50 protein-coding genes and 2 pseudogenes are annotated in these 48,512 nt (G+C 68.7%); 40 read left to right on the plus strand and 12 right to left on the minus strand.

Annotated elements, in window-relative coordinates:
- Positions 1-62: 62 nt before the first annotated feature.
- The 4 genes from VGV06_16555 to VGV06_16570 all read right to left on the minus strand — a co-directional run bounded on the left by VGV06_16555 (position 63) and on the right by VGV06_16570 (position 5,267).
- Positions 63-1,022 carry an ABC transporter permease gene (locus VGV06_16555; GenBank protein HEV2056754.1) on the minus strand — a complete coding sequence of 320 codons (960 nt, stop codon included), beginning with the start codon at positions 1,020-1,022 and terminating at the stop codon, positions 63-65.
- A gap of 58 nt (positions 1,023-1,080) precedes the next feature.
- Positions 1,081-2,871 (minus strand): peptide ABC transporter substrate-binding protein, encoded by a 1,791-nt coding sequence (locus VGV06_16560; GenBank protein ID HEV2056755.1) that lies wholly within the window; start codon positions 2,869-2,871, stop codon positions 1,081-1,083.
- A 168-nt stretch (positions 2,872-3,039) separates the two neighbouring features.
- Positions 3,040-4,077: a 4-hydroxythreonine-4-phosphate dehydrogenase PdxA gene (pdxA, locus tag VGV06_16565; GenBank protein ID HEV2056756.1), complete on the minus strand. Its 1,038-nt coding sequence runs from the start codon at positions 4,075-4,077 to the stop codon at positions 3,040-3,042.
- The gene (locus tag VGV06_16570; GenBank protein HEV2056757.1) at positions 4,077-5,267 is read right to left on the minus strand and encodes a four-carbon acid sugar kinase family protein; all 1,191 of its coding nucleotides are present in this window, start codon (positions 5,265-5,267) and stop codon (positions 4,077-4,079) included. The genes pdxA and VGV06_16570 overlap by 1 nt, the downstream gene beginning before the upstream one ends.
- Positions 5,268-5,340: 73 nt before the next feature.
- Here VGV06_16570 and VGV06_16575 point away from each other — a divergent pair, with 73 nt between their 5' ends.
- From VGV06_16575 to selD, 9 genes are all read left to right on the plus strand, one after another.
- Entirely contained in the window at positions 5,341-5,916 is a 576-nt protein-coding gene (locus VGV06_16575) for a TlpA disulfide reductase family protein (protein HEV2056758.1), read from the plus strand.
- Positions 5,909-6,646 (plus strand): cytochrome c biogenesis protein CcdA, encoded by a 738-nt coding sequence (locus VGV06_16580; protein HEV2056759.1) that lies wholly within the window; start codon positions 5,909-5,911, stop codon positions 6,644-6,646. Before VGV06_16575 ends, VGV06_16580 begins: the two co-directional genes overlap by 8 nt.
- Before the next feature lie 33 nt (positions 6,647-6,679).
- Entirely contained in the window at positions 6,680-7,666 is a 987-nt protein-coding gene (locus VGV06_16585) for a hypothetical protein (protein ID HEV2056760.1), read from the plus strand.
- Positions 7,667-7,851: 185 nt separating this feature from the next.
- Positions 7,852-8,754, plus strand: a complete 903-nt coding sequence (gene thrB / locus VGV06_16590; protein ID HEV2056761.1) for a homoserine kinase — start codon at positions 7,852-7,854, stop codon at positions 8,752-8,754.
- A gap of 80 nt (positions 8,755-8,834) precedes the next feature.
- Positions 8,835-9,386, plus strand: coding sequence for a dCTP deaminase (dcd, locus tag VGV06_16595; GenBank protein HEV2056762.1), 552 nt, complete (start codon positions 8,835-8,837; stop codon positions 9,384-9,386).
- Positions 9,387-9,431: 45 nt separating this feature from the next.
- On the plus strand, positions 9,432-9,632 hold the full coding sequence (locus VGV06_16600) for a ubiquitin-like protein Pup (GenBank protein HEV2056763.1): 201 nt from the start codon (positions 9,432-9,434) through the stop codon (positions 9,630-9,632).
- Between the two features lie 25 nt (positions 9,633-9,657).
- Entirely contained in the window at positions 9,658-9,873 is a 216-nt protein-coding gene (locus VGV06_16605; protein ID HEV2056764.1) for a zinc ribbon domain-containing protein, read from the plus strand.
- Between the two features lie 127 nt (positions 9,874-10,000).
- The gene (locus VGV06_16610; protein HEV2056765.1) at positions 10,001-10,894 is read left to right on the plus strand and encodes a selenium metabolism-associated LysR family transcriptional regulator; all 894 of its coding nucleotides are present in this window, start codon (positions 10,001-10,003) and stop codon (positions 10,892-10,894) included.
- 162 nt (positions 10,895-11,056) lie between these two features.
- Positions 11,057-12,049, plus strand: a complete 993-nt coding sequence (selD, locus tag VGV06_16615) for a selenide, water dikinase SelD (protein ID HEV2056766.1) — start codon at positions 11,057-11,059, stop codon at positions 12,047-12,049.
- Positions 12,050-12,103: 54 nt separating this feature from the next.
- Here the strand turns inward: selD and VGV06_16620 are convergent, their stop codons facing one another.
- Positions 12,104-12,355: an anti-sigma factor gene (locus VGV06_16620; GenBank protein ID HEV2056767.1), complete on the minus strand. Its 252-nt coding sequence runs from the start codon at positions 12,353-12,355 to the stop codon at positions 12,104-12,106.
- Between the two features lie 126 nt (positions 12,356-12,481).
- On the opposite strand from VGV06_16620, the gene VGV06_16625 reads away from it, so the two are divergent.
- The 6 genes from VGV06_16625 to VGV06_16650 all read left to right on the plus strand — a co-directional run bounded on the left by VGV06_16625 (position 12,482) and on the right by VGV06_16650 (position 22,781).
- Positions 12,482-13,513, plus strand: coding sequence for a glycosyltransferase (locus VGV06_16625; protein ID HEV2056768.1), 1,032 nt, complete (start codon positions 12,482-12,484; stop codon positions 13,511-13,513).
- Between the two features lie 101 nt (positions 13,514-13,614).
- Complete coding sequence (locus VGV06_16630; protein ID HEV2056769.1) at positions 13,615-14,652, plus strand: MoxR family ATPase; 1,038 nt, start codon at positions 13,615-13,617, stop codon at positions 14,650-14,652.
- Between the two features lie 17 nt (positions 14,653-14,669).
- The gene (locus tag VGV06_16635) at positions 14,670-16,130 is read left to right on the plus strand and encodes a hypothetical protein (GenBank protein HEV2056770.1); all 1,461 of its coding nucleotides are present in this window, start codon (positions 14,670-14,672) and stop codon (positions 16,128-16,130) included.
- A 3-nt stretch (positions 16,131-16,133) separates the two neighbouring features.
- Entirely contained in the window at positions 16,134-17,027 is an 894-nt protein-coding gene (locus VGV06_16640; GenBank protein HEV2056771.1) for a DUF58 domain-containing protein, read from the plus strand.
- Positions 17,024-21,424: a VWA domain-containing protein gene (locus tag VGV06_16645; GenBank protein HEV2056772.1), complete on the plus strand. Its 4,401-nt coding sequence runs from the start codon at positions 17,024-17,026 to the stop codon at positions 21,422-21,424. The genes VGV06_16640 and VGV06_16645 overlap by 4 nt, the downstream gene beginning before the upstream one ends.
- A complete protein-coding gene (locus tag VGV06_16650) occupies positions 21,402-22,781 on the plus strand; it encodes a tetratricopeptide repeat protein (GenBank protein HEV2056773.1) in 1,380 nt (459 codons plus the stop codon). The genes VGV06_16645 and VGV06_16650 overlap by 23 nt, the downstream gene beginning before the upstream one ends.
- Positions 22,782-22,836: 55 nt before the next feature.
- Here VGV06_16650 and VGV06_16655 read toward each other — a convergent pair.
- Positions 22,837-23,019 (minus strand): annotated as a pseudogene (locus VGV06_16655) (glutaredoxin domain-containing protein).
- Between the two features lie 148 nt (positions 23,020-23,167).
- Here VGV06_16655 and VGV06_16660 point away from each other — a divergent pair.
- The 9 genes from VGV06_16660 (at position 23,168) to iscX (ending at position 29,838) form a co-directional block, all read left to right on the plus strand.
- Complete coding sequence (locus tag VGV06_16660; GenBank protein ID HEV2056774.1) at positions 23,168-24,154, plus strand: galactose-1-phosphate uridylyltransferase; 987 nt, start codon at positions 23,168-23,170, stop codon at positions 24,152-24,154.
- Between the two features lie 139 nt (positions 24,155-24,293).
- Positions 24,294-24,734 carry an Rrf2 family transcriptional regulator gene (locus VGV06_16665; protein ID HEV2056775.1) on the plus strand — a complete coding sequence of 147 codons (441 nt, stop codon included), beginning with the start codon at positions 24,294-24,296 and terminating at the stop codon, positions 24,732-24,734.
- A 10-nt stretch (positions 24,735-24,744) separates the two neighbouring features.
- Complete coding sequence (locus tag VGV06_16670; GenBank protein ID HEV2056776.1) at positions 24,745-25,971, plus strand: IscS subfamily cysteine desulfurase; 1,227 nt, start codon at positions 24,745-24,747, stop codon at positions 25,969-25,971.
- Between the two features lie 33 nt (positions 25,972-26,004).
- A complete protein-coding gene (gene iscU, locus VGV06_16675; GenBank protein ID HEV2056777.1) occupies positions 26,005-26,421 on the plus strand; it encodes a Fe-S cluster assembly scaffold IscU in 417 nt (138 codons plus the stop codon).
- Positions 26,422-26,442: 21 nt separating this feature from the next.
- Entirely contained in the window at positions 26,443-26,769 is a 327-nt protein-coding gene (locus VGV06_16680; GenBank protein HEV2056778.1) for an iron-sulfur cluster assembly accessory protein, read from the plus strand.
- Between the two features lie 103 nt (positions 26,770-26,872).
- Positions 26,873-27,496 (plus strand): Fe-S protein assembly co-chaperone HscB, encoded by a 624-nt coding sequence (gene hscB, locus VGV06_16685; protein ID HEV2056779.1) that lies wholly within the window; start codon positions 26,873-26,875, stop codon positions 27,494-27,496.
- Positions 27,474-29,303, plus strand: coding sequence for a molecular chaperone DnaK (dnaK, locus tag VGV06_16690; GenBank protein HEV2056780.1), 1,830 nt, complete (start codon positions 27,474-27,476; stop codon positions 29,301-29,303). The genes hscB and dnaK overlap by 23 nt, the downstream gene beginning before the upstream one ends.
- Positions 29,303-29,626 carry a 2Fe-2S iron-sulfur cluster-binding protein gene (locus VGV06_16695; GenBank protein ID HEV2056781.1) on the plus strand — a complete coding sequence of 108 codons (324 nt, stop codon included), beginning with the start codon at positions 29,303-29,305 and terminating at the stop codon, positions 29,624-29,626. Before dnaK ends, VGV06_16695 begins: the two co-directional genes overlap by 1 nt.
- Entirely contained in the window at positions 29,626-29,838 is a 213-nt protein-coding gene (iscX, locus tag VGV06_16700; GenBank protein ID HEV2056782.1) for a Fe-S cluster assembly protein IscX, read from the plus strand. The genes VGV06_16695 and iscX overlap by 1 nt, the downstream gene beginning before the upstream one ends.
- On the opposite strand, the gene VGV06_16705 is transcribed toward iscX, so the two are convergent.
- From VGV06_16705 to VGV06_16715, 3 genes are read right to left on the minus strand one after another with little or no spacing between them, the layout of a single operon-like run.
- Positions 29,839-30,063 carry a hypothetical protein gene (locus VGV06_16705; GenBank protein ID HEV2056783.1) on the minus strand — a complete coding sequence of 75 codons (225 nt, stop codon included), beginning with the start codon at positions 30,061-30,063 and terminating at the stop codon, positions 29,839-29,841.
- A complete protein-coding gene (locus VGV06_16710) occupies positions 30,063-30,419 on the minus strand; it encodes a hypothetical protein (protein HEV2056784.1) in 357 nt (118 codons plus the stop codon). Before VGV06_16710 ends, VGV06_16705 begins: the two co-directional genes overlap by 1 nt.
- A gap of 1 nt (position 30,420) precedes the next feature.
- Complete coding sequence (locus VGV06_16715) at positions 30,421-30,777, minus strand: DsrE family protein (GenBank protein ID HEV2056785.1); 357 nt, start codon at positions 30,775-30,777, stop codon at positions 30,421-30,423.
- Between VGV06_16715 and VGV06_16720 the strand changes: the two genes are divergently transcribed.
- The 14 genes and pseudogenes from VGV06_16720 to VGV06_16785 all read left to right on the plus strand — a co-directional run bounded on the left by VGV06_16720 (position 30,777) and on the right by VGV06_16785 (position 41,002).
- Positions 30,777-31,979 carry a cysteine desulfurase family protein gene (locus VGV06_16720; protein ID HEV2056786.1) on the plus strand — a complete coding sequence of 401 codons (1,203 nt, stop codon included), beginning with the start codon at positions 30,777-30,779 and terminating at the stop codon, positions 31,977-31,979. The genes VGV06_16715 and VGV06_16720 overlap by 1 nt on opposite strands.
- Positions 31,979-32,356, plus strand: a complete 378-nt coding sequence (locus VGV06_16725; protein HEV2056787.1) for an iron-sulfur cluster assembly scaffold protein — start codon at positions 31,979-31,981, stop codon at positions 32,354-32,356. Before VGV06_16720 ends, VGV06_16725 begins: the two co-directional genes overlap by 1 nt.
- 8 nt (positions 32,357-32,364) lie before the next feature.
- On the plus strand, positions 32,365-33,027 hold the full coding sequence (cysE, locus tag VGV06_16730) for a serine O-acetyltransferase (protein HEV2056788.1): 663 nt from the start codon (positions 32,365-32,367) through the stop codon (positions 33,025-33,027).
- Positions 33,024-33,197 (plus strand): helix-turn-helix domain-containing protein, encoded by a 174-nt coding sequence (locus VGV06_16735; GenBank protein ID HEV2056789.1) that lies wholly within the window; start codon positions 33,024-33,026, stop codon positions 33,195-33,197. The genes cysE and VGV06_16735 overlap by 4 nt, the downstream gene beginning before the upstream one ends.
- The gene (locus VGV06_16740; protein ID HEV2056790.1) at positions 33,173-33,763 is read left to right on the plus strand and encodes an HDIG domain-containing protein; all 591 of its coding nucleotides are present in this window, start codon (positions 33,173-33,175) and stop codon (positions 33,761-33,763) included. The genes VGV06_16735 and VGV06_16740 overlap by 25 nt, the downstream gene beginning before the upstream one ends.
- 7 nt (positions 33,764-33,770) lie before the next feature.
- On the plus strand, positions 33,771-35,003 hold the full coding sequence (dinB, locus tag VGV06_16745) for a DNA polymerase IV (protein HEV2056791.1): 1,233 nt from the start codon (positions 33,771-33,773) through the stop codon (positions 35,001-35,003).
- Between the two features lie 83 nt (positions 35,004-35,086).
- A complete protein-coding gene (locus tag VGV06_16750; GenBank protein ID HEV2056792.1) occupies positions 35,087-35,842 on the plus strand; it encodes a DUF455 family protein in 756 nt (251 codons plus the stop codon).
- A 37-nt stretch (positions 35,843-35,879) separates the two neighbouring features.
- Positions 35,880-36,851, plus strand: a complete 972-nt coding sequence (locus VGV06_16755; protein HEV2056793.1) for a hypothetical protein — start codon at positions 35,880-35,882, stop codon at positions 36,849-36,851.
- 2 nt (positions 36,852-36,853) lie between these two features.
- Positions 36,854-38,197: an acetyl-CoA carboxylase biotin carboxylase subunit gene (locus VGV06_16760; GenBank protein HEV2056794.1), complete on the plus strand. Its 1,344-nt coding sequence runs from the start codon at positions 36,854-36,856 to the stop codon at positions 38,195-38,197.
- Positions 38,190-38,405, plus strand: coding sequence for a biotin/lipoyl-binding carrier protein (locus VGV06_16765; protein HEV2056795.1), 216 nt, complete (start codon positions 38,190-38,192; stop codon positions 38,403-38,405). Before VGV06_16760 ends, VGV06_16765 begins: the two co-directional genes overlap by 8 nt.
- 10 nt (positions 38,406-38,415) lie before the next feature.
- Positions 38,416-38,931 carry a DinB family protein gene (locus tag VGV06_16770; GenBank protein ID HEV2056796.1) on the plus strand — a complete coding sequence of 172 codons (516 nt, stop codon included), beginning with the start codon at positions 38,416-38,418 and terminating at the stop codon, positions 38,929-38,931.
- 14 nt (positions 38,932-38,945) lie between these two features.
- Positions 38,946-39,449: a DinB family protein gene (locus VGV06_16775; GenBank protein ID HEV2056797.1), complete on the plus strand. Its 504-nt coding sequence runs from the start codon at positions 38,946-38,948 to the stop codon at positions 39,447-39,449.
- 58 nt (positions 39,450-39,507) lie between these two features.
- Positions 39,508-39,636: pseudogene (locus VGV06_16780) on the plus strand (carboxyl transferase domain-containing protein).
- A gap of 118 nt (positions 39,637-39,754) precedes the next feature.
- A complete protein-coding gene (locus tag VGV06_16785; GenBank protein ID HEV2056798.1) occupies positions 39,755-41,002 on the plus strand; it encodes an acyl-CoA carboxylase subunit beta in 1,248 nt (415 codons plus the stop codon).
- A 10-nt stretch (positions 41,003-41,012) separates the two neighbouring features.
- Here the strand turns inward: VGV06_16785 and VGV06_16790 are convergent, their stop codons facing one another.
- Positions 41,013-41,852: an LLM class F420-dependent oxidoreductase gene (locus tag VGV06_16790; protein ID HEV2056799.1), complete on the minus strand. Its 840-nt coding sequence runs from the start codon at positions 41,850-41,852 to the stop codon at positions 41,013-41,015.
- 167 nt (positions 41,853-42,019) lie between these two features.
- On the opposite strand from VGV06_16790, the gene VGV06_16795 reads away from it, so the two are divergent.
- The gene (locus VGV06_16795; protein HEV2056800.1) at positions 42,020-44,305 is read left to right on the plus strand and encodes an MMPL family transporter; all 2,286 of its coding nucleotides are present in this window, start codon (positions 42,020-42,022) and stop codon (positions 44,303-44,305) included.
- 5 nt (positions 44,306-44,310) lie between these two features.
- Here VGV06_16795 and VGV06_16800 read toward each other — a convergent pair whose 3' ends face one another.
- Positions 44,311-45,834: a sigma-70 family RNA polymerase sigma factor gene (locus VGV06_16800; protein ID HEV2056801.1), complete on the minus strand. Its 1,524-nt coding sequence runs from the start codon at positions 45,832-45,834 to the stop codon at positions 44,311-44,313.
- 270 nt (positions 45,835-46,104) lie between these two features.
- Positions 46,105-46,701, minus strand: a complete 597-nt coding sequence (locus VGV06_16805) for a YceI family protein (protein HEV2056802.1) — start codon at positions 46,699-46,701, stop codon at positions 46,105-46,107.
- 166 nt (positions 46,702-46,867) lie between these two features.
- Between VGV06_16805 and VGV06_16810 the strand changes: the two genes are divergently transcribed.
- A complete protein-coding gene (locus VGV06_16810; GenBank protein HEV2056803.1) occupies positions 46,868-48,304 on the plus strand; it encodes an NAD-dependent malic enzyme in 1,437 nt (478 codons plus the stop codon).
- Positions 48,305-48,512: the final 208 nt, after the last annotated feature.

The raw sequence follows: 48,512 nt of genomic DNA on the forward strand, positions 1-48,512 counted from the left end.
CCGCCTCGCCGCCGCCGCCCCGCCCAGCATCGCCTCAGCCGCCGTCCCGTTGGCCACCGCGCCTACCTGTACGAGATCCGCGGATCGAGCCAGCCGTAGACCAGGTCCGCGATCAGGTTGAAGAGGACCACGAGGGCCGAGAAGACGAAGGTGATCGACATGACCACCGGCGTGTCGTTCGAGAGGATGGCGGTGATCAGGAGCGAGCCGATGCCGGGCACGCGGAAGATCTGCTCGGTGATGACCGCGCCGGTGAAGACGCCGGGAATCTGGAGCGCCACGAGCGTCACGACCGGGATGAGCGCGTTCCTGACCACGTGCTTGAGGATGGTGACCTTCTCCGACAGCCCCTTCGAGCGGGCGGTGTTGACGTAGTCGAGCCGGACGACCTCGAGGACGGCCGAGCGCACGAAGCGCGTCATCGCCGCCCCCTGGAAGAGCCCCAGGACCGCGATCGGCATGATGGCCTGCCGCGCCATCTCCCACACCCAGCGCCACCCCGTGGCCGCGAGGTCGGCCCGGTAGATGAAGGGCAGCCAGTCGAGGTAGATGCTGAAGAAGAGGATGAAGAGGAGCCCGGTGAAGAACGTCGGGAGCGAGAAGCCGATGAAGGCAAAGGTGGTCGCGATCTGGTCGAAGATCGAGTACGGGCGCACCGCCGAGTAGATGCCGATCGGGAGCGCGACCAGGAGCCCGAGGAGCTGCGCCGTGCCCAGCACGAAGAGCGTCGTCGGCAGACGCTGCATGATGAGCGTGGACACGTCGACGCGGCTCGTGAAGGAGAAGCCCCAGTCGCCCTTGAGCATGGCCGTGACCCAGCGGACGTAGCGCACGGGAAGGGGGTCGTCGAGGCCGAACTGCGTCCGGAGGTTCAAGCGCACCTCTGCGGGGACGTTCGGGTTGGTGGCGAGCTCCTCGAAGGGATCGCCCGGCGCCATCGCCAGCACGGTGAAGAGGACGAGGCTGATGCCGAGGAGCGCGGGGATCGAGATCAGGACACGTCGGAGGAAGTACTTGGACATCGCTCGGCGCGGCCGGGGTGGGGGACCGGGCCTGCGGGCCCGGTCCCCCGATGCCTTCCTAAGCCTCGCGGTACCAGTTGGGCAGGTTCCAGAAGTCGGAGTCCCAGCCGCTCTGCTCGACGCGCATCGCATTGCCGACCGCGGACACGCGCGGGCGGAAGACGACGGGAATGACCACGACGTTCTGGATGACCAGCTCGTTCATCCTGATGAACAGCGCGGCGCGCTTCACGGGGTCGAGCTCGGACTCGGCCGCCCGGTAGAGCTTGTCGTATTCCTCGCTCTTCCAACGGGTGATGTTGCGGCCCTGCCACTTGTTCTCCTTGGAGGCGACCTCCTCGGTCAGGAACTGGCGCATGAACTGCTCGGGGTCCGGCTGCGTCATGGTCGTCGTGTACATCTGGATGTCGGTGTAGAAGTGGGTGTACGTATCCGGGTTGGCCACGTCAGAGGAGAAGTAGACCGACGCGGTCACCGACTTGAGCTCCATGTCGATGCCGGCCTTGGCCGCGGCCTGTTTGACAATCTGCTGGTTCTTCTGCCGCGGGGCATTGATCGACGTCTGATAGACCAGCTTGAGCTTCTTGCCGTCCTTGGCTCGGATGCCGTCCGTGCCCTTCTTCCAGCCGGCCCCCTCCAGGATCTGGTTGGCCTTGTCGATGTTCAGCTCCCACTTGGTGTTCTTCGAGACGAAGCGGGGCGGGGCATTGAGGAAGTTGGCAGTGGCGATGCCTGTCCGGCCGTAGATCTGCTCCTGGACGGCGGCGCGGTCGACGAGGAGGTTCAGGGCCTGGCGCACCGCCGGGTCGGTCAGGAACGGGTGCTTGGTCTTGATGCTCGAGCGCTCGCCGTCGACCTCGGTCCACGGGTCGGTGTTGTTGAGCTGGATGTGCTCGATGTTGCCCCCGGCCACGATGTCGACCCGGCCCTTGCCGCCCTGTTCCATGCGCCGGAGGATGTCGTCCTCGACCTGCATGTTCCAGGCGTAGTCGAACTCGCCCGTCTGGATGACGGCCCGTGCCGCCGAGATCGCGTCGCCGCCGCCCTTCATCTCGATGGTGTCGAAGAAAGGGCGGTTGGCCATGTGGTAGCCCGGGTTGAGCTCGCCCTTGACCACGTCGCCCGGCTTGAACTCCACGAAGCGGTAGGGCCCCGTGCCCATCGGCTTGAGGTTGCCGGGCGCCTCGCGGGACTTGCCGCCCTTGAAGGCTTCGAAGAGGTGCTTGGGGATGATCATGCCGCGGACGCCGACGAAGGGGTCGGCCCAGAAGGGCGTGGGCTTGTCGAACGTGACCTTGACCGTGTGGCTGTCGATCTTCTGGGCCTTGCAGTCCTTGTAGGTCCCGCTGGTCGTGGCCGCCGTGGCGGGATCGGCCGCGTACTCCCAGTTGAAGACCACGTCGTCGGCGGTGAAGGGCTTACCATCGTGCCACTGCACGCCCTTCTTGAGCTTCCAGGTCACCGACTTGCCGTCCTTGGCGACGCCGCCGTTCTGCACGCTCGGGATCTCGGCGGCGAGGATCGGGACCAGGTTGCCGTCGGGGTCCCAGGAGGCCAACGGCTCGTAGAAGATGCGCGAGCCGTCCTGGTCCTTCGTGCCCACCGCGAAGTGCGGGTTCAGCAGGGTCGAGCCCTGCCACCACAGCACCTTGAGCGCGCCGCCGCCGCCCCGCTTGGTGGCTTTGTACATGAGCTTGCTCTGAGCCTGGGCCACGCCGGCCGAAGCCAGCATCTGGGCCGCCAGGGGCGCCGTAAGCCCAAGCCCGACCATCATCTGGACGAAGCCGCGGCGGCTCAGGCGGCCGGCCTTCACCTCGGCGATCAGATCTCTCAGTTTATGCTCGTCCATCAGAGCGTCCTCCTGGCTGTAGTCGGGGTCGGGTCGGCGGCGAGAACGAATGGCCTCTTATACTGACCCGACCCAGCGAAGTCAAGCACGCGCGGCCCGGCTCAGGCGCCGGGCCCGCACGTCCTCGATCAGATCACGCAGTCCCCGTTCGTCCATGCCACGCGCCTCCTAACGGGTTTTCGCGGCCAGCATGCGCACGGCCACGTCGATCGCCTCGAGCATGCTCTCTGGGTTGGCGATGCCCTTCCACGCCCGGTCGAAGGCCGTGCCGTGGTCCACCGACACGCGGAGGAACGGAAGACCGACGGTGACGTTGACCCCCGAGAGGCCCGTCCACTGGCCCCGCGCCTCGTCGTAGGTGAAGCCGAGCGTCTTGACGGGCACGTGCCCCTGGTCGTGGTACATGGCCACGACAATGTCGAACTCGCCGCCTCTCGCGCGCGAGAAGAGCGTGTCGGCCGGCAGCGGGCCGTGGACGTCGAGCCCTTCGCGGCGCGCGGCCTCTGCGGCCGGGATGATCTGGGTCTTCTCCTCGTCGCCGAAGAGGCCGTCCTCGCCGGCGTGCGGATTGAGCCCGCAGACCGCGATGCGGGGGCGCGCGACTCCAAGCCCGTTCATGGCCTGCTGGGCGAGGCGAATGACCCGCAGCACGCGGTCCTCGGTGCAGAGGTCCGGTACGCGCCGGAGCGCGACGTGCGTCGTGACGTGGATGACCTTGAGCTCCCGGCCCATGAGCAGCATGGCGAAATCCTTCGTGCCCGACAGCTTGGCCAGGATCTCGGTGTGCCCCGAGTGCTGGACGCCTGCGGCGGCCAGCGCCTCCTTGTTCACGGGCGCCGTCACCATGCCGTCGATCTCGCCCGACTGGCAGAGCCTGACGGCCCTCTCGATGTAGGCGTACGCAGCACGGCCGGCCTCGGCACTGACCTGCGCCCGCACGAGTGTGGAGGCGTCGGCATTGGCGAGGTCGAGGCACTCGATGGCGCCGGGCTCGAAGCGGCACTCGGCGGTCGTCGACACCGGATGGAGCTTTCGATCCGAGCGCAGGAGCGCGAGCGTGGCTTCCATCACCGTGCGGTCGCCGATGACCACGGGGCGGCACGTCGCCGCGACTTCCGGTGTCGCCAGGGCCTTGGCGATGATCTCGGGCCCGACTCCGGCGGGATCGCCCATGGTGATGCCGAGCAGCGGGAGGCGGGAAGCCATCACGCGGGTCCTCTCGCGAGCGCGACGAACAAATCCGGCGCCCCAAAGCCGCCGGCCTTGGTCAGGATCGGAATCGTTGACGTCGAGTCGACAACGAGCCGGCCGAGGGCGAGTCCACTCGAGGGCGCGCCGCTTAGCTCGAGGCGGCGCGCGGCGAGCGCTCGCATGACAGCGTGCGCGGTTTCTCCTCCGGTGAGGACGAGCAGGGCAGGCGAGACCTCCGCGAGCACCGTTTTGACGGCCCCGGCCAGGCGCCCGGCGATGTCCCGCGCCGCGCCTTCGAGGCGGGCGTTGATTGACAGAAAGGCGGGTTTGCCGGCGCGGAGCGCGGCCACGACCTTGGCCAGGTCCGGCTCGCCCGCCGCGTCAAGCCGGGCGCCCGCCGAGCCCGACGCTTCGAGCGCATCCACCTGGGCGCGCGTCGCGGGGTGTCGACTGCCAGCGACGACGAGCCAGCCACCAGGAGCGGGCGCGGGCGGGGCGGGCGCGGCGAAGCCCCACGCGCGAGCAGCGGCGCCGGCGAGGCCGGCCGAGCCGGCGAGCAGAACTCCGGGGAGGTCTATCGCGGCCAGGGCGAGGGCATCGAGGTCCTGGTCAACCTCCGCATCTGCCACCACGAGGCCGGTCCGCATCGCGAGGGCGCGCGCAAGCTCCTCGAGCGGGCCGCGGACCTCCTTGAGCGTGATGAGCGACACGGGGAGCGGGAGGAGCGACACGGGACGGCCCGAAGTGCTCGAGAGGATCTCGACGAGGTCGGAGGTCGGGCCTGGATAGTCTGGATCCCTGCCGGTGGGGCTCTCGTGGGCCGGCTGCCCGAAGACGGAGAGCACGCCGTCCCGCACCGTGCGCCCCTGGGCCGGGAAGGCGGGGCAGACGAGCGCGGTCGTGGCGCCGGACGCGCCCATCAGGGCGTCGAGCTCGGCTGCCACCGGGCCCCTGACGGTCGAGTCGAGCTTCTTGAAGATGTGGCCGCCGCCCAGACGCGCCTCGATGCCGTCAACTGCGCGTCGTACGAGCGAAGCGGCGACGGCAGGCGGGAGCGCGCGGCTCTCGGTGTCCACCGCGGCGGCCGGCCAGCGCCCGTCGGGCAGCTCGGGCGCCACGAAGACCCCGACAGGGCCGCGTCCGGCGAAGAGGGCGCCCGCGTCACAGGCGCCGCTTAGGTCATCGGCGATGATCGTGACAGCCATGGAATCCCTGTAACCTATCACAAAGGGTGGGGCGCATGAGGGACAGGCGGGCGTCGATGTATACTCGAAGGCCATGTGGCGTCTCGCCCCCCGCATCCTGGTGTTTCTCGCCTGCGCAGCGCTTCCCGCGGGTGCCGCGCCCGCGGTTGCCACGCCCGCGGCTGGCATGGAAGACCCCGCGCGCGCCCTCGACCTCATCAAGCCGAATCGCGAGCAGCAGGCCAAGGATTTCAATGTCGCCGCGCTCGAAGGCGGCAAGTTGAGGCTCGCCGATCTCAAGGGCAAGGTGGTCTTTCTCAACTTCTGGGCGACCTGGTGCCCGCCGTGCATGGAGGAGATGCCCGCCATGGAGCGCCTCTGGCAGCGCTACAAGGACCAGGGCCTCGTCGTCATCGCGCTCAGCATGGACTCGGCGGGAGCGAAGGTCGTCAAGCCGTTCATCGAGCAGGCGAAATACACCTACCGGGTGGCGCTCGACCCGAAGATGGAGATCGCGGAGCTCTATGGCGCCCGCTCCGTCCCCTCGACCTTCATCATCGATCGGAGCGGGACGCTCCGGGCCATCGCGCTGGGCCCGCGGGACTGGGACGGCCGGGCCTCCTTCGCCTATTTCGACGCCTTATTAAAGGATGGCAAGCCCCGTGGCTGAGTCGCTGGGGGTGTTGGTCGCTTTCTCCGCCGGGCTCTTTTCCTTTCTCTCGCCCTGCGTGCTGCCGCTCTTTCCGTCCTACCTCTCCTTCGTCACGGGGATGTCCGTGGACCGGCTGGCCTCGGATGTCACGCTTTCCGAGCGCGCCCTCGTGATGCTGCACTCGCTGGCCTTCATCGCGGGCTTCACGGTCGTGTTCGTGAGCCTTGGCGCCTCGTTCAGCGCCGCGGGGCAGTTCCTCCTCGACTATCGCGACTGGATCCGGATCGGCGGGGGCGTGCTGATCATTGCATTCGGCCTCCTGATCGCGGGCGTGCTCAAGTTGGGCCCGCTCGGGCGCACTCGCCAGATCCCTATCCGCAGCAAGCCCGCCGGATTTCTCGGCTCCTTCGCCGTGGGGCTGACCTTCGCGATCGGCTGGACGCCCTGCGTCGGGCCCATCCTGGGGGCGATCCTGACGCTGGCCAGCAACGAGAAGACCGTCAGCCAGGGCGTGGGTCTGCTGCTGGCCTACTCGGCGGGGCTCGGCGTGCCGTTTCTCATCTTCTCGGCGGGGCTCGGCGTCTTCCTGCGCTTCTTCAAGCGCTACCGGCCCCTCATCCACGTGGTGGAGCAGGCGGCGGGCGTGCTGCTCGTGGTGGTCGGCGTGCTGGTCGCCACGAACTACTACATCGTGCTCAACTCGTGGACGATCAGTCTCACGCCCGAGTGGCTTCTCAAGCGTCTCTAGGCTGATCGCCCTCCCCGAGGGTATCCTCTCTCCATGAGCGGCGACGAGGGCAGCGCCGCCGAGGAGGAGGTCAGGACCAGCCGGCTCCGATACCGGATCGCGTTCTTCCTCGCGTCGCTGGTCGTGCTGGGCCTCCTCGTGACGCTGCCGTTCTCGGTGAAGAGCGTGGTGGACGATGTCTTCGGGTCGGTGACAGGGAAGGTGGTCAAGCTGACGCGGGGACGGCCCGACTCGGCGCGCCCGAATCACACCAAGCTGCACATGGCCTTCGTCTCCATCGACGAGACGCAGCTGCTCGCGAGCATCCGCGTCTCGGGGCACCACCGGTGCGTCGAGTGCAACTGGAGCGACCGGGTGCTCTTCGTGGCGGTCACCGCCGACGACCTGAACGCGGACGGCATGCCGCCGTCGGTCGGCGTCACGCTGCCCCAGGCCAACGTGGAGATCTCCGAGGTGATCCAGCTCCCGGTGCGGGGGCAACCGATCCACTACCCGTTCGACACCTACAGCCTCGTCGTCGGCGTGGCTCTGCAGCGTCTGCGCGGGGACGGTCCGCCCCAGACGCTGTCCGCCGCCGAGGCCAGCGGCCACCTATTCCTCTCCGTCCAGGAGCTGCTCACGCGACAGGTCATGATCGGTCCGACGATGATAGATCCCGCCAGCATCCGTGCCGCGGACGATCCCTTCGAGTACGTGGAGGCATTCGAGGTGAAGTTCGAGCGGCCCCGCTACCTCCGTGTCCTCGCCGTGATGCTTGTCCTCCTGATCACGTCGGCGGCGGCCTATTCGGTCTTCCTGCGCCCGCTCGCCGATCTCGTCCTCAACTCCGGAGCGCTCGTGCTGGGTGTGTGGGCGATCCGGTCGATTCTCACGCCCGGGAACCTCTACTACCAGACCGCAGTCGACCTCGCCCTCTCGATAGTGATCGTCTTCACGCTGGGCGCCATCCTGGTGCGCGCCCTGATCTACGCCCACGAACAGGCCGAGCTCGGCCTGTTCAGGCGCCGTCCGCGTCGCTAGCAGGCCGACGAGAAGGGCCCATCTGCTTCGTTGGCGCCCTCGGCCGCACGCTCAACGTACAGGAGTACGCCTCGCGTGCGACCTTCGGGCGCCGCCTCGCATCTGGACCCTTCTCGCCCGCCTGCGGCCTCGGGTGCCTCAAGGGTTTGTAGGCCGAAGCCGCTGACGCCGGGTATCCTCTCTCCATGAGCATCGACGTGCGCGTGCCGGCGACCTCGGCCAACCTGGGACCCGGCTTCGACGTGCTCGGCCTGGCGCTGGGCCTCTACAACGAGATCGTCTACGAAGAGGCCGACCGCGTCTCCGTCACGGTCGAGGGCGAGGGCGCGGGCCGGCTCGACACTGGAGCCGGCAACGTTGTCGCTCGCGCGGCGCTCATGGCCCACGAGGCGGCTGGGCGGCGGTTCACCGGCGCCGCCATCCATTGCGTCAACCGGATTCCGCCGGCGCGGGGTCTCGGCTCGAGCGCCGCGGCCTGGGTGGGCGGGCTCGTCGCCGCCAATGTGGCTTTGGGATCACCCCTCGATCGCGACGCCGTCCTGGCGCTGGCCTGCCGAGCCGAGGGACATCCCGACAATGTCGCCGCGGCGCTTCTGGGAGGTCTCACGGTCTCGTGCCTTTCGGGCGAGCGCGTCGCCGCCGTCTCCCTGCCGGTGCCGGCAGACCTCGGCTGGGTGGTGCTCGTGCCGGGGATCGAGAGCTCGACACGAGAGGCGCGCGCCGTCCTGCCCGACACGGTCACGCGCGCCGACGCCGTGTTCAACCTTCAGCGGATGGGGCTGCTCCTCGCTGCGCTCGCCTCGGGGCGCGTCGACGTCTTGGGGGTGGCCATGGAGGACAGGCTGCATCAGCCCCAACGACAGGCGCTCTTCCCCTGGATGGAGGCCGTGCATCGAGCAGCCCTCGAAGCGGGTGCGCTGGGCTGCGTCCTCTCCGGCGCGGGTCCGTCGCTTCTCGCGGCTGTGCAGGGGGCGGCACACCCCGTGGCCCGGGCCATGGAGCGGGCGCTGGACCTGGCTGGCGTAGCGGGGCGCGCGCTCCAGTTGCCCGTGGACACGGACGGAGCCACGTGGAACCGGCGCCCGTGACCGGCGGTTACCCAAGGTGAGAGGCGCGAGGACTTGACTCGCTCCGAGTCGGGGCGATACGATGCCTGCAAGGTGGATGGGTGATCAAGAGTGATCGGTGGATCAGGCAGATGGCCGTCGAGAAGGGCATGATCAAGCCCTTTGAGGAGCGCCAGGTTTGCGCCGGCGTGATCTCGTACGGGCTCTCGTCCTACGGCTACGACCTCAGGATCGCCGACGAGTTCAAGATCTTCACCAACATCAACAACACGCTGGTCGATCCCAAGGCTTTTGATCCGCGATCCTTCGTCGACCTTCAGGGACCGGTCTGTATCGTGCCGCCCAACTCGTTCGCGCTGGGGCGATCGGTCGAGTACTTCAAGATCCCGCGCAACGTGCTGACCATCTGTGTGGGCAAATCCACCTACGCCCGGTGCGGCATCATCACGAACGTCACGCCCTTCGAGCCCGAGTGGGAAGGCTTCGTGACGCTCGAGATCAGCAACACCACGCCGCTGCCGGCGAAGATCTACGCCAACGAGGGGATCGCCCAGGTCCTCTTCTTCGAGTCCGACGAGGCCTGCCAGACGTCCTACGCGGACCGGCAGGGGAAGTACCAGGGCCAGCAGGGGATCGTCCTTCCGACGGTCTAGACGCAGGCGCAGGGCCCCGGTTCGGGGGCCAGGAGGTAGCCGCTCATGGCTGAACAGAAGAAGAAGGAAACGAGGCCGACCAAGCCCGAAGGCGACGAGGACGCCGCAGGGGCCAACCCGGAGCTCGCCAAGAAGGGGAAGAAGATCAAGGAGGACCTCGACAACCTCTTGGACGAGATCGACGAGATCCTCGAGGAGAACGCCGAGGAGTTCGTGAAGAGCTACGTGCAGCGGGGCGGCCAGTAGCTGCCGAGGCGCGGCGAGGAAAGTCATGCCGATCTACGAGTACCGCTGCAACCAGTGCGAGCGTGAGTTCGAGCGATACGTCCAGACCGCGCAGGCCGCGGTCGCGTGCCCGACGTGCCGGAGCGCGCGCGTGACGCGACGGCTGTCAGTGCTCGGCGCGCTTCGCCTTGGCGGCACCGCCGCCGCCGCGGGCATGTCCGGGGGCGGCGGCTGCTGCGGGGGCGGCTGCGGCTGCCACTGATGCCGGCGTCCGACCGTGATGTGCATAGGGCCCTTCGGGGCCCTGTGTCGTTCCACCCCCATGCCGTTGCACCCCCAAGCCCTTGCACCCATAGACACCGCGTGGTCCCGCGCCTATACTCCGCATCATGGACCTGAGGCAGCTCGAGATTTTCGTCAAGGTCGCGGAGTTGAAGTCCTTCTCGAAGGCCGCCGAGGCGCTCTTCCTGACCCAGCCCACGATTTCCGAGCACATCCGCACGCTCGAGCAGGAGTTGGGCGTGCGGCTGCTCGACCGGCTCGGCCGTGGGGCGGAGTCCACCGCAGCGGGCCGCCTCCTGCTCTCCCACGCGACGCGCCTGCTCCAGCTCCAGCGCGAAGCGCTCCAGGCCATGGACAGCTTCCAGGGCAGGCTGGCGGGCGAGCTCCTCGTGGCCGCGAGCACCATCCCCGGCGAGTACGTGCTGCCGCCCCTCATCGGGCGCTTCAAGGAGAAGTTTCCGGACATCGCTATCACGCTGCTCATCGGCGACAGCCGCGCCGTCGTGGACTGGGTCGCCGAAGGGCGCGCCGAGGTGGGCGTGGTCGGCGCGCGGTTGCCCCACCGCGGCATCGACTATCGCGAGCTGATGCCCGACGAGCTGGTCCTCGTGGTGCCCGTCGGACATCCATGGCACGGCAAGAAGGAAGTGGGGCTCGAGGATCTCCGCGCGGAGCCGCTGCTCATGCGCGAGCGCGGCTCGGGCACGCGCGCGGCGCTCGAGTCGGCGCTCGCCCAGGCAGGCCTCGATCTCTCGGCCTTCCGCATCGTTGGCGAGATGGGCTCGACCCAGGCGATCAAGCAGGCGGTCAAAGCAGGCGTGGGCGTCTCGGTCATCTCGCGCCGCGCCGTCGAGGAGGAGTGCCGCAGCGGGCTCGTGTGGTGCCTCAAGCTGCGCGACCTCAAGGTCACGCGCGCTTTCCACGTCGCCACCCACCGGGACCGCAGCCGCTCGCCCCTCGCCGAGGCCTTCCGGACTTTCATCGAGTCAGAATCGGCCTGAGCCGCCGGGAATCGCCCCGGGTCCGCCGGACATCGGAACGGCATGGGGAACGGCATGGGGAACGGCATGGGAAACCGCATGGACTCCAGGATGACGGACCCCAAGACCGGCAAGCAGATCCGGCTGACGAGCTACGCCGCCTGCGCGGGCTGAGCCTCCAAGATGGGTCCTGGAGATCTCCAGGACGTGTTGAGCGGCCTCGAGCACCACGAGCACGCTGATCTCCTGGTCGGGCTCGGGCGGAGCGACGACGCGGCCGTCTACCGCATCACCGATGAGGTCGCGATCGTCAGCACGGTGGACTTCTTTCCTCCCATCGTGGACGACCCCTACCTCTACGGCGCCATCGCCGCGGCCAACTCCATGTCCGACGTCTACGCGATGGGCGGGCAGGTGCTGTTCGCGCTCAACGTGGCGGGCTTCCCGCGCGAGATGCCGAAGGAAGTGATCGCGGCCGTATTCAAGGGCGGCGCCGACAAGGTGCTCGAGGCCGGCGGTGTCATCGCGGGCGGCCACACGGTGGTGGACGCCGAGCCCAAGTACGGCCTCGCCGTCACCGGCAAGGTCCATCCCAAGCGCATCTTCATCAAGGGCGGACTCAGGCCCGGGCATCGGCTCTTCCTCTCCAAGCCGCTCGGCACGGGCGTGATCGCGACGGCAGCCAAGGACGACGCCTGTGAGCCGGCCGTCCTCGAGGGGGCGGTGCAGAGCATGCTGCGGCTGAACCGGGTCGCCGCGGAGGTGGCGGGGGAGGCGGTGGTGCGAGGGGCGACGGACATCACGGGCTTCGGTCTGCTCGGCCACGCGGCCGAGATGGTCGAGGCCTCGGGGGCGGGCATCGCGCTGCGCGCAGCAGACATCCCGCTCCTCCCGGGAGCGCTGGCGCTCGCCGAGAAGGGGACGTTCAGCGGAGGCATGAAGCGGAACCGGACGCACCTCGAGCACACCCTCGGCTCGCGCGGCCGGCTGTCACTCGGCCCGTCCGTAGGAGTCGCGCACGCGGGCCTGCTCTTCGAGTCGGAGACTTCGGGTGGCCTCCTCTTCGGCGTGGCGCCCGAGGACGCGGGCATGGTCCGCGACGGCTTCAAGCGGCGAGGGGAGGCCTGCTGGGAGATCGGCGAGGTGACGGCTGAGATCGGTATAGCGGTTCGCTGACGCGGAGCCGAGTCCGGCGAAGTCGATCGGACCTTCGGGACTACTGCTGGGGGACTACTGCTGCGCGGAGCGCTTCAAGAACGCGCGCAGCTTTTCCTTCAGCTCCGGGGGCAGCGTCGTCTCGCGGAGTCGCTTGGCGGCGTCCACGGTGCCCTTGTAGGTCCTGACGAAGGCGACGCAGGGGCCGCACCCCTCGAGGTGCCACTCGAGGAGCTCGGCCTGGTGCCGGGGCAGGGAGCCGTCGACGTAGTCGGCGAGCAGATCCATGCACTCCGGGCACTCCATGCTGTCCTGCGCGTCGGCCATCCGCCCCTCCCTCGGCTCTGAGGTCCCGCTGGAGGAACGATACCACAGCCGGCCGGCGGCGGTCCCGGGGTGTGGCGACGCGACGCGTTGCCTTGGCGCCGGGCCCCGTGTACGCTTGGCCCGCTCATGGCCCGCCGTCTGGCGCTCCTGACTCCCTTCGCCTTCCCGTCCGTGAGAGGCAACGCGGTCACCGTCGAACGCATCGCGCGCGGCCTGCGCGCGCGGGGCGCCGATATCGAAGTCTGGGATCTTTCGACCATGGCTCGGGCCTCCGTTGAGCGGCGGGCCTCGGAGTACCGCCCGGAGCTGGTCCACGCTTTCCATGCTTACCGGGCCGGGCCGCTCGGTCTGGCGCTGGCGAGGCGCATCGGGTGCCCGCTCGTCGTGACACTCACGGGGACCGACGCCAACCTGGACCTCTTTGACGCCGAGCGCGCCCCGGCCGTCCGCCAGGTGCTCGAGAGCGCGGCCGCCGTCACCGCCTTCCACGACTCGGTGGCGGCCGTTGTCGCGCGGGCGGCGCCCGAGATCTCGGCGCGGGTCGTGGTCGTGCCGCAGAGCGTGGATCTTCCGGATTTCAGCCCTTCGGACGGCCCAGCGCCGAGAGCGCGAGGACCCGTCATGCTCTTCCCCGCAGGCATCCGACCCGTCAAGCGGCCGCTCTATCCGCTGGCCCCGCTCGACTCGGTGGCGGCCCGGTACCCGGGCTTCGAGCTCCGCTATGTCGGCCCCATCCTGGATGTCAGCGAAGGCGAGGCTCTTCTCCGCGCTTTGGACGGCCGGCCGTGGGCGCGCCACCTGGGCGAGGTGCCGCACGCCGCAATGGCCGCACTGCTCCGCGCCGCCGACGTCGTCCTCAACTGCTCGCTGTCGGAGGGCGGCATGGCCAACTCCGTCCTCGAGGCCCTCGCTTGCGGCCGCGCCGTGCTCGCCTCCGACATCGCGGGCAACCGCTCCGTGATCGAGGATGGCGTCACGGGCCTGCTCTTTTCAGGCCCCGGTGACTTCGCTGAGAAGGCAGCCCGTCTTCTCGGTGACCCCGCGCTCCGCGAGAGGCTCGGCGAGGCCGGGCGGGCGCGCGCCTCGCGCTTCGGCCTTCAACAAGAAATCGAGCGCTACCTGAAGCTCTACGTCTCCCTGGTGTCCGTCTGCCTATGAAGCAGGTGCTGAGCGGTGATCAGTTGACGCGCACAGGAACCACCCCTATGATGGGTCAAATTCACGGTAGCCATCGCGTCCCGATGGGAAAGGAGTTGCGCATGCCGCAGTCTCCCACGCCTCCCCAGACGCAGGAACAGAGGGTCCAGGAGTTCGTCGCGGATTTCGAAACGCTCCGCGGCGAAGTCCACAAGGTCATCGTCGGCCACGACGACGTGATCGCCCACGTGCTCACCGGCCTCTTCGCCGGAGGGCACGTGCTGCTGGAAGGTGTGCCGGGGCTCGGCAAGACGCTCCTCATCAAGACGCTGTCCGAGAGCCTCGATCTCTCCTTTTCTCGGATCCAGTTCACGCCCGACCTCATGCCCGGCGACATCATGGGCACCAACATGATCCTGGAGGACGAGGGCGGGCGGAAGCACTTCCAGTTCCAGCGGGGGCCCATCTTCGCCCACATCCTCCTGGCCGACGAGGTCAACCGCGCCACGCCGAAGACGCAGTCGGCGCTCCTCGAGGGCATGCAGGAGGGCGCCGTGACGATCTCGGGCACCGCGCATCCGCTGCCGCAGCCGTTCTTCGTTCTGGCGACGCAGAACCCGATCGAGATGGAGGGCACCTATCCGTTGCCCGAGGCCCAGCTCGACCGCTTCCTCTTCAAGCTGCGGGTCCGGTACCCGGCGCTCGAGGACCTGACGGCGATCATCGACCGGACGACCCAGGTGCGTGAGGTCAGAGTGCAGCGCGTGATGACGGGGCCGCGCGCGCTGTCTTTTCGGGAACTCGTACGTGAAGTCCCCATCGCCTCGCACGTGCGGGACCTGGCGGCCCTCATCGTCCTGGCGAGCCACCCGCAGTGGGAGCGCGCGCCGGAGCAGACCCGGCGCTTCGTCCGCTACGGCGCGAGCCCGCGGGGAGCGCAGGCCCTGGTCCTGGGCGCCAAGGTACGCGCGCTCAGCGAAGGGCGCTACAACGTCAGCGTGGAGGACGTGCGCGCGATGGCGCTGCCGGCCCTGCGTCATCGGATCATCCTCAACTTCGAGGGCGAGGCCGAGGGCGTGGACGTGGACCGGCTCATCGCGCATATCATCGAGGCGGCCGAGAACCTGAGCGCGACGGAGAAAGAGGTCTTTCTCCGCTAGCGCGTCGAGGAGGGCGCATGCCCGACCTGACGATTCTGAAGGCCGCGGTCGCCGATGTCTCGAAGCAGATCCGCGTGCGGCGCGCCGAGTTCTACGGGCTCCGCGGCCTGTTCGGCGGAGCCTTGGTCGCCTTGCTGCCGCTCGTCCTGCGGGACTCTCTCGGCTGGTCGGGTTTCCTGTGGGCGGGCGTATGTCTCGCCGCCGGCGCGCTCGCGGGCGCGGTCACCGGCTTCCTCATGCCGCTCCCGGCGGGCGAGGCGGCGCGCCTGGTCGACCGCGGCTACGGGCTCCAGGACCGCGTCGCCACGGCGCTCGAGTGGGCGGACCGCCCCGACCGCACCCCACTCGTTGACGCCCTCGTGGCCGACGCCGTGGCGCGGGTGCAGGCGATGGAAGGCCGCCGCATCATCCCCCGCCGCATCCCGCGGGAGGCGCGCTTCGTCCCGATCCCGCTGGTTCTCGGTATCGCGCTGGCGCTGGCGCCGGCCATCCCGCTTCCCCAGGGCGCCCTGCCCAGCCTCTCGGGCGCCCGCCAGGATGACGAGGACAAGCCGCAGGAGCGGACCGGCAGCCTCGAAAGCCAGGAGCGTCCGCGCGCCGCCAAGCGCGAAGACGCCCGCCGCGCGGAGGTCCAGGAGAGGACGTTCGGTCCGCGCGCGGGGGCCGGCGGCGCCACCCAGCCCGGCGACATCTCGGCCCTCTTCAAGGACACCTCGCTCGCGGGGCAGACGCCCGACTTCAACGCCTTTCTGAAGAAGGGCGACGAGCGCATCCGCATGCTCGAGCAGATTGACCGCCTGCCCGACCTCCAGCGCGACTTCACCCAGAGCCAGCAGCGCATGGTCTTCCAGAAGGCCAAGTCCCTTCGCGGAGGGCTCAAGGGCGACCAGTTCTCACCAGACAAGCTGCGCGAGCTCCTGCGCGAGATGGAGCGCCTCGGCCGCAAGGGCGACCCGAGCTACCAGGGCGACCTCAACGAGGGCATGGACGCGCTCGAGCAGGGACAGAGCGACCGTGCCATGGAGGCCATGGAGCGCGCGCTCAACAAGCTCCGCTCGATGGAGGAGAAGGGGCGCGACGGCAAGGGCCTCCGCGGCGGCCGCGAGGACCCGCGGCGAGGCGGTCGCCGCGGCGAGCGCGGCCCGGGCGGCGCCCCCGGAGACGAGGGGGACTGGCCCGAGGGCGAGGGGTCGCTGCCGGGCAAGGGCAAGAGCGCCAATCGCAAGGGCGACCCGAGCCAGCGCCTCAACAGCAATCCCTTCGACGTCGGCGTCGAGGGCGAAGCGCGGTCAGGCCGCAAGGACGGGATGGACACGAACCTCGTGGGGCGCGGAGGGAACGTGCCCTCGCGGCTTCAGTACATGGGCGTGCTTGGCCAGTACCGCAAGCAGATGGAGGAGGACATCGTCCGGGAGCAGGTCCCGCGCGACTACCACGGGCAGGTGAAGGACTACTTCAAGGCGCTCGACGAGAGATAGCGCGTGGCCACCGCGACCCGGGGGCAGGACCTTCTATCGTCAGAGTTCCTGACGCGGCTCGAGCGGCTGGCGCTCGTCTCGCGCCGCGCCTTCCGCGGCCGGGCGCGCGGCGAGCGCAAGAGCCCGCGCAAGGGCATGAGCGTCGAGTTCTCCGACTACCGGCAGTACGGCGTCGGTGACGACCTGCGCTACGTCGACTGGAATATCTACGGCCGCCTGGACCGCCTCTATCTCAAGCTCTTCGTCGACGAGGAAGACCTCTGCCTCCACCTCCTCCTCGACGGCTCGAACTCCATGAGCTTCGGCGAGCCGTCCAAGCTCCGCTACGCCGCCCGGCTCGCCGCGGCTCTCGGCTTCGTGGGCCTCGTCAACCTCGAGCGGGTGGGCGTGGCGGTCGTGCGCGATCGCATGGCCGAGGGCTGGAGCCCCACGCGCGGCCGCGGGCAGTTCCTCTCGCTCCTCGACTTCGCTGGGAGGCTTCGTGCGGGCGGCCCGACCGGGCTCAGCGAGGGCTTGGCCGCCTACGCGCTCCGCTCGCGCGAGGCGGGCGTGGCCGTGCTGATCTCCGATCTGCTGGATCCGGCGGGCTACGAGCGCGGGCTCAAGGCGCTGCTCGAGCGCGGCTTCGACGTCCACGTGATCCACGTCCTGGCGCCCGAGGAAGTGGATCCGATCCTCGCGGGGGACCTGCGGTTGACGGATGCCGAGACGGGCGAGGTGCGTGACCTGACCATGGACGGCGAGGCGATGGGCGACTACCGCCAGAGGCTCGGAGAGTTCCTTGCGCGCGCCGAGAGCTTCTGCCGCGCGAATGAAATCACCTACCATCGCGTCACGATCGACACGCCGGTGGAGGAGATGGTCCTGCGCCAGCTCAAGGGGCTCCTGCTCGCATGAGCTTCCTCTCGCCGCTCGCGCTGCTCGTCGGGGCACTGTCAGTCCCGCTCCTGCTCCTGTACTTCCTCAAGGTGCGGCGCCACCAGGCGATGGTGTCGAGCCTTCTCCTCTGGAACCCGGCGCTGCGCGATCGCGAGGCCTCGACCTTCTTCCAGCGGCTGCAGCGCGACCCGCTGCTGATCTTGCAATTGCTGGCGCTGCTCGCCCTGGCCCTGGCTCTTGCGCGCCCCGCGGTGACCGTGATGGGCCACGGCGCCAAGCGCATCGTCGTCGTCCTCGACACCTCGGCCTCGATGAAGGCGACGGATGTCTCGCCGTCGCGCTTCGTCCGGGCCCAGCGCGAGGCCGTCGCCATGGTCAACGGGCTGGGCGCGGGCGCCGAGGTCATGGTCATCGAGGCGGGTGTCCAGCCGCGCGTCCTGGCGCCCTTCGGCCACGACCGGGAGCAAACGCTGGCCGCGATCCGGAACGCGCACGCGCGGGATCTGCCCAACAGGCTCGGCGAGGCCGTCCGCACCGCGCGCGCCCTGGTCGGGCAGGACGCGCGGGCCGAGATCCACGTCTTCACCGACGGCGCCCATCCGGCCGCGCTCCGCGGCCAGGCCGACGACGTCCGCGTGCGGTGGGTCGGCGTGGGCCAGCGGGGGCGCAACGTCGCCATCACCAGCCTTGCGGTGCGCCGCAACTACATCGGCGCCTTCGACTCGCAGGCCTTCGTGTCGTTCGCCAACTTCTCGGACCAGGCTGAGAGCTTCGGGTTCTCGCTGACGATCGACGGCGACGTGGTGGCCGAGAAGACGCTGACGCTCGACCCGCAGGTGCGGCGCGCCGTCGTGCTGCCCTTCTCCCACGCGGGGGGCGGGGTGCTGCGCGCGCGGCTCACCCTCTCGGACGATCTTTCGGCTGACGATGCCGCCTACGCCGTCATCGCGCCGGCGCGCACGATCCGGGTGCTCCTGGTCAGCCCGGGCAACCTCTTTCTCGAGAAGGAGCTGTCAACCGACCCGCAGGTGAAGCTCGAGGTGCGCAAGCCCGACGCGTACCAGGGCGGCATGGAAGGTTTCGACGTCGTCGTGCTCGACAGCGTCAGCCCGCCGCGGATCGGCAGCGGGCGCTTCGTGCTCGTCAACACGTCGCCGCCCGACGTGCCGTTGGAAGTCCTGGGCCGGCTCGAGTCGCCGGTGATCATGGACTGGGACCGGAGCCACCCCATCATGCGCCAGGTGGACTTCGCCAAGGTCGCCATCGAGGACGCGCTGCGCGTGCGGCCGTTGGCGGCCGGCAAGACCCTGGTCGAAGCGGTGGGCGGGCCGATCGTCTATCTCCTCGAGGAGCCGAATCGCAAGGCCGTCTTCTTCGGCTTTGATCTCTTCCGCTCCGACCTGCCGCTGCGCGTCGCCTTCCCGGTCATGATGTCCAGGGCGCTCCGGTGGCTGCACCCGGCCGACCTCGACCAGGCCAGCCTCTCGCTCCAGACCGGCCAGCCGATCCTGCTCCCCGTCGAGCACGGCGTCACCACGGCCACGGTCAGGACGCCGTCGGGCCGGAGCGTGCGCGCCCAGGTGACCCGCGGCGTGATCAGCTTCACGGAGACGGACGAGGTCGGGGTCTACACGGTGGCGACCTCGCGCGGAGAGACCAAGATCGCCGTCAACCTCTTCAACCCCGACGAGTCGGAGCTCCATCCCAAGCCGTTGCCGAGCTTTGTGGAGGGCGCACGGCCCGACACGGCGCCCGTTCCCATCCTGCGCGAGCTCTGGCAGTTCGTCGCGGCGCTGGCGGTCCTCCTCCTGGCGCTCGAGGGCTTCCTTTACTGGCGCCGGCAGACAGCGGGCCGGCTCGGCGTGCCCCACAACGTCGGCGATCGATGGGCGCTGGGGCTGCGCTGCGTGCTGGTCGCTTTCGTGCTGCTGGCGTTGGTGAGACCGACCGTGCCGCGCTGGGTGGACCGTTTGAACGTCGTCTTTCTGCTGGACGTCTCGGACAGCGTGAGCCTGGCGGCCCGCGAGAGCGCGTTCCGCTTCGCGGCGCAGTCGGCGGGCGGCGCGCGGCCGGGAGACCAGGCGGGCGTCATCGTCTTCGGCGAGGAAGCGGTGGTCGCCCAGCCGCTCAGGCCGGGCGGCAAGATCGACCGGCCCGAGGTGCAGGTCGGTGGGCGCGGCACCAACTTGGCGCAGGCGCTCCAGCTGGCGCTCGCTACGACGCCGCCCGGTCACGCGAACCGCTTCGTGCTTCTCTCCGACGGCCGCCAGAACGTCGGCAACGCGCTCGCGGTGGCGCAGGCCGCCAAGGACGCGGGCGCCGACATCTGGTACGTGCCCGCCCCGCTGACCTTCAAGCAGGAGGTGGTGGTCGAGTCCATGCTGTTGCCCCGCGAGGTCAAGTTCGGCGAGCCGTTCCAGGCCAAGGTCGTCGCCTGGAGCCAGGCCGAGACCCAGGGGCGGCTGTCCATGTTCCGAAACGGCGAGTTCCTGGGCTCGCAGGTCATCAAGCTCAACGCCGGCAAGAACGTGTTCGCCTACCGCCAGTCGCTCGAGCAGAGCGGGATCCATGTCTATCAGGCCGCGCTCGATGTCGAGGGCGACATCATTGAAGAAAACAATCGCGCGGTCGGCACGGTGGTCGTGCGCGGCCGGCCACAGGTCTTGCTCGTCGAGAAGGACAAGAGCCAGGCCCAGGCCCTGACGGCCGCGCTCCGCGCCCAGCACATCGACGTGGAGCTGGTCGAGGCCGAGCGCATCCCCAAGGACGCCGCCGGTCTGCAGAAGTACGACGGGATCATCCTCTCCAACGTGTCCTCGCTCAAGATGACGAAGAAGCAGATGGAAGGCATCCGCGACTACGTCCGTGAACAAGGCGGCGGCCTCATCATGCTGGGTGGCGAGGAAAGCTTTGGGCTGGGCGGCTACTACCGCACGCCGATCGAAGAGGCGCTGCCGGTGACGATGGAGGTCAAGCAGAAGGTGGAGATCCCGAGCCTGGCCGTCGTGCTCTCGATCGACCGCTCGGGCTCCATGGCCATGACGACGGACGACAAGGCGACCAAGCTCGACATCGCGAAGGAGGCCTCGCACCTTGTCGTGGACCTGCTCGACGACCGTAACGAGGTCGGCGTCATGAGCTGGGACACCGAGTTCGTCTGGGACTCGCCGATCCGCCCGGCCCGCGACAAGCAGGCCATTCACCATGCCATCGCCACGATCAAGGCGGGGGGCGGCACCGACGGCTACCCGGGGCTCAAGGAGGCCTACCAGGTCCTGTACGACCGCCCGGCCCTGCTCAAACACGTCATCTTCCTCTCCGACGGGCAGATGACGCGCGGCGACTTCGCCGGCCTTGTGCGGCGCATGACCAAGGACAAGATCACCGTGTCCACGGTCGCCATCGGCAAGGACGCCGACGTCCAGTTGATGGTGGACATCGCCAAGTGGGGGCGCGGGCGCTTCTACTACACGGACGAGGGCGCGACGGTGCCGCGCATCTTCACCCTCGAGACCCAGCTCGCTTCCAAGGCCTCGCTGGTCGAGCAGCCCTTCAAGGCGTCCGTCGCTTCGCCGGGGCACGAGGCCATACAGGAGATCGACTGGAAAGAAGCGCCGCCTCTCGGCGGCTACGTCGCCACCACGCTCAAGGGCAATGCCGAGATGGTCCTCATGACCCACCAGGAGGACCCGCTGCTGGCCACGTGGCGCTACGGCCTGGGACGCTCCGTGGCCTTCACCTCGGACGCCAAGGGCAAGTGGGCCGTGCTCTGGCTGCGTTGGGGGGGCTTCAACAAGTTCTGGTCTCAGGTAACGCGGTGGACGCTCCGGACCGGCTCGCGCAGCGACACGGTGGCGACGGTCTCGCGCGTGGACGACACGGGCGAGGTGGTGGTGGACGCCATCGATAGCAAGGGCGAGTTCATCAATTTCCTCGACTCCCAGGTCGGCGTCGTGTCGCCCGACAAGCAGCGCACCGTGGTGGAGCTCGAGCAGATCGGCCCCGGCCGGTACCGCGGGCGTTTCCTGGCGTCCCAGGAGGGCGTCTACCTCGTCGGCATGGCGCAGCGCAAGGGCGACCAGATAGTCGGCTCGCAGCTGGCGGGGCTGGTGGTACCCTACGCCCAGGAGTTCCGGGACTTGGGCGTGGACGAGACATTCCTCAGGGAGATCTCGGAGCTGACGGGCGGTGGCCCGGTCGGCCAGCCGCGCGACGTCTTCCTGCAGAGCCGCCGGAAGTCCCGTCTCACGCTGGACCTGTGGCCGTGGCTACTTGGCGCCGCCGCGATCCTGCTGGTGCCCGACATTGCGCTCAGGCGTATCGGCCCTGGCGCCTTCGGGCGGGTGGTGACCCGTCTCAAGACCATACGGCTGGGACAAGGAGGGCGAGGCCGTGACACGAGCCGAACGACCTAGCGCGATCATCCGTATCGCCTGCATCGTGCTGCTCACGGCCGCGCTCCCGTCCGCCGCGTTGGCCCAGACTGCCGGGCCTGGCACGGCGACGAAGGTCAGGAGCGTGCTCATCCTGCCCTACGCCACGACGGACCTTGCCCGCGACGAGCAGTGGCTGGGTGAGGCCGCGGCGCAGGCGGTCATGAACGCCTTCCGCCAGGTGCCGGGGATCATTCAGGTGGACCGTGCGCGGCTGAAGACCTTGCCCCAGCCCGAGTCGTGGAACGAGCCCTCCGCGGTGGCGGCGGCCCGCACCGTGCGCGCCGATGTCGCGATCCTCGGGGAAGTGCGCCGCTCGGGCGGCGACCTCGTCTTCCTGGGCCGCTGGGTCGAGTTCCACGGCGAGCGCGTGGACCGTGGCCAGCTGGACGCCATCCCCGTCCCCGAGGGCGGACTGCCCGAGCGGCTGCGGAGCCTGCCGACCGCCTATGCGAAGGCGATCAAGATCTCCGCGACGGAGCCCGAGGCGGCGCGCATGCAGAAGTGGGCGGTAGGGACGGTCTCGCCCAAGGCCTGGGAGGCCTACGTACGCGGGCGCATCGCCGCCGAGCGAGGCACCGCGGACGGCAACGAGGCCGCCGTCGACTCCCTGAGCCGCGCCATCGAAGCGGACGCCCAGTTCGTCCTCGCCCAGTACGCGCGCGCCACGGTGCACCAGACGCTCGGCAACCGCTGGAAGGCGTCGGCGGACTTCCGCGCGTCCGCCCAAATGGACCCGACCTTCCCCGAGTCCTACAAGGGGCTGGGCGATCTCTACCTCACGGCGCCGCGGCGGCTCTTCGACGAAGCTGTCGGGGCCTACGAGAAGGCCATCGACCTGCGCCCGTTCTACGCCGAGGCCTATGTCGGGCTCGGCGACGCCAAGGCGGCCAAGGGCGACGTGGACGGCGCCATCGGCGCCTATCAGAAGGCGCTGGTTCACAACCCGCTCTCCGGCAAGGTCTTCGCGAGCCTCGGCAAGATCTACTATTCGGAGAAAGAGCTCTACTACGAGTCGGTGCAGGCCTACAAGAAGGCCGTGGACCTTGACCCCATCAACACCGAGGCGCGGATGGGGCTGGCCGAGGTCTACGAGGACAAGGGCCTCTACCAGGAGGCCATCGGCGAGTACCGGAAGGTCGTAGAGCTCGACGCCAAAAACAGCGGGGCGCTCTACAACCTGGCGCTGGTCTACGAGCGCGTGGATGCGAAGGAGTCGATCGCCCTGTGGGAGCGTTACATCGAGCTGGCGGGTCCGCAGCCCACGGAGAAGGACTGGGTGGACGTCGCCAAGCTCCACCTGCGCAAGCTCAAGAGTCAGTTCGACAAGGGAAAGTAGGGTAGGGCCGGGCGCGGGTCGCCTGATCTGCCCAGTCCGCGCCCCGCAGCGCTCCTCAAATTCCGAGGAGGGCTTTGAGCGCGGGCTTGTCGAAGCCGCGGACGACCTGATCGTCCACCAGGATCACCGGCACCGTCATCTGACCCGTCAGTCTCACCAAGTCCTCACGCGCCTGCGGGTCCGCCATCACGTTAATTTCCTCGAAGGGCACGTTCTGAGACGAAAGAAACTCTTTCGCCGCCTTGCAAGGGCCTCAGGTGGGGCTCGAGTAGACGACGACATGGTGCTCGCTCATGGTTCCCCCTCCTTGCCTTGAGGCTAACACGTCGCGCAAGAACCCGGGAACCTTGACTTGGGAGGCCGGCTTCCCTAAGGTGGCTTAGAACATGAGTGATCTCCGGAAAGACCCCACCCGGGGCCATTGGGTGCTGGTGCGGCCCGCGGGCGAGGCGCCCCCTGCCAGTGGCGACTGCCCATTCTGTCCCGGCAGCGAGTCCCGCACGCCGCCGGAGATTATCGCCTACCGCAAGGACGGCTCCGCGCCGGACGGGCCCGGGTGGAGCGTGCGCGTCGTACCTGAGATCGATCCCTACTTCCGCGTTGAGCGCGACGTTGGGCGCGAAGGCGTGGGTCTCTACGACAAGGTCCCTCCGCGCGGGGCAACCGAGCTCATCATCGAGAGCCCAGAGCACGATCTCACGCCGGCGGGAATGGACGAGGCGCGGTGGGAACAGGTCCTGTGGATGTACCGCGACCGGCTGCGCGACCTTAAGAAGGACCCGGCCATCCGCGACATTCTGATCACGCGGCTCTACAAGAAGCCCGGCTCCCGCATCAGCCACCCGTACTCCCGTGTAGTCGCCGTCCCTGTCATCTTCGACGACGTGCGTCGCCAGCTCATCCAGTGCCGCGAGTACTACGAGTACAAGCGACGCTGTGTCTTCTGCGACGTTATCCGCCAGGAGGTGTCCGACGGGGAGCGCGTCATCCGCCTGACGCCCCATTTCGTCGCGCTCGTGCCCTATGCGGCCCGCTCGCCCTACGAGGCCTGGATCCTGCCGCGACAGCACGCCTGCGCCTTCGAGCAGGCGCTCACACCCGACGCCGTGGCGGATCTGGCGGCCTTGCTGCGTGGCCACTTCAGGACGCTGGCCTCGCTCCCGGATGATCCCTCCTTCGAGATGGTGCTCTATACCGCCCCCAACCAGGCGGCCAAGCTCCTGCCGGGCGAGTGGTCCACCATTGCGGAGGACTACCACTGGCATCTCGAGATCACACCCTCGCCGGATCGCCTCAGCCGAATCGGCGGGATCCACGTCAATGACCTGCCCCCAGAGGAGGCCGCGCGACGGCTGAGAGAGGCCTGGGTCTGAGCGTCTGGCCTGGCGGCAGTACAGGCCGTTCGTCCAAAAGAATCCACGCTTAGGGCTTGACAGGGTAAGGTCCAGGTGCGAGACTACGACAATAACAGTCGGAGATGGATTTGGTCGGATATAGGAGGAGCGGGACGGCATGTTGAGGTTCACAAAGCGGGCTGACTACGGGCTCATGGCGATGCACTACATCGCCGACCACGGAGATGAGGGCGCGGTGAGCGCCAAGCGCATCGCCGAGGAATTCCACATCCCGGGCGAGCTATTGGCCAAGATCCTTCAGCGCCTCGCCAAGCACCGGCTCATCACGAGCCACAACGGCCCCAAGGGCGGTTACGTGCTGACGCGCCGGCCCGAGGCCATCACGGTCGGGCAGGTGGTGCGGGCCCTCGAGGGCCCGATCGAGATCGTCAGCTGCATGACCGATGGCGACGACTGCCCGCAGTACTCGCGCTGCAACCTCCGCCGGCCGGTCCAGAAAATCCAGGCCAGCATCAGCCGTCTGCTCGACACCATGACGCTGTCCGAGCTTGCTTCAGACGGCTTCGTGCCCGTGGCCGAGCTGGTCACCACGACGTAGGAGAAAGACGATGCCGCCCAAGCTCCCCATCTTCATGGACAGCCAGTCCACGACCCCGATGGATCCCCGGGTGCTCGAGGCCATGCTGCCCTACTTCACCGAGAAGTTCGGCCACCCGGCGAGCCGCAACCACCCGTTTGGATGGGAGGCCGAGGCCGGCGTGGACAAGGGGCGCGAGCAGATCGCCGCGCTCTTAGGCGCCCGCGACCCGAAAGAGATCATCTTCACCTCGGGCGGGACCGAGTCGATCAACTTGGCCCTCAAGGGCGTGGCGGAGATGTACCGCGAGAAGGGCAACCACATCCTGACCACGGCCATCGAGCAGCGCGCGAGCCTCGACGTCTGCAAGCGGCTCGAGCGCCAGGGCTTCGAGGTCACCTACCTGCCCGTGGGGCCTGAGGGGCTGGTGGACCTCGGCGCGCTGCGCGCGGCGCTGACTGACAAGACCATCCTGATCTCGGTCATGTTCGCCAACAACGAGATCGGGACGATCCAGCCCATTGCCGAGATCGGCAAGCTGGCCAAGGAGCGCGGCATCGTCTTCCACACCGACGCGACCCAGGCGGCGGGCAAGGTGCCGGTCAACGTCGAGGCCATGGGCATCGACCTGCTGTCGGCGACGGCCCACCTGATGTACGGGCCCAAGGGCGTGGGCTGCCTCTACGTCCGCCGCAAGAACCCGCGCGTGCGGCTCGCCCCCATGATGGATGGCGGCGGCCACGAGCGCGGCATGCGCTCCGGCACGGTGCCGGTGCCGCTGGTCGTCGGGTTCGGAAGGGCGGCCGAGATCTGTCGTGAGGTGATGGCGGAGGAGGGCAAGCGCCTCGGCGCCCTGCGCGACCGCCTGCAGGATTTGATCCTCTCCAAGGTGGACGAGGCCTACGTCAACGGCCCCCCGCAGCACCGGCTGCCGCACAACCTGAACATCTCCTTCGCCTACGTCGAGGGAGAGTCCGTGCTGATGGGGCTCAACAAGGAGTCGGCGCTGTCCTCGGGCTCCGCCTGCACCTCGTCGACTCTCGAGCCCTCGTACGTGATTGCGGCCCTGGGGGTGGATTCCGAGCTGGCCCATTCCTCGATCCGGTTCGGGCTGCACCGCTTCTCGACCGAGGAGGAAGTCGATTACGTCGGCCCCCGGATGGTGGAGGTCGTGCACCGGCTGCGGGAGATGTCGCCGTTGTACGAGCTCGCGAAGGAAGGCGTGGACCTCAAAACGATCCAGTGGAAGGGCGAGTAACGGCGCCTTACGGCGCCCAGGAGGCATAGACCTATGGCCTACAGCGACAAGGTGGTGGATCACTACAACAACCCGCGCAACGTCGGGTCCTTCGGCAAGGACACGCCGGGCGTGGGCACGGGGCTCGTGGGCGCGCCGGAGTGCGGCGACGTCATGAAGCTCCAGATCAAGGTCAATATCGAGACCGGGGTGATCGAGGACGCCAAGTTCAAGACGTTCGGCTGCGGCAGCGCCATCGCCTCGTCGAGCCTGGCGACCGAATGGCTCAAGGGCCGGACGGTGGACGACGCGGCCAAGATCAAGAACACGGACATCGTCAACGAGCTCAAGCTGCCCCCGGTGAAGATTCACTGCTCGGTCCTGGCCGAGGACGCCATCAAGGCCGCGCTCCAGGACTACAAGGAAAAGTGGACGGCGGCGGAGACGCACGCCCCGGGCAGCGCATCCTAAGGACAGGGAGGTCAAGAACCGATGGCACTGGCACTGACGGAGACGGCGAGCACGCACGTCAAGAAGCTCCTGGAGGAGCAGAACCTCCACGGCGTGTTCCTGCGCCTGGGCGTCAAGGGCGGGGGCTGCTCGGGGCTGTCATATTCGCTCGAGTTCGACTCCGAGCTCGGCCCGCACGACAAGAAGTTCGACGTCGACGGCGTCCAGATGGTCTGCGACGCGAAGAGCTACCTCTACCTGAACGGCGTCACGCTCGACTACGTCACTGAGGGGCTGCAGGGGGGCTTCACGTTCATCAACCCCCAGGCCAAGTCGAGCTGCGGCTGCGGGACGTCTTTTACGGCATAGGGTTGGGCACGGCATAGGACCGGGGCCGTGGGATAGCCGGGGCGCGGGACGGACGAACAACGATGAGATCCTGAACGGGCCCCCGCGGGCCCGTTCTCATTTTGTGGAGACTTCTGGATTCGAGGAGATGATGTCCGACTACTTCGAGGTGTTCGGGCTGCCGCGCAAGCTCCAGGTTGACCTGGAAGCCCTGCAGCGCCGGTTCTATGAGCTGTCGCGCCGGCACCACCCCGACTTCCACCAAGGGGCGGACGCTGAGGCCCAGGCGCAGGCGCTCAAGGCTTCGGCGCTCGTCAACCGTGCGTACCGCGCGCTCCGCGATCCGGTCGCGCGCGTCCAGTACCTGATCGCGCTCGAGGAGGGACGCGAGGTGCGGGAGGAGACGACGGCGAAGCCCAAGGCGCCGATGGATCTCCTCGCGGAGATGCTCGAGGTGCAGGAAGCGCTGGAGGAGACCAAGTCCGGCGGGTTGACGGAGGAGACGACCGGCCGCCTGCGCGCCGAGAGGCAGCGGCTCGAGGACCGTCGCCGGGCCGAAGAGACCGCGTTAATCGCGGCCGCGACAGAGTGGGACGCGGCCGTGGACGCAGGTCAGGACCGCGCGCCGCTGCTCGAGCGCTTCAAGCAGCGCCTGGCCGCCCGCGCCTACCTCGGCACCGTGATCGACGATCTCACCCAGGCGCTCGGAGAGGATGAAGGGAGCCATGTCGCGCATCGTCGGCATTGACCTCGGGACCACCAACAGCCTCGTCGCCTACGTGGACGGGGCCGGCGTCCCGCGGGTCATCCCGGACGCGGAGGGGCGGAGGCTCCTGCCCTCGATCGTCGCGTACACGCCGGCCGGGGTCGTGGTCGGAGAGGCGGCGCGGCGCCAGCTCGCCCGCAATCCCGCCCGCACGGTCTATTCCGTCAAGCGGTTCATGGGACGCGGTTGGGAGGACGTTCGGGACGAGGCGCGCCACGTGCCCTTCGAAATCGTCCCGAGCGCGGAAGTGGTCCGGATCCGCGCGGGCGACCGCGAGGTGACGCCGCCCGAGGTCTCGGCCCAGATCCTCCGCGCGCTCAAGCTCCAGGCCGAGGCCCACCTCGGCGAGCCGGTCGAGCAGGCCGTGATCACGGTGCCGGCCTATTTCAACGACGCCCAGCGCCAGGCGACCAAGGACGCCGGCCGCATCGCCGGGCTCGAGGTGCTGCGCATCGTCAACGAGCCGACGGCCGCCTCGCTCGCCTACGGGCTCCAGAAGCTCGCCCAGGGCGTGATCGCCGTTTACGACCTGGGCGGCGGCACCTTCGACATCTCCATCCTTCGCGTCAAGGACGGCGTCTTCGAGGTCCTCGCCACAAACGGCAACACGCATCTCGGCGGCGACGACTTCGACCGCGTGGTGGTCCAGTGGCTGCTCGAGGACATCCGGGCGGCGCACGGCGAGGATCTGTCGAAGGATCCCGAGGCGCTGCAGGAGCTGAGACTCGGCGCCGAGGCCGCCAAGTGCCGGCTCTCGTCCGAGGAGCGGACCGCGTTCACCATCCCGTTCGATCGCTTCACCTACCGGCGCGAGATCACGCGCGGCGAGCTCGAAGGGCTGATCGGCTCCCTCGTGGACACCACGCTCGGCCCCTGCCGCATGGCGCTCAAGGACGCGGGCCTCGCGGCCGATGCCATCGATGAGATCGTGCTGGTTGGCGGCTCGAGTCGCGTGCCCCTCGTGCGCCGGCGCGTGCGCGAGCTCTTCGGCAAGACGCCCCACAGCCAGCTCAACCCGGACGAGGTCGTTGCGCTGGGCGCGGCGGTCCAGGCCCAGATCCTGGCCGGCGGCATCACGGACATGCTGCTGCTCGACGTGACGCCGCTGTCCCTCGGGATCGAGACGCTCGGCGGCATCGTCAGCGGGCTGATCCCGCGCAACACGACCATCCCCACGGCGGCCAAGGAATACTTCACCACCTCGGTGGACGGCCAGACGGCTGTGGACATGCACGTGGTGCAGGGGGAGCGGGAGCTGGCCAAGGACAACCGCTCGCTGGCGCGCTTCGACCTCTCCGGTGTCGATCCGATGCCCGCTGGGATGCCAAAGATCGAGGTGACCTTCCTGATCGACGCCAACGGCATTCTGCAGGTCCATGCGAACGAACTCCGGAGCGGCAAGGCGGCGTCCATCGAGGTCAAGCCGGCCTACGGCCTGAGCGAGGCGCAGGTGGCGCAGATGGTGGAGGACTCCTTCACGCACGCCGAGGCGGACGTCAACGCGCGGCTCCTGATCGAGACCAAGACCGAGGCCGAGACCGTGATGAACCACGTCAGGCGGGCGCTCAAGCAGGGCGGGCACCTGGTCAATCCCGAGGAGCTGCACACGATCGCCGCCGCCGTCGACGCCCTGCGGGCCGTCGAGTGCGGGACCGACCGCGATGCCATCCGCGAGCGGACGATCGATCTCAACAAGGCGACGGAGCCTCTGGCTGAGGCCATGATGGACGCCGCCATCCGGGGAGCGGTCACCTCGAAGCGGGCGGATCAGATCCTGGAGCAGAAGTGATGGCGACCCACAAGGTCACGTTCCTACCGCTCAACGTCACGGTCGAGGCGGACCCCGCCAAGTACCCGCTCGCCGACCACGGCAGGCCGGGCTCGCTGCTGGACATCGCGCTGGCCAACGGCGTCCGCCTCGAGCACAACTGCGGCGGCAGCTGCGCCTGCACCACGTGCCACGTCATCGTGCGCGAGGGGGAGCAGAACCTCTCGCCCCTGGAGCAGGACGAGGAGGACCGCCTCGACACCGCTGAAGGGCTCACGCTCCACTCGCGGCTCGGCTGTCAGGCGATCGTGCGCGGCGATGTCGTCGTCGAGATACCGAAGTAATGGACGTCGGGATGACCTGGAAGGACGCCGAGGACATCGCGCTGGCCCTCGTGGAAGCGCATCCGGACACGGACCCGTTGACGGTGCGCTTCACGGATCTCCACACGTGGGTGGTCGCGCTGCCGGGCTTCAGCGACGATCCGAAGGGCTCCAATGAAGGGATTCTGGAGAAGATCCAGATGAAGTGGCACGAAGAATTCCAGGACAGGTAGCTACCAGGTCACGACGTGATCGCTTTCGAAGATCAGATCGAGCAGGGCATCGTAGTCGAGGTCGGGGCCGAGGCGCTTGACCGCGGCGCCGGCGGGCACGGGTGCGCGCGCTCCGTCGAGCAGCACGACGGTCACGCGGGCGCCCGGCTCTCGCAGGTTCCGCTCGATCACGGCGTTGGTGAGGGGCGGCGAGTCGGCCTTGACGAGATGGAGGAAGCTGGCCATCAGAACACGAGGAAGCGCCTGGCCTTGGCGACGAGCGCGGCGATACCGTCCCGCGTGATGGGCGCCACCGGATGCCCGTCGGCGTTCCAGGACCGGTCCGCCGGCGGGGCGCCCTCCTCGACGTGGAAGGGGACGGCGAGCTTCTTGAGCGCGGCGCGGAACTTGGCGATGTCGTCGCCGTCCACGAGGTTGTCCGTGTCCTCGTCGAGGAGGTGGACGGCCGGTCCGGCCAGGACGATGTCGACGGGCGTTTCGCCGGCGACGATGCCCAGCGCGATGCGCATGGCCTCGTTCGCGCGGTGGGAGGCGCGGGGATCTTCGGAGATCAGGACGAGGACCGGCTGCCGCTCGGCCACGCTAGTTGAGCGCGAGGAATCGGTCGGTGGCGTTGACGATGTCCGCCAGCACGACGAGGCCGCAGTTGGTCGCCTTGTCCGACAGGGGCTGGCGCCGCTTCTGACAGCCGTACGCGCAGACGAAGAGCTTGGCGCCTCGATCGGCCAAGGCCTGCACCCGCGGGTCTTCGACGCCGGCGACGCCGTCGTCGATCAGGTAGAGGTACACCTCGGCGCCGCGGTCGAGCGCCGCGCGGCCGAGCCCGACGGCCGTGTCGAGATTTGGATGCTCGGGCGCCGTCGACACCATGAGACCGAGCTTGCGCTTCGTCAGCTCCATGACGGGGCCGAGCGTAGCACCCAGAGAGAGGAGCGTCAATGAACCGCCGAGTCTATCTCGATCATAACGCGTCGACGCCGGTGCACCCCGAGGTGCTTCAGGCCATGCTGCCGTACTTCAGCGAGCGTTTTGGCAATCCCTCGAGCGTCCACGGCTTCGGGCGCGAGGCGCGCGACGGCATGGAGACGGCCCGCGAGCAGATCGCGGACTTCCTCAAGGTGTCCAAGGACGAGATCGTCTTCACCTCGGGCGGCACGGAGTCCGACAACCTCGGCATCAAGGGGCTGGCCGCCGCGCGGGGCTCGGGTCACATCATCACGTCGCAGATCGAGCACCATGCCGTGCTTCGAACCGTCCAGACCCTGGAAGAGCAGGGCTTCACCGCGACGTACCTGCCGGTCGACGGCGACGGCATGGTCAACCCCGACGACGTTAAGAAGGCCCTGCGGGCCGACACGATCCTCGTCTCGCTGATGGGCGCGAACTCCGAGGTCGGCACGCTCCAGCCGATCCGCGAGGTCGGCCGCATCACGCGCGAGGCGGGCGTGCCGCTCCACGTGGACGGCGTCCAGACGTTCGGCAAGGTGCCGATCGACGTGGGCGCCTTCGGCATAGACCTGCTCTCCTTCTCCGGGCACAAGATCTACGGTCCGAAGGGAGTAGCCGGCCTCTTCATCCGTAAAGGCACCAAGATGGCCTCGATCCAGCATGGCGGCGAGCACGAGCGGCGCCGGCGGGCCGGCACGGAGAACGTGGCGGGCATCGTGGGCCTGGGCAAGGCCGTGGAGATCCGCAACCGCGACATGGCGCTCGAGGGCGCCCGTCTGACCGCGCTGCGCGACCGGCTCTGGGATGGCCTGCGGGCCGGCGTGGCGGAGGTGCGTCTCAACGGGCACCCGACGGAGCGGCTTCCTGGCACGTGCAACATGTGCTTCCGCAATATCGAGTCCGAATCCGTAGTCTTGGGTCTCGACCTCAAGGGCATCGGAGTCTCGGCCGGCTCCGCGTGCACTTCGGGCAACGTCGAGCCGTCCTACGTTCTCGTGGCCATGGGGCTGCCGCTCGATTGGGCCATGGGCTCCGTGCGCTGCTCGCTCGGGCGCGGCACGACGGCGGAGGACATCGAGTACGTCATCGAGAGCGTGGTGCCGCTGGTGGGCAAGCTCAAAGCCCAGTCGCCGGTAGCGAGCTCGGCCCCCGTAGCGGGCTTGGCCCCAGTAGTGGGCTCGTCGAAGGTCTAGTGCGCTACAGCGACACGCTCATCGATCACTTCCGCAACCCGCGGAACGCGGGCATGATGCGTGAGCCAGATGGGGTGGGCGAAGGCGAGTTCGCCCAGTGCATGGACCTGGCGCGCTTCTACCTCCGCGTGCGCGACGGACGCGTCGAGGAGGCTCGCTTCCAGGCCTACGGCTGCGGGCCGACCCTGGCGGCGTGCAGCGCGGGCACGGAGGTGGCGGTGGGGACAGTGCTCGAGGCGCTGGCGGAGATCGAGGAAGGGCGCATCGAGGCGGCCGTGGACGGTCTGCCTCCCGAGCGCCGGCACGCGGCGGAAGTCGTGGCCCTGGCTCTCCGCGCGGCGGCACGAGACGCTATGGCGAGGCGCGGGGTACACTAGGAGGCGACATGTTCGACCGGATCAGACAGGACATCAGGACCGTCAGGGAGCGGGACCCGGCGTCGCGGTCCTCCCTCGAGGTCGTCCTCTGCTACCCGGGAGTGCACGCGATCTGGGGCCACCGCGTCGCCCACGCGCTCTGGGGAGCGGGGTGGCTGACGCTGGCCCGCTGGGTGTCGCACGCGTGCCGCTTCATGACGGGCATCGAGATCCACCCCGCCGCCCGCCTCGGGCCCGGCCTCTTCATCGACCACGGCATGGGCATCGTCATCGGCGAGACGGCCGAGGTCGGCGAGAACGTCACGCTGCTCCAGGGCGTCACGCTGGGCGGCACGAGCCTCAAGCGCGAGAAGCGCCACCCGACGCTCGGCGACAACGTGACCGTCGGAGCCGGCGCCGGGATATTCGGCGGCTTCACCATCGGCAGCGGGAGCCGCATCGGCGCCGGGTCGGTCGTGGTGCGCGAGGTGCCGCCGAACTCCGTGGTCGTGGGTGTGCCGGGCCGGGTGACATTCAAGGATGGGGCGCGGGTGGGCGGCGTCGATCTCAACTGGACCGACCTGCCCGACCCCGTGGCGCGCGCGCTCGAGCAGCTGGTGGACAGGATCCGCGACCTCGAGGGCGAGGTCGAGTCGCTCAAGAAGTCACTCAAGGAGGCGCCAGGGACGTGATCCCCAAGGACACCATGACGGTGACGGAGGCGTCGACGTATCTCTCCATGGATGCCGACACGCTCAAGCGCATGGCTGCCGAACGGCGCATCCCGGCGCTCGAGCACGACGGCCAGTGGGTGTTTTCGAAGAAGTCGATCGACAAATGGCGGATCCGCGCGCAGTCCTGATGGACCGCGACCGCGCCTGGATCCTGCTGACGGAGTTCACCCAGTCCGACAGCCTCCGCAAGCACGCGCTGGCCGTCGAGGCCGCCATGCGCGCGTACGCGGCGCGCTACGGCCAGGACCCTGAGACGTGGGGCCCGGCCGGCATGCTCCACGACTTCGACTACGAGATGCATCCAATCGCGCCACAGCATCCCATGAAGGGCGCCGAGATCCTGCTGGCGCGAGGCGTGCCGGCCGGCATCGTCCACGCGGTCCTCGCCCACGCCGACTACTCGGGCTACCCGCGGGTCTCCCTTCTCGACCACGGGTTGTACGCCTGCGACGAGCTCTCGGGCTTCATCACCGCCTGCGCTCTGGTACGTCCCTGGCGCGCCATCGCGGGGCTCGAGCCGGGCTCGGTCAAGAAGAAGCTCAAGGACAAGGGCTTCGCGCGCACCGTCAACCGCCAGGACGTCTACCGCGGCGCCGAGGAGCTCGGCGTGGACCTCGATGACCATGTCGGTTTCGTCATCGGCGCGCTCACCGCCGTCGCTCCCAGCATCGGCCTCGCAGGCTCCGCCCCGTAGCCCTGCCGTGGGCCAGGGCGCCGCGGCCCGCACGATCATCCATGTCGACATGGACGCGTTCTACGCGTCCGTCGAGCAGCGCGACCGGCCCGAGACCCGCGGCCGCCCCGTCATCGTCGGCGCCGACCCCCGGGGCCGCGGTGTGGTGTCCGCTGCCTCCTACGAGGCCCGCCGCTTCGGCGTCCACTCCGCCATGCCCATCGGTCGCGCCTTCCGCCTCTGTCCCGAGGGCGTCTTTCTCCCGGTGGACATGGACACCTACGCGGGCGTCTCGCGCGAGATCATGGCCGTCCTCGCCGGTTTCACGCCGCTCGTCGAGCCGCTGTCGATCGACGAGGCCTTCCTCGACGTGACCGCGAGCCGCGCGCTCCACGGCGACGGCGCGGCCATCGCGGGCGCGATCAAGGCGCAGATCAGGGCGAGCGTGAGCCTCCCGGCCTCCGTGGGCGTGGCCTCGAACAAGTTCGTCGCCAAGGTCGCCTCGGATCTGCGCAAGCCCGACGGGCTCGTCATCGTCGACCCCGGCGGCGAGGCCGCGTTCTTGGCAAAGCTGCCGATCTCCCGGCTCTGGGGCGTGGGCAGGGTCACCGGCGGGGAGCTCGAGAGCATGGGCATCCGGACGATCGGCCAGCTTGCGCTGACGCCTGCCGCCAACCTTCTGGCTCGCTTTGGCAAGCACGGATCCGATCTCCTGGCGCTGGCCCGGGGCCTCGACGACCGCGCCGTCGAGCCCGGCGCCGCGCCGAAGTCGATGGGCGCCGAGGAGACCTTCGAGCGCGACACGCGCGACGTGGAGCTCCTGCGGGCGACCCTGCGCGGGCAGAGCGAGCGGGTCGCGCGCGAGCTCCGGGCCGACGGTTATGCCGGCCGGACGGTGACGCTCAAGCTCCGCTTCGCGGATTTCTCCACCATCACCCGAGCGCACACCGACGATCCGACACAAGACGGTCTCGCCATCTTCTCCCGGGTCCAGTCGCTTTTCGATCGCGTGAGATTGGGTCAGGCCGTACGGCTCATCGGTCTCTCCGTCTCGGGGCTCGGGCCCGCGGGCGAGGGGCAGCTTTCGCTCCTGGCGCCTGACACCGTGCGCCGGGAACGCCTCGCTCGAGCGGTGGACCGTCTCACTGCCCGTTTCGGCGAGGAGGCCGTGCGTCCCGCGAGCGTCGTTCCAAAGATGCTCCCGGCGGGGCGGAAAGGCGGCACGCCTCGGGCGACGTCGCCGAAAACGACCTTCGAATGAGCGCCGGGGGCATCCGGATTGCCTTCCGGGGCCGCTTCGGCTAGACTCACTGAACAACGGTTCAGTCAGGGCACGGAGGCCGAATGGAACGTCAGATCGCGTATGACAAGCTGGCCCGCGAGGACCGCTTCGTCCGGATGCGGGCCCGGGAGGTCGCGGAGAGCAAGGTTTCCCAGGGGCTCGCGCCCTTCCCCGAGCTGACGAGCCGCGAGTCCATCAAGGAGCGCGCGCACGGCATCATGGTCGGGGAGATGCAGGCCATGGAGGGCGCCGGCCGCAGCGTCTACGACTTCCCCGACGCGCCGTGGGAGTTCACCATGGACATGGCGCGCCAGGTCTGGGACGAGTCCCGCCACGTTGAGATCTACATCCGCCTCCTCGAGCACCTCGGCGGTTACATCGGCGAGTACCCGGAGACGACCATCCTCTGGCGCTGCGCCTGCGCCGAGGACGCGGCCGCGCGCGTGGCCGGCGTCAACCGGGGCCTCGAGGGCCTGGCCTGCGACGTCTTCAACCAGCTGGTCTACATCGGCCGGAAAATGGGGGACCCCATCCTGGAGCGCGCCGTGGACTTCGTGCTGGCCGACGAGATCACCCACGTGCGGATGGGCTCGAAGTGGCTGACGAAGCTGACGGAGGGCGACCCGGAGCGCCGTCGCAAGGCGATCGAGTTCCAGGAGACCATCGACGAGCGCTTCAACCTCGGCGGCGCCAGGCGGCTGGGTGACCACGAGGTAGTGCCCATCTCGATCGCGATCGAGGCCCGGAAGCTCGCGGGCTTCACCGACGAGGAGATCGAGCGCCTGATCAAGACGACCCAGCGCTCCCAGGTCTACTGATCCCCCAGGGCACTGATCCCCCACAGCGCTGATCCCAATGCAGATCCTCGAAGGGCACTTCTCGGCGGACGACTCCGCCCGCCTCTGCCGCAACTACCGCTACGCCGCCGAGCGCATGACGCGCATCATGGCCGGTTGGATCGCGCTCACGCCTGAGCTTTCGGCGAAGCTCCTGCTCGGCCGCCACGTCTGGGACAACGCCCAGCACACGGATGACTGGGGCAGGCGGTTGCCGGAGCTGCGCGCTCACGCCCAGGAATCCGAGCCGGCCAACGACGCCTTCGTCGCGTTCATGGATGCCATCGAGGCGCCCGAGGCGCCGGGCGAGACCGCCCTACGCCTGGCCGGCGTCTACCGCGTGCTCAAGCCGCACCTGCTCGCCGTCTACGTGAGGCACCTCGAGAGCGCCAACCCGATCTACGAGCCGCCCACGTGCAGGATTCTCGCCCGCTGCATCGAAGACGAGCGGCGCCACATCGGGGCCGGCGAGACCATCCTCCGCCATCTCGCCGCGGCCTCCGACGGGCAGGCGCGCGTGGCGGCCTGGCAGGCGAAGCTTGCGGGGATGCTCGAGGCCGCCCGTGGCGTGACGGGGCAGGGGGTGCCTCCGACCGCGGGCGCGCACGCGAGCGCGACTCCGCCCATATCGGACGACGCGAGCGAGTTCATCCGTCTCGAGCACGCCGGTGAGAAGTGGTCCATCCCGGAGGACCTCGAGACGGGGCTTCGCGCATTCGGCGACGCTCTCGTCGTTGGTGACGGCGTGGGGCTCGGCCGGTTCCTCGACGCCGCGCCCGACGCGGCGCTGTTGCTGGCCCTCAAGGATGTCCGTCTCGCGCGGTACCGCTTGGCCGCCTTCGCGAAGTTGGGCCGCCACCGCATCGTGAAGTATCGGCTCGAGGGCGCGCGCGGCACCGTCACGCTCAACGCCCGCTGGGAGCAGGGCGAGAGCGGATGGCGGGTCGGCGCCCTCGATCTGGTCAAGATCGAGCAGTCCCAGCCCGCCTGAGCGTGTTCGAGAGCGTCCTCGTCGCCAACCGCGGGGAGATCGCCCGCCGCATCTTCCGCGCCTGTCGGGCCCTCGGTATCCGCACGATCGCCGTCTACTCCGAGGCCGACGCCGACTGGCCTCACGCGCGCGAAGCCGACGAAGCCGTCCTGCTCGGCCCGGCGTCCGCCCGGGAGAGCTATCTCAGCGTCGAGCGCGTGCTCGAGGCCGCGCGCCGGACAGGCGCCCGGGCGATCCACCCCGGCTACGGCTTCCTCTCCGAGAACTGGCGCTTCGCCAAGGCGTGCGAGGAGGCGGGGCTCGTCTTCGTCGGGCCTCCATGGCGCGTGATCCAGCAGATGGGCGACAAGGTCGGCGCGAGGCGCGAGATGCTCCGGGCTGGCGTGCCGGTCGTGCCCGGCAGCGAAGGACCTGTCGCCTCGCTCGACCTGGCCAGGCAGACTGCGGGGGAGATCGGCTACCCGGTGATGCTGAAAGCCGCGGCGGGCGGCGGCGGTATCGGCATGGTCAAGGTCGGAGACGAATCGGCGCTCGCGCAGGCATACGCAACGGCCGAGCGCCGCGCGCAGGCGGCTTTCGGCTCGGCCGCGCTCTTCGTGGAGCGCTATCTCGCCGAGCCGCGCCACGTCGAGGTCCAGGTCTTCGGCGACGGCAGCGGGCAGGTGGTGCACCTGCACGAGAGGGAGTGCTCGATCCAGCGGCGCCACCAAAAGCTCATCGAGGAGAGCCCGGCGCCGCGCCTGCCGCAGGGCCTCAAGGAGCGCCTGACGGTGGCGGCCGTCAAGGGCGCCAGGTCCGTCGGCTACGTCAACGCCGGGACCATGGAGTTCATCGTCCAGGACGAGGAGTTCTACTTCCTGGAGATGAACACGCGCCTTCAGGTCGAGCACCCGGTGACGGAAGAGGTGACGGGGCTCGACCTCGTCCAGGCTCAGTTAAAGGTGGCGTCCGGGGAGGCCTTGCCCTGGCGCCAGGAGGAGATCGTCCAGCGCGGCGCCGCCATCGAGTGCCGCATCTACGCCGAGGATCCAGCCAAGAACTTCATGCCCTCGCCGGGGACCATTACACGGTGGAGCCCGCCCCAAGGCCCCGGCATCCGCCTCGAAAGCGGGGTCGCCGAAGGCTGCCAGGTTTCGGTACACTACGACCCGCTGCTGGCCAAACTGGTGGCCGCGGGCGCGACGCGCGAGGAAGCGATCGCCCGCATGGAGGCGGCGTTGACGGCCTTCGTCGTGGAGGGGCCCAAGACCGCCATTCCGTTCCACCTGCGCGTGATGCGGAGCGCGGTGTTCCGCGAGGGGCGCACCCATACCCAGATGGTCGAACAAGGAGCGTTCAATGGCTGAAGACGTCAAGGCGAACATCACGGGCGTGGTCTTCCAGATCACGAGCAAGGTCGGCGACTCGCTGGCCGCGGGCGACCCCGTGATCGTGCTGGAGTCCATGAAGATGGAGATCCCGGTGGAGGCGCCGCGAGCCGGCAAGGTGAAGGAGATCAAGGTCGCCGAGGGGCAGACCGTGCAGGAAGGCGACACGGTCGCCGTCCTGGACTAGGAGGCGGATCATGGAGCTCGAGCTGGACCGTGAGCTGATTCGGGGCATCTGGGGCTATCACTGGTGGGGCAACCGCAAGCACTTTGACGAGGTGGCGGCGCTGGGCGAGGACACCGCCAGGAAGGAGGTCGGCAAGCAGTTCAGCTTTCCGACGCTCAAGGGTATGCTCGCCCACATCTACGGCGCCGACCGGATCTGGTTCGAGCGCTGGAAGGGAAGCTCGCCGACCAGGCTCTACGGCGACGCCGATTTCGCGAGCTTGGCCGATCTCAGGAAGAGCTGGGACGCGCTCGAGGCCGAGCAGAAGGCCTTCATCACGGCCCTCGGCACGACAGACCTCAAGAGGACGCTGGACTACAAGGCGACGGACGGCAAGCCCTTCAGCCAGCCGCTCTGGCAGCTCCTCCAGCACGTGGTCAACCACGCGACCCATCACCGCAGCGAGGTCGCGACCATGGTGACCATGACCAAGGGCTCGCCCGCGTCGACCGACATGGTGCTCTACTACCGTCGGCCGAAGCCCTGAGTCGGACCGACACCATGGAGATGGAGCTGATCCGCGGCCTGTACGGCTACCATCGTTGGGCGAACCGCCGGCTCTTCGATGTGGCTGTGGGTCTCGGTGCGGAGGCGGCGGCGCGGGACATGGGGACGCATTGGAGCTTTCCGACCCTGACTCGCATGTTCGGGCATATTTACGGCGCCGACTCGCTCTGGCTCCAGCGATTCAAGGGAGTCTCGCCGACCAATCTACCCGGCGGTCAGTTTGCGACGCTCGACGCCCTCCGGCCGGCCTGGGATGCGCTCGAGGAGGAGCAGCGGGGCTACGTCGACGGGCTCACGGATGCCGACCTGGGGCAGGTGGTGAGCTTCAAGAACACCCAGGGCATCGAGGGACATGTCGCGCTCGGGCCGCTTCTCCAGCACGTGGTCAACCACGCGACACACCATCGCAGCGAGGCCGCCACCATTATCACCCTCATCAGCGGCTCTCCGCCAGATACCGGCATCGCCACGTATCGGGCGACGGTGGTAAGGGGCTGACATGGGCATGAAGGATCTGGTCGAAGACCTCAAGGCGCGGCGTCAGCGCGCGCTCGCCATGGGCGGGGTAGAAGCGATCGCCAAGCAGCACCTCGAGGGCAAGCTGACGGTCCGCGAGCGGATCGACCGGCTCTTCGACGCGGGCTCCTTCTATGAGATCGGCCTCCTCGCGACCCACGCCAACATCTCGCCCGCCATGAAGGGCAAGGAGACGCCGGCCGACGGCGTCGTGACGGGCTTCGGCAAGATCCAACGGCCGGCCGGCTTCGCTGATCGCCTACGACTTCACGGTGATGGCGGGCTCCATGGGGCGCACGGCCGAAGTCAAGTGCAACCGCGCGCGAGAGATCGCGCTCTCCAAGCGCATGCCGATGATCTGGCTCATCGACTCGGCGGGCGCTCGCATCCAGGAGGCCATCGGCTCCACCTTCGCCCAGTCGGGGTTCCTCTTCCGCGAGCAGTCCATCATGTCAGGCGTCGTGCCGATGGTCTCGGCCATGATGGGCCCGGGCGCGGCGGGCACGGCCTATATCCCGGCGCTGTCAGACTTCGTGCCCATGGTCAAGGGCACGAGTCACATGGCCCTGGGCGGCCCGCCGCTCGTCAAGGCTATCGTCGGCGAGGACATCACCGCGGAGGAGCTGGGCGGCTCCAAGGTCCACACGGAGATTTCCGGCGTGGCCGATCTCGAAGTGGCCGACGACGCCGCGTGCATCGACGCGATCAAGGAGTACCTGTCCTACTTCCCGGGGTCCAACCTCGAGCAGCCGCCGATCCTGCCGAGCGACGACCCCGCCGACAGGATGGACGAGGCGCTACTCTCCATCGTGCCTGACAGCGCACGCCGGGCCTATGACATGAAGAAGGTCATCGCGGCCATCGTGGACCGCGGGCGCTTCTTCGAGATCAAGCCGGGCTGGGCGAAGAACCTGATCACCTGCTTCGCCCGCCTGGGCGGCCGCTCCGTCGGCATCGTCGCCAACCAGCCCATGGTGCTGGGCGGGGCGCTGGACGTGGACTCGGCCGACAAGGCCGCGCGCTTCATCATGCTCTGCGACGCCTTCCACATCCCCCTGGTGTTCCTCCAGGACGTCCCGGGTTTCATGGTCGGCTCCAAGGTCGAGAAGCAGGGGATCATCCGCCACGGCGCCAAGATGCTCTACGCCGTCAGCGAGGCGACGGTGCCGAAGGTCACGGTGGTGGTGCGCAAGGCGTACGGCGCGGGCTACTTCGTCATGTGCGGTAAGGCCTACGAGCCCGACCTGATCGTCGCGTGGCCTACTGCGGAGATCTCAGTGATGGGCCCCGAGGGCGGCACCAACATCATCTTCCGCAAGGAGATCGCCGCCGCCGCCAACCCCGACGAAGAGCGCGCGAGCCGGGTCGAGGAGTTCCGCAAGCTCATCAACCCCTATATCGCGGCCGGCGGCGCCTTCATCGACGACGTCATCGACCCGCGAGAGACCCGCCCCGTCCTGATCCGCGCCCTCGAAATGGCCGCCACCAAGAAGGTCGACCGGCCCTGGAAGAAGCATGGAGTGATGCCGGTATAGCCCGCCCGCGCTACTTCTTGATGAGCTTGGCCCACTGGTCGAGGAGCGGCAGCACCCCTTCGCGCCCCTCGGGCGGGAGCCTGAGGATGGCCCGCGTGATGCCGGCAGTCGCGTAGGACTCGAGCATTGCCTCGTCGGGCTTGGCGCCGAATACCGAGGTCGAGATGGTCTTCATGTCACGGCCGGCCTTGGCGGCGCGCGCCCGGAGGTCCTTGAGGGCCGGCATGATGACCTCGGCCGCGCGGCCGCGCGGGAACCAACCGTCGCAGAAGTCCACCACGCGCTGGAGCGTGTGGCTGCTCTCGCCGCCAAGAAGGACAGGCGGGTGCGGCCTTTGCGCGGGCTTCGGCCAGGACCAGACCTTGTCGAAGTTGACGTGCTGGCCGTGGAACTCCGCCTCGTCCTTGGTCCAGATCGCCTTCATCGCCCGCACCTGCTCCTCCAGGCGCTTGAATCGGGACGCGAAGACCGTGCCGTGGTTCTCCATCTCCTCCGCGTTCCAGCCGCCGCCGATGCCGAATTCGAAGCGCCCGCCCGAGAGCACGTCGAGGCTCGCGACCTCCTTGGCCGTGGTGATCGTGTCGCGCTCGATGATGAGACAGATGCCGGTGCCGATCCGGATGCGCTTGGTCGCCGCCGCGGCGGCCATGAGCGACACGAACGGGTCGAAGGTGTGGGAGTACTCCTTGGGCAGCTGGCCGCCGCTTGGGAAGGGGGTGCGCCGGCTCACCGGGATGTGAGTGTGCTCGGGGACGAAGAGCGACTCGAAGCCGCGCGCCTCGGCCTCCCGGGCCAGCTCGTCGATGCGGATCGCGTAGTCGGTGGCGAACATGCAGACGCCGATGTGCATGGAATCCTCCTGGATGGTCTGAGTGTACCGCGGTCGAGGGCAGTCTAGCGGCAGATGGAAGCAAAGTCCAATGCTCGGCAGACCAGTCTCCTGTTATTCTTGAAACGGGCTCGCGGCGACTGGCTGCGGCGAAGCCGAAGCTGCGCGCCGGGGGAGCGCACCACGCGATGAGCAATGTTCTCGGACGGTGGGGGCGGCAGGTGTATCGCCTCCGCTGGTGGCTGTTCGGCCTCTCGGTCCTCTCGCTTGTGCCTGCGATCATCGTCCTGGCGCAAGGCGCCAGGCTCGAAGCCGGCATCCTGCTCGCGACCACGCAGTCGGGACGCGCCGCCGACCTGATGGCCCGGCAGCTGCCCGGGCAGCCCGTCTCCTTCGACCTCATATTCAGCAGCCCCACGCTGCGCGCCACCGATCGCGCGTTCCGGGAAGAGGTGGCGCGGGCCCTGGCGCCGCTCAAGGCCGACGCGAAGGTCGCGCGGATCCGCACGGCGTACGATGCGGAGCCGCCGGATCCCGCCTATCTCTCGCGCGATAGGCAAAGCACCCGCGCCGTCGTCGAGCTCAAGGCCCGTTCCACGGGCCAGGCCTCGCTGGAGTTCTCGTCGGTTCCCCCCGCCGTGTACGCCTCGCTCCGCGCGCTGGTGCGGTCGGGCACGCTCGACGTGGTGGCGGCCGGCATGGTCCCGCTCAACCACGACTTCGTCGAGGTGGCGAAGCGGGATCTGGAGCGCGCGGAGCTGGTGATCCTGCCGGTGGTAGCCGTCTTCCTGCTCCTGGCCTTCGGGTCGGTGGTGGCGGCCCTGCTGCCTTTGGGCGTCGGGATGCTCGCCATGGTCGGCGGCATGGCGGGCACGACCCTCTTGGCCCGATACATGTCGGTATCCGCATATGCCCCGAACATCGTCACCATGATCGGGCTCGGCGTCTCCATCGACTATTCGCTCTTCATCGTGAACCGCTTCAGGGAGGAGATCGTGCGCCATCCGGTGCCCGAGGCGCTCGCGGCGACGCTGGCCACCACGGGGCGCGCGATCCTCTTTTCCGGCGTGACGGTGGCCATTGGGCTCCTCGGCATGCTGGTGCTGGGGCTGGGCAATATCGGCTCGCTTGGGCTCGCGGGCACCATCGTCGTGACGCTGTCGGTCGTCTACGGCTTGACCTTCCTTCCCGCGGCCCTGGCCATCCTGGGCCCGCGGGTCAACGCTCTGTCGCTTCCCTTTTTCCGTCCCGCGCAACCTGGCGCCGGGTCCGGGTTCTGGCGTCGGCTGGCGGCCCTGGTCATGGCGCACCCGTGGCGCGTCTTTCTGCCGGTCGCGGGTTTCCTCCTGCTGCTGGGACTGCCGTTCCTTCACATCCGGCTCGGCGCGGGTGACGTATCGTCGCTGCCGCCGTGGGCCGAGGCCCGCCGCGGCGCCGACCTGCTCCGGAAGGAGTTCCCCGGCGAGGGTGCGACGCCCGTCGTCGTGGTGCTCAGGTACGACGAGGGATCGCCGCTGTCACCCGCGCGGGTGGGGCAGGCCTACGACCTGAGCCGCTGGCTGGCGGGGCAGCCCGGTGTCACCGGCGTGCAGAGCATGCTGGATCTCGCTCCGGACATGAGCCGCGAGGACTATCAGCGGATGGTCAAGGTGCCGACCGCCCTGTGGCCTGAGGAGATGCAAGCCGCCGTGGCGCGGGTTGTCGGCGAGCGCATCATGATTCTCGCGGTATCCACGGAGCTGCCGGCCGGCAGTGATGAGGCGCGCGCCCTCGTCCACGCCATCCGCGCCTCTCACCCGCCGGTGGACGGCGAGCTGCTCGTGACGGGCCCCACGGCCTTCGACCTCGACTTCATGAAGGTCGTGGCTGACAACGCCCCGCTCGCCATCGCCCTCGTCGTCGTCGCGACCTACCTGGCGCTGCTGGTGCTGCTTCGGTCCGTGCTGCTGCCCCTCAAGGCCGTCATCGTGAACCTCTTGTCCATCAGCGCCTCGTACGGGGCCCTCGTCTGGATCTTCCAGGAGGGCCACTTGGCCCAGTGGCTCCACTTCACTCCGGGCCCGATCCAGACCGCCACGCCCGTCATCATGTTCTGCCTCATCTTCGGCTTGTCGATGGACTACGAGGTCCTCCTGCTCAGCCGCGTGAAGGAAGAGTACGAGCGCACCGGAGACAATGTGCTGGCCGTGGGCGCGGGGCTGGAGCGGACAGGCCGGCTCATCACGTGGGCCGGGGCCATCATGGCGGGAGTCTTCTTCGCCTTTGGGCTCGCCGACTCGGTGATCATCAAGGCCGTGGGCATCGGGATCGGTATCGCCGTTATCCTGGACGCCACCGTGGTGCGTGCCCTGCTGGTGCCCGCGACGATGCGGCTGATGGGGCGGTGGAACTGGTGGGTGCCGGCGCCGCTCGCGCGCCTGTGCCGGTGGGAGTCAGCGCCCGCCGCCCGCGGGTACTCCACGGGCGGCGGGTAGGAGAATCAGTTCTCCACGAAGGCCTTGAGCGCCCGCCCGCGCAGCGGGTGGCGCAGCTTGCGGAGCGCCTTGGTCTCGATCTGGCGGATGCGCTCGCGGGTGACCGAGAAGCGCTTGCCGACTTCCTCCAGCGTGTGCTCGCCTTCGTCGCCGATGCCGAAGCGCAGGCGCAGGATCTCCTTCTCCTTGGGCGAGAGCATGCCGAGGGCCCGCTCCACCTGGTTCGTCAGGTCCTGGCTGATCAGGGTGTCGTTCGGCGACTCCGTGCTCTTGTCCTCGAGGAAGTCTCCCAGCTCCGAGTCCTCGCCGATCGGCGTCTCGAGCGAGAGCGGCTTGCGCGAGGATTCGAGGATCAGGCGGACCTTCCGCGCGGGCACGCCGGTCCTCTTGGCGAGCTCTTCCGGCGTCGGCTCGCGGCCCATCTCGTTGACCAAGGCACGGTTGACACGCGAGATGCGGTTCAGCGTCTCGACCATGTGCACCGGGATGCGGATGGTGCGCGAATGGTCGGCGATGGCGCGCGTGATGGCCTGGCGAATCCACCAGGTCGCATAGGTCGAGAACTTGAACCCGCGCCGGTACTGGAAGCGGTCCACCGCCTTCATGAGGCCGATGTTGCCTTCCTGGACCAGGTCGAGGAGCGTCAGCTCGCTGCCGAGGTAGCGCTTGGCGACCGACACGACCAGCCGCAGGTTGGCCTCCATCAGCTCGCGCTTGGCCTGGCGCACGATGCGGTCATGCCCTTCGATCTCGTGGAGCGCGGCCTGGAGCGCCTTCTTGCCCAGCCCGATCTCGCTCTCGAGGGCGCGGATGTCCTTGGGTGTCCGGAGCTCGGCAAGGCGCTTCGCCTGGCGGCGGACGTCGCCGACCAGCCGGTCCACGAGCGCGGGCTTGAGCGGGAGCTTCTCGACCGCGGTCTGAATTGCGGTGCGGTTCTGCGCGACCCACTTGTGGTAGTTCGCCCGCGTGGTCTTCCCGCGACGCTTGTCGCGGAGCGACTCCTGCAGCCGTTCGATCTCGCGCTCGAGCCGCCGGATGCGCGTGAAGACCGCCAGCAGAGGCTTGATCTCGTCGGGCTTGGGCTCGCCGCCTTCGGGCAGCACGATGACCTCGTCGAGTCCGAGCTCGGCGTGTCGGATCCGGTCGACCAGGGCAAGCAGCTGGGTTGTCGCGACGGGAATGCCCGCCAGCGCCCGGCGGAGCTGGATCTGACCCGCTTCGATCCGCCGGCCGAGGCTGACTTCCTGCTGGGCCGTTAGCAGATGGACCTTGCCGATTTCCTTGAGGTAGAGACGGACGGGGTCCTCGGCCGGGGCCGCGCTGGGTCGCAGCGCTTCCTCGGACAGGGCAGGCGTTTCCTCGAGGACAACGGCCGCGGCCTTCTCCTCGTCCTCGAGCTCGACCCCGAACGGCTCAGCCTCAACCTTGGGCGGGGCGCCCTTCCGCAGCCTGGACTTTGGCTGAGCGAGAGCGACCTCCGAATGGATGGCCTCAGGGGATTCTGGATCGCCAGCTTCTCTGAACGTCATGCTCGTATGATCTCCTCTGGTGTTTTAGACGCTTGTGAACGCCCGCCGGTTGCGGGATTCTCCTTTGGGAATGAAACTCCTGCGGAGACGCCGGCGTTCCATAATCCCCCGTTTTCGTTGTCGACGGCGCCCACCCGGGCTTTATTCTCGGCCGCGTGGAGGGGTAGGACGTTCCTCTCGGGTAGATCGTTTACGCGAATTCGGCCGCGATCGCCCGCGAGCTCGCCCCCCTGGCGCTCGACCTCCTGCAGCGATCTCTCTAGGAGTTGGCTAGGGCTGACGCTCGAGAAGGAGATCGAAGCCCACGCCGACTTCGTCCTTGACCGGAAGGAGTAGATACTGCGGAGGCTTGATGCCGAAGTCGCTCATCTTGAAACGGCTCTCGCCTCGCACCCAGAGCCGCCCCTGCTTCAGGCGGACGCGTCCCGAGAAGCGCTTCACGCGCTCGACCCCCGCGATGGACAGCCGTCCCTGGATGGTCAGCAGCGTGTCAGTGTGTTCCGCGACGCCCGGGGGAAACGAGGGTGCCTCGATGGTCTGGATCACGAAGTACATGGTCGGGTGGCGCCCGGCCGCCAGCGACTTCCACATCTCCTTGTCCCGCCCGTCGTTGCCGGTACTGATGCCGAGCACTTGCACGGTCAGGCTGCCGCTGACGCCCAGGCTCAGATCGGCGGCGTCCGCCTCGAACTCGCCCGAAAGGTCGCGGCCGAAGCCGCTGAAGTTGGCCGGCGGGAAGATCGCGTCGAAGGAGACGAGGCTCTGCCCTCGGACCGGCATCCAGCGGGCCGGCTCGGCGAAAGCCTGGGAAGCTCCCAGCGGTGCTAGGAGGAGGACGAGCCACACGAGGGCTGCTCTCGAGCGCATGGGCGTGGATAGCACGGCCGCGCCGCACGGGTCAATCGAGAGGGACGGGCTCGAGGGACGGGCTCGAGGGACGGGCTCGAGCCCGGGAATTTGGTTGACACGACCCAAGGAAGGGTCCTATCGTGAAAAACCCACATATGACCGCATGTTTGCGGGAGTCGGACTGATGGCCGTCGCGCCAAGCGCCTCCTACAGCTTCACCGTCCGCCTGGCGATCCTGAACCGCACCGGTATGCTGGGACGCGTCACGATGGTCATCGGCAAGGCCGGCGGTGACATCGGCGCGGTGGACCTGGTCGAGATGACGCGCGACCGCGTCTTCCGAGACATCACGATCAAGGCGCGGGACAGCGAGCACAGCCAGGGCATCATCGACAAGCTGCGCCGGCTCAATGGCGTCAAGATCGCCAACATCTCGGACCGCACGTTCCTCATGCATCTCGGCGGCAAGATCGAGGTGCGCAGCAAGGTGCCGATCAGAACGCGCGACGACCTTTCCATGGCCTATACGCCGGGCGTGGCCCGCGTGTGCCTGGCGATCAAGGAAGACCCGCAGCGCGCCTTCTCGCTGACCATCAAGCAGAACACCGTCGCCATCGTCACCGACGGCACCGCTGTGCTCGGGCTCGGCGACATCGGTCCCGAGGCGGCCATGCCGGTCATGGAGGGCAAGGCCATGCTCTTCAAGGAGCTGGCCGGGGTGGACGCTTTCCCCATCTGCCTCGACACCAAGGATCCCGACAAGATCGTCGAGACCGTGAAGCTCATCGCCCCCGGCTTCGGCGGCGTCAACCTCGAGGACATCTCGGCCCCGCGCTGCTTCGAGGTCGAGGCCCGGCTGCGCAAGGAGCTCGACATCCCGGTCTTCCACGACGACCAGCACGGCACGGCCGTGGTCGTCATGGCGGCGCTCCTGAATGCGCTCAAGATCGTCCGCAAGGACCCGAAGCGCCTCAAGGTCGTCGTGTGCGGCGTGGGCGCGGCCGGCACGGCCGTGATCAAGATGCTCCAGGCGCACGGTGTCAGGCACATCATCGGCGTGGACGAGCACGGGACGATCTACCGCGGGCGCACCGTGGGCATGGACTTCATGAAGACGTGGGTTAGCGAGGCGACCAACCCCCAGCAGGTCGAGGGCAAGCTGGCCGACGCAATGAAGGGCGCGGACGTCTTCATCGGCCTCTCGGTGCCGGGCGCCTTGAGCCTGCGCGACCTCAAGCGCATGGCGCCCGACCGCATCGTCTTCGCCATGGCCAACCCGGTGCCCGAGATCCAGCCCGAGGAGGCGCTCCGCCACGTGCGGGTCATGGCCACCGGGCGTAGCGACTACCCGAACCAGATCAACAACGTGCTCTGCTTCCCCGGCTTCTTCCGCGGGCTCCTCGACATCCGCGCCCGGCTCGTCAACGACGAGATGAAGCTCGCGGCGGCGCATGCCATCGCCTCCTGCGTGGCCAAGCAGGAGCTCGGGCCCGAGTACATCATTCCCAGCGTGTTCAACAAGAAGGTCGCCCCGGCCGTGGCGAGCGAGGTCGCCCGCGCGGCGCAGCGGACCGGCGTCGCCCGCCGCCGCGCGCGCGCCGACTCGCCCATCTGGTCCTGAGCGCCGTGCGGGCCGTGGGCGAGCCGCGCTGGTCCGTGATCATCCCCGCCTACAACGAGGCGCTGCGCCTGCCCGCGTACCTCGGCGAGGTTGTCGCCTACTTCGACGGGCGCGACGAGCCGTACGAGGTCCTGGTGGTGGACGACGGCAGCCACGACGAGACGGCCGCGCGAGTGCTCGAAGCGCAGGCGGCGCATGCCTCGGTGAC

The sequence above is a fragment of the Candidatus Methylomirabilota bacterium genome, from assembly GCA_035936835.1.
Taxonomy (GTDB): Bacteria; Methylomirabilota; Methylomirabilia; order Rokubacteriales; family CSP1-6; genus AR37.

Excerpts from the sequence above, each read along its gene's own strand:
- VGV06_16680 (HEV2056778.1), top strand. The coding sequence starts at position 26,443 with ATGGCACTGGCACTGACGGAGACGGCGAGCACGCACGTCAAGAAGCTC.
- VGV06_16695 (HEV2056781.1), top strand. The coding sequence starts at position 29,303 with ATGGCGACCCACAAGGTCACGTTCCTACCGCTCAACGTCACGGTCGAG.
- pdxA (HEV2056756.1), bottom strand. The coding sequence starts at position 4,077 with ATGGCTTCCCGCCTCCCGCTGCTCGGCATCACCATGGGCGATCCCGCC.
- VGV06_16555 (HEV2056754.1), bottom strand. The coding sequence starts at position 1,022 with ATGTCCAAGTACTTCCTCCGACGTGTCCTGATCTCGATCCCCGCGCTC.
- VGV06_16610 (HEV2056765.1), top strand. The coding sequence starts at position 10,001 with ATGGACCTGAGGCAGCTCGAGATTTTCGTCAAGGTCGCGGAGTTGAAG.
- VGV06_16765 (HEV2056795.1), top strand. The coding sequence starts at position 38,190 with ATGGCTGAAGACGTCAAGGCGAACATCACGGGCGTGGTCTTCCAGATC.
- VGV06_16785 (HEV2056798.1), top strand. The coding sequence starts at position 39,755 with ATGGGGCGCACGGCCGAAGTCAAGTGCAACCGCGCGCGAGAGATCGCG.
- VGV06_16585 (HEV2056760.1), top strand. The coding sequence starts at position 6,680 with ATGAGCGGCGACGAGGGCAGCGCCGCCGAGGAGGAGGTCAGGACCAGC.
- VGV06_16645 (HEV2056772.1), top strand. The coding sequence starts at position 17,024 with ATGAGCTTCCTCTCGCCGCTCGCGCTGCTCGTCGGGGCACTGTCAGTC.
- VGV06_16810 (HEV2056803.1), top strand. The coding sequence starts at position 46,868 with ATGGCCGTCGCGCCAAGCGCCTCCTACAGCTTCACCGTCCGCCTGGCG.
- VGV06_16775 (HEV2056797.1), top strand. The coding sequence starts at position 38,946 with ATGGAGATGGAGCTGATCCGCGGCCTGTACGGCTACCATCGTTGGGCG.
- VGV06_16740 (HEV2056790.1), top strand. The coding sequence starts at position 33,173 with ATGGCGGATCCGCGCGCAGTCCTGATGGACCGCGACCGCGCCTGGATC.
- VGV06_16570 (HEV2056757.1), bottom strand. The coding sequence starts at position 5,267 with ATGGCTGTCACGATCATCGCCGATGACCTAAGCGGCGCCTGTGACGCG.
- VGV06_16755 (HEV2056793.1), top strand. The coding sequence starts at position 35,880 with ATGCAGATCCTCGAAGGGCACTTCTCGGCGGACGACTCCGCCCGCCTC.
- VGV06_16665 (HEV2056775.1), top strand. The coding sequence starts at position 24,294 with ATGTTGAGGTTCACAAAGCGGGCTGACTACGGGCTCATGGCGATGCAC.
- iscU (HEV2056777.1), top strand. The coding sequence starts at position 26,005 with ATGGCCTACAGCGACAAGGTGGTGGATCACTACAACAACCCGCGCAAC.
- VGV06_16620 (HEV2056767.1), bottom strand. The coding sequence starts at position 12,355 with ATGGCCGACGCGCAGGACAGCATGGAGTGCCCGGAGTGCATGGATCTG.
- VGV06_16560 (HEV2056755.1), bottom strand. The coding sequence starts at position 2,871 with ATGGACGAGCATAAACTGAGAGATCTGATCGCCGAGGTGAAGGCCGGC.
- VGV06_16575 (HEV2056758.1), top strand. The coding sequence starts at position 5,341 with ATGTGGCGTCTCGCCCCCCGCATCCTGGTGTTTCTCGCCTGCGCAGCG.
- cysE (HEV2056788.1), top strand. The coding sequence starts at position 32,365 with ATGTTCGACCGGATCAGACAGGACATCAGGACCGTCAGGGAGCGGGAC.
- VGV06_16790 (HEV2056799.1), bottom strand. The coding sequence starts at position 41,852 with ATGCACATCGGCGTCTGCATGTTCGCCACCGACTACGCGATCCGCATC.
- VGV06_16600 (HEV2056763.1), top strand. The coding sequence starts at position 9,432 with ATGGCTGAACAGAAGAAGAAGGAAACGAGGCCGACCAAGCCCGAAGGC.
- VGV06_16670 (HEV2056776.1), top strand. The coding sequence starts at position 24,745 with ATGCCGCCCAAGCTCCCCATCTTCATGGACAGCCAGTCCACGACCCCG.
- VGV06_16635 (HEV2056770.1), top strand. The coding sequence starts at position 14,670 with ATGCCCGACCTGACGATTCTGAAGGCCGCGGTCGCCGATGTCTCGAAG.
- iscX (HEV2056782.1), top strand. The coding sequence starts at position 29,626 with ATGGACGTCGGGATGACCTGGAAGGACGCCGAGGACATCGCGCTGGCC.
- VGV06_16770 (HEV2056796.1), top strand. The coding sequence starts at position 38,416 with ATGGAGCTCGAGCTGGACCGTGAGCTGATTCGGGGCATCTGGGGCTAT.
- VGV06_16630 (HEV2056769.1), top strand. The coding sequence starts at position 13,615 with ATGCCGCAGTCTCCCACGCCTCCCCAGACGCAGGAACAGAGGGTCCAG.
- dnaK (HEV2056780.1), top strand. The coding sequence starts at position 27,474 with ATGTCGCGCATCGTCGGCATTGACCTCGGGACCACCAACAGCCTCGTC.
- VGV06_16750 (HEV2056792.1), top strand. The coding sequence starts at position 35,087 with ATGGAACGTCAGATCGCGTATGACAAGCTGGCCCGCGAGGACCGCTTC.
- VGV06_16795 (HEV2056800.1), top strand. The coding sequence starts at position 42,020 with ATGAGCAATGTTCTCGGACGGTGGGGGCGGCAGGTGTATCGCCTCCGC.
- selD (HEV2056766.1), top strand. The coding sequence starts at position 11,057 with ATGGGTCCTGGAGATCTCCAGGACGTGTTGAGCGGCCTCGAGCACCAC.
- VGV06_16660 (HEV2056774.1), top strand. The coding sequence starts at position 23,168 with ATGAGTGATCTCCGGAAAGACCCCACCCGGGGCCATTGGGTGCTGGTG.
- thrB (HEV2056761.1), top strand. The coding sequence starts at position 7,852 with ATGAGCATCGACGTGCGCGTGCCGGCGACCTCGGCCAACCTGGGACCC.
- VGV06_16805 (HEV2056802.1), bottom strand. The coding sequence starts at position 46,701 with ATGCGCTCGAGAGCAGCCCTCGTGTGGCTCGTCCTCCTCCTAGCACCG.
- VGV06_16705 (HEV2056783.1), bottom strand. The coding sequence starts at position 30,063 with ATGGCCAGCTTCCTCCATCTCGTCAAGGCCGACTCGCCGCCCCTCACC.
- VGV06_16625 (HEV2056768.1), top strand. The coding sequence starts at position 12,482 with ATGGCCCGCCGTCTGGCGCTCCTGACTCCCTTCGCCTTCCCGTCCGTG.
- VGV06_16605 (HEV2056764.1), top strand. The coding sequence starts at position 9,658 with ATGCCGATCTACGAGTACCGCTGCAACCAGTGCGAGCGTGAGTTCGAG.
- VGV06_16800 (HEV2056801.1), bottom strand. The coding sequence starts at position 45,834 with ATGACGTTCAGAGAAGCTGGCGATCCAGAATCCCCTGAGGCCATCCAT.
- VGV06_16720 (HEV2056786.1), top strand. The coding sequence starts at position 30,777 with ATGAACCGCCGAGTCTATCTCGATCATAACGCGTCGACGCCGGTGCAC.